Genomic DNA, 57671 nt, shown 5'->3' on the forward strand with positions numbered 1-57671 from the left:
GGCCGGCCCCGGCGGCGGGGGCACGCCCGGCAGCGGCCCCACGGGCGGGGCCGGGTCGGCGGGTTCCTTCTACAGCGGCGGCGGGGGCGGCGGCTACTACGGCGGCGGCGGCGCCGCTAGCGGCGGCAGCGGGGCCGGGGGCGGCGGCGGCTCGTCGTGGGCCATGCCCACCAGCAGCGCCGACATCAGCTACGACCTGGCCCCGGTCGTGGGCCCCGGCAGCGTGACCATCGTGGCCGTAGCCCTGCCCGACCTGGTGGTGAGTGCCGCTTTCCAGAACATCGAGGCTGGCCTCTATAACTCCATCACCGTGCAAAACGGCACCTTTCCCTTGCTGGGTGGCCCCGTGGGGGTGTACACCAGCATCACGGTGCAAAACGGCGGCTACTTCGACGAGAACTGCCAGGTACTCAGCGGGCCCGGCAGCTTCACGCTGTCGGCGGGCAGTACGCTGCGCATCTGCTCGGCGCAAGGCTTCAGCGGCAGCGGGGCCACGGGCAGCATCCAGGTCACGGGCCCCCGCTCATTTAGTGCCGATGCCAGCTACCAGTACAACGGCACGGTGGCCCAGGTCACGGGCCCGGGCCTGCCCGCCACCGTGCGCGGCCTCGCACTCGACAATAGCATGGGACTGACCCTGACGAGCCCGGTTACGGTCAGCACGGAGGTCTCGCTCTTCTACGGCGTGCTCAGCACTGGGGCCCATGTGCTCACCCTGGGCCCCACGGCCATGCTCACCGAATACACCAACTCCAGCTACGCGCTGGGCAGGGTGCAAACCACCCGCACCCTGAGCACGGCCGGCACGACTGAAAGCTTCGGCGGGCTGGGCCTGACGCTTACGCCCGGCGGCAGCGTGCTGCCCGGCAGCACGCTCGTTATCCGAACCACGGGCACGGCCCTGAGCGGAGTCGGCAGCAGCCGGAGCGTGCGGCGCTACTTCGACATCCAGCCCACCGTGAAGACGGGCCTGCGCGTGGACCTGGCCCTGACCATCCGCGACGATGAGCGCAACGGCATTGCCCCGGCCAGCCTGCGCCTGTTCAAGAGCGAGAACCCCGGCGGCCCCTGGCAGGCGCAGCCGGCGGCCACGTTCAGCACCACGGCCGCTACCCACACGGCCCACCTAGCCGGCGTCAGCCGCTTCTCGCTCTGGACCCTGGGCGACGCCAGCAACCCGCTGCCCGTCGAGCTGAAGATGTTCACGGCCACGGCCACCGGCCCGCAAGCTGTGCGCCTGGCCTGGACTACGGCCAGCGAGGTGAACAGCGCTGCCTTCGAGGTGGAGCGTAGTGCCGACGGTCAGTCGTTTGCCGCCCTCGGCACGGTGGCCGCCGCGGGCAGGAGCAGCACCGCCCGCCGCTACGAGCTGCTGGATACCCAGCTACCCGGCGGCGTATCCACCGTCTACTACCGCCTGCGCCAGGTCGACCTGGACGGTACGTTCAGCTACTCGCCCGTGCGTCCGGTGGTCCTGAGCGGAGCGGGGGCGGGCCTGAGCCTGTTTCCGAACCCGACCCAGGGCCGGACCACTACGCTCACTGACACCCCGCCTAGAGCAGCCGTGACAGTCTTCGACGCGCTAGGCCGCCCCGTTGCCACAGCCACGGCCGATACCAGTGGCACGGCGGTGCTGGTGCTGCCGGCCGGGCTGCCGGCGGGCGTCTACGTGGTGCGTGCCGGCCAGCAGGCTATCCGGCTGACGTTAGAGTAAGCGCCCTGGCCTCTACGCAAAAGCCCCTGGCCCTCCTGGTCAAGGGCTTTTGCGTAGAGGCCATAACTTCAACTCACCATCTCACTATTTCACCTCGGCTCCTAGCACTTGCAGCATGGCGCGGGCCTTGAGCAGGCACTCGTCGTACTCGCGCTGTGGGTCGGAGTCGTAGGTGATGGCCGAGCCCACCTGGAAGCTGAGGTAGCCGGTATCGGCGCGGTACTGCAGGCTGCGAATGACGACGTTGAACTCGAATTCGCCATCGGGCCAGACGTAGCCCAGGCTGCCGCTGTAGAGACCCCGCCGGGTGCGCTCATACTGCTCGATAAGCTGCATAGCCCGGATTTTCGGGGCCCCGGTCATGGAGCCCATTGGAAAGGTGGCCCGCAGAATATCCACTACCTCAACGCCGGGGCGCAGCTCGGCCTGCACGGTCGAAATCATCTGCCAGACGTGGCGGAACGGGTAGAGGCCGAACAGCTCGGGCACCCGCACGGTGCCCGTCTTAGCCACGCGGGCCAGGTCGTTGCGCACCAGATCCACAATCATTAGGTTTTCGGCCCGCTCTTTCTCGTCGTGCCGCAGCTGCTCGCACAGCTGCGCATCTTCCGTGGGCGTAGTGCCGCGCCGGATGGTGCCCTTGATGGGCTGGGAAGTAAGCCGCGGCCCTTTCTTCTGCAGAAAACGCTCGGGCGAGGCGCAGAGCAGGTACCGATTCTGCCACTTATAGAAGCCCGCAAACGGTGTAGGCGAAGCCGCATTCAGGCGCAGAAACGTGCCGACCGGCTCCAGCGCCACGGGCTCGGCATAAAATTCCTGGCAGAGGTTCAGCTCGTATACCTCGCCGTTGAGAATGTCTTCCCGAATGGCTTCCACGGCCGCCAGGTACTCGGTTTTCGGCAGGCGGGGCCGCACAGTATCCACCGGGGGCGCCGTATTCGTCGGAATCTCCGTAGCCAGAATGGCCGCCAGTACGTCTGCCGTATTACCATTGATTTCCACCGCCTCCTGCTGCCAGCTCAACCAGATTTCCGGGGCAAAGAAGTGCAGCGCGGGCCAGTGTAGCCCGTCGAAATGGCGGCTGTGCAGCGCTTCGATTTCGTTTTTGACGTCGTAGGTCACGAAGCCGCAGCGCGGACCGGCACCGGGAGTCTGGAGCCAGTGTTCCAGCTCCGCTAAGGATGCGGGCGAAGGTGCAGCTTGGTTGGAAACGGCCAACAGCCGCTGGAAAGCGCCCTGCGGATACAACAGGTCGTTCGATTCGTAGTAGGCGCAGCAGGCAAACCCGCCCGCCCAGTGCAGCGCTTTGGCCCGGAACAGCTCGGCGGAAATGGATAGGGAAGCAAATGAAACAAGTTCAACCAAAGCGGGGCGGGCAAAGAGAGGGCGTAAACGACAGCAGACTGCAAAAATAGCCCGCCGCTACCGAACCTTGGCCGCCGGCAGCCCCGCCAGCGCCACTTTGGCCTTGGCGTCGGTGCTGTTCTTGTACTCGTGCTTTGGCGAGTCGAGAGCTTTCTGAAAGTAGAGCCGGGCCATGTTCAGCTGCCCGTCGGCCTGGCAGAGGTAGCCCATCTGCAGCGCCGACTGCGGCCCGAAGTAGTACGGCGCCTGCCCGGCCAGGGCAATAGTGCGGGTGTAGTAGAGGCGGGCCGAGTCGAGGCGGCCCAGGCCGTGGTAGGCGCGGGCCCGGCGGTAGGGTTCTTCCAGCTGGTCGCGCAGCAGCTTCGAGCCCGCAAAGCCGCGCAGCGTGTTCAGGGCCGGGCGGTAGTAGCCGCCGTCAATCTGGAGCCGGGCGCGGGTGAGGGTGGAGTTCAGCGGCTGCTTCTCCTCGAAGAACCGCTGGGCGTAGGCATCTTCCTCCACCACGGTGCGGCTGCCAGCTTTGATCTGCTGCCGGTACTGCTCGGCCGCGCCGGCGTTGCCGCTCAGCCAAGCAGCCAGATAGAGCTTAAAGGCGGCATCCTTGCGGTAGTGCACGCCCTGGTATTCGCGCAGAAACTGCTGGTTGGCCCGCTCCGAAGCCGCGTACTGGCCCTGGTAGAGCAGCAAATCGGCGGCCATGTGGTGCAGGTAAGCCACCGGCAGGTAGCCCGCGCCGGTGGGGCGGCGGCGGTAGGCAGCCAGGGCCGCGTCGGTGCGGTGCAGGCGCTTGTTGAGGCTGATGAGCAGGTAGCTGTAGAGCAGATTGTCGGGCTGCTGGGTGGCCAGCTGCTGCACAAGCCGGGCGGTTTCCTCGCCCTGCTTGTAGTAGGTTTCCTGCACCAGGGCCAGAATAATGCGGGCCTCGGGCTGAAAGTCGTTGGGCTTTTCGGCGGCCAGGCGCAGGTTTTTTACTCCGGCCTCCACACTGCCCGGCAGCCCGAGTAGGTTCAGAAACCAGTGGTAGCCGGCCGGCAGTGAGCCAATCATAAACTGGCACATGCCCAGCGTCTTGCGGGCCGGCAAAAAGTCGGGGTAGCGCTTCACCACGCCTTGCAGCTGCTGGTAGGCCTGGCGCAAACTCCAGGCGCCCTGCATCTCGTGCTGGTACGTGACCTGGGCAGCGGCCTGGTGCAGCCGGATTTCGGCCAGGGCGTAGTCGCGCAGCGGCCCGCGCTCCGCCGACTTCTCCAGGGCAGCCAGCCGGCGGTCCTGGGCGGCTACGGCGGCCTCGTAGCGGCCGGCGTTCTGCAGAATCATCAGCTCGGTGAAGTCGATGCAGTCGGCCACAAGCAGGGTGCCGGCGCTGGTGGGGGCCCGTTGCAGTTCGGCCTGCAGCAAAGCCCGGGCCGGCTCTACGCGCAGTTTTAGCAGGTCGGCATAAGCCCGCCGTGCCGGGGCCGAGAGGCTGGCTGGGGCGTTGCCGGCCGCCGGGCCCGGCTGGGCTGTGGCGCTGTCGTGCTGGGGCGGCCCGGCGGCGCACAGCAGCCCGAGCAGCAGCCACAGCAGCGGCCACCGAAGGGCTGGGGTAGGGCGCAGGAAAGCCGAAGAAAGCAAGGCCGGGAGTTTAAGGCAATAAAAAAGGAACGACTGGGCAAGTCGTTCCTTTTTTGATTCACGTTCGCAGAACGAAGCCGGCAGATTAAGCCTGGGGCTTCACATCTACGTCGGCCAGAACCCGGCCGCAGTGCTCACACACGATGATTTTCTTGTGCGAGATGATGTCGGCCTGGCGCTGGGGCGGTACGGTATTGAAGCAGCCGCCGCAGGCGTCGCGCTTCACCATTACCACGGCCAGGCCGTTACGCACGTTGCCGCGGATACGGGTATAGGCCGTCAGCAGGCGCTCTTCGATAGGCTTCACGGCGTCTTCACGCTCGTCGAGGATCTTTTTCTCGTCGGCTTCGCTCTCGCCCACGATGGTTTGCAGCTCGTGGTTCTTATTGGTCAGGTCTTTCTTGCGCTCTTCCAAGCGCTGCTTGGTGCCGGCGATGTCGGCGTTCTTCTGCTCAATCTGGTACTGGGCCTCCTTGATTTTCTTTTCCGAAATCTGGATTTCCAGGCGCTGCAGCTCGATTTCCTTGGCAATGGCCTCGTACTCGCGGTTGTTGCGCACGTTCTGCTGCTGGTCCTCATACTTCTTGATGAGGCCGTCGGCGTCTTTGGCGTTCTGCTTGCGCTGCTTGATCTGGTCGTTCAGGGACTGAATCTCCTCGTCAAATTTGCTCACGCGCACTTCGTAGCCGGCAATTTCGTCTTCCAGGTCGCGCACTTCTTCGGGCAGGTCGCCACGGACGCGCCGGATTTCGTCGAGCTGCGAGTCGAGGCGCTGCAGATTCAGAAGGGCTTCCAGCTTACTGGCAACGGTGGTTTCCGTGGAAGGATTAGAAATCATAACGGACAGGGTTGGTGAGGGTCTCAGCGATTAAGACCGCAAAAGTACTTTTAAAGTTGACCGTAAGCAAATCCCGGAAGATTTCCCCGGTAAATTGCTCACTTTCGAAGTGGCCCACGTCGCAGAGCAGCAGCTGGCCCTCGGCCCCGAAGTATTCGTGGTACTTCAAATCGCCGGTGACGAAGGCGTCGGCGCCGGCCCGGCGGGCATTGCCAATCAGAAAGCTGCCCGCCCCGCCGCACAGGGCCACTGTTTTAATGGGCCGGTCAAACTCGGTGTGCTTGACTACCGGCACGCCCAGGGCCGCGCGTAGCAGGCGCCGGAACTCGGCCGGCGACAAGGCTTCGGGCAACTCACCGATCATGCCGGAGCCCACGTCCTGGTTGGTGTTTTCCACCTTAACCAGCTCGTAAGCCACTTCCTCGTAGGGGTGGGTTGCCCGCAACGCCCGCAGCGCGGCCCCGTGCAGGTGCAGGGGCAGCAGCACTTCCACGCGCTCCTCGCGCACCGACTCCGGTTTTTGCGGCTCGCCGATAAACGGGCTGGTGCCGGTGCCGGGCGTGAAGGTGCCGGTGCCTTCCACCCGGAAGCTGCATGCCGAATAATTGCCGATCTGGCCCGCGCCGGCGGCATACAGCGCCTGCAATACGGCGTCGGTGTGGGTGGTGGGCACGTAGGTGATAAGCTTGCCCAATGTGCCGCTTTTGGGGTCGAGAATGCGCAGGTTTTCCAGGCCCAGCTTCTCGGCCAGCTTCCGGTTCACGCCCGGCAGCACGTTGTCGAGGTTGGTGTGGGCGGCGTAGATGGCCACGTCGCTTTTAATGGCCTTGATGAGCGTCTGCTCGACTTCGTTGGCCCCGGTGAGGCGCTTGAGGGGCCGGAAAACTACCGGATGGTGGGCCACTACCACGTTGCAGCCGCGCCGCAGGGCTTCGTCGATTACGGCCGGGGTGCAATCCAGGGCAATGAGCACGCCCCGGATTTCGGCCTGCGGGTCGCCGCACTGCAGGCCGGCATTGTCGTAGGATTCCTGGTAGGCGAGGGGCGCTACCTGCTCAAGGGCGCGGGCAAGGTCAGCAACGGTTGGCATAAGGCAAAAATGCTGCGTGGTGAGTTGGGAATGCAGAATCGGCATTCGGTGGCCGAACCCGGCGGCGGGCCGGGCGAAGGTACGCGGTGCGGCGTCGGGTTTGGTACTAACGGGTAGTAAGAGGACTGGTAAGTGGGCCCGAAGTTGCGGGGGCAGCCGCCGGGGGCTAACTTGCCAGCCGCCGAATTTATGAACAATGTTCTATTCTCCCGGTGATGTACTATACCGGCCGGTTTTCAGGCCTGGCTCAACTCGTATACCATGAAGCAACTTCACAAGCCGTCGGCACTCAGATATATCGGCGGCCTGCTGATCTGCTTGCTGATGGGTAGTGAGCTGCGGGCCCAGACCCCGGATACGGCCCTGACCCGGCGCAACATACGGCTCGAAAACGTGGATATTGCGCCGGCCGCCGTTGATACCAAGGGCTGGCTGCTGCTCGATAAGGACATTCAGACCGAGCTGGAAGGAGGAGTGCAGAATCTCTACAACTTCAAGTTCGACAAGGCCGAAAAGCAGTTCCGCTCGTTGCGCCGCCGCTACCCCGAGCACCCGTTGCCGTATTTTCTGATGGGCTTGAGCCAATGGTGGAAAATAGTGCCGACCAATATCACCGAAAAGAGCGTCGACAAGCTGTTTTTTGCCTACATGGACACGGCTACTACCAAGGCCGAAACGCTGTATGACCAGGACGAGCAGAACTACGAGGCCAGCTTTTTCCTGTCGGCTTCCTACGCCTTTTCGGCCCGCCTGCACTCCGAGCGGCACGACTGGGGAGCGGCCACCGTGGCGTCCAAACGGGCGCTGAAGTACCTGGAGCTGAGCAAGCAAGCCAATGGGCTGAGTCCGGAATTCCTGTTTGGCCAGGCCCTGTTCAACTATTACGCAGTCTGGATTGCCGACGAGTTTCCCTGGCTGCGGCCGGTGCTGCTGTTTTTTCCGAAGGGCAACACCCAGCTGGGCCTGCAGCAGCTGCGCAATGTGGCCGCCAACGCGGTGTATACCGGACCCGAGGCGAAGTTCTTTCTGATGAAAATTTTGTCGAGTGAGCGGGAAAACAGCCCGGAGGAGGCCCTGAAGGTGACTCGGCAGCTGGCCGCTACCTACCCCGATAACCCGTATTTCCAGCGGCAGTACGCTATGCAGTGCTTCAACGGCGGTAACTTCGCGGAGTGCGAGCGGCTCAGCCTTAGTATTTTGGATAAGTACAACCGGGGCCTGACGGGCTACGAGAGCTTCAGTGGCCGGTATGCCACCTACTTTCTGGGCTACATTCAGCAAACCAAGTACAAGTCGTTGGCGGCGGCTAAGGACTACTATCAGCGCTGCCTGGTGTTTTCGGAGCTGACTGGCCAGACGGATGGCTACTACCTCTACGCCAGCCTAAACATGGCCCGCATTGCCCTCAAGCAGAACGACCCGGCGGCGGCCCGGCGCCACTTCCAGGTGGTAACCAGCAAGGCTGACCACAAAACGGCGATGTACAAAGAAGCCAAGGCCTACCTTAAGCCCCAGAAAAAGCGCCCGGGCAAGCCCACCGCCGCCGGCCTGGCGTCGGAACGGCGCTAGAGCGTCCCTGATCCAGAGTTGCCGTGGGCTTACTGCGGAGTGCGGCAGGCATTGAGCACCGCCACGTACTGGTCGACGTGCCGGGCCAGGTCGCGCCGCTGGTACTGCATCAGGTAGCGCGGGTGGTCGAGCACGTGAATCTGGTCGAACAGCCCCAACTCCTGGTTCAGGCGCAGTAGGTGTTGCCCGTTGCGGCGGCCCAGGCACACGGCCGCGTGCCGTGCCAATCCTACTTCCAGCACCTGCTGGCGCAGCGAAAGGCGGATATCGGGCTCTAGGGCTTTGAGCAGGGCCAGGGAGTCGTAGTAATTGTAGTTGCGGCCCTGGCGCAGCAGCACCAGCGGGTAGAGGGAGCCAAGAAAAAAATCCTGGTAAAACGCCGCTGGTCCGCCCATTGCCGCAATGACCTCATACACAAATTGGCTCGACAGCTCCCGGCGGCGGGGCAGCTCATTGGCAATGCCGCAGGCGTCGGCCAGGGCCACCGGGTCGGTGAAGGCTACGCCGGTGCGGCCGTTGCCGAGGCGGCCGGGGTTAATACCCAGCAGGGCCACGCGGGGTTGATTATCAGCGTAATACTGCCGGGCAAAGCGCGTAAACAGCTCCCGGGGCGTGGCTTCGTGGTAGGGGCTGAGGGCCACGGCCTCATCGGGCAGCGCGGCGGGCAGCGGAAAGGTGGTGAGGAAGCGCAGGAGGCGGTCGGCAAACGTGGGCATGGCAGAAAACAAGCTAAGTAGAGCGGCCGGCGCAGCGCAGGAACCGGTGGCAACCCGGCTGGGTAGCGGCTACGGGAGGCGCCGGGGCGCTTTCGGTTTCGTCGCTTACGTAAGTAGGCGTACTTTTGGGGCTCCGCGTTACTGCCGCCTGCTCATGCCCCACCCGTTAGCTTTTCTGCTGCTGCCCTTCGCCTGGCTCTACGCCGGCGTGCTGCACGTGCGCAACTGGCTCTACGACAACGGTCTGAAAGAATCGGTGGCCTTTGCCGTGCCCGTTATCAGCGTGGGCAACCTGCGGGCGGGCGGCACCGGCAAAACCCCGCACGTGGCCTGGGTGGTGCGCCAGCTGCGGCAAGCCGGGCAGCAGCCCGCCATTCTGAGCCGGGGCTACGGCCGCCAGACCACCGGCTACCGCCTCGCCGACGCCACGGCCACGGCGGCCACCATCGGCGACGAGCCCCTGCAGCACTACCAGGATTTTGGGGGCCAGGTGCCGGTGGTGGTGTGCGAAAACCGCCGGACTGGCATTGCCAAGCTGCTCGCGCAGGAAACCGGTGTAACGGCCGTGGTGCTCGACGATGCCTACCAGCACCGCCGCGTGCGGCCGGCGTTCAGTATTCTACTCACCGAGCAGCAGCGGCCTTTCTACCACGATTGGGTGCTGCCGGCGGGCCGCCTCCGGGAAAGTCGGGGCGGGGCCAATCGAGCCGATGTGGTCATCGTAACTAAGTGTGCGCCGGGTATTACTGGTGTCGAGCAGACGGCTATTGCGGCTCGTATTCACCGCTATACCTGCCCGCGGGTGCCCGTTTTGTTTTCAACCTACGTCTACGGCCTCCCCGTGCCGGTGGGGGCGGCTGAGGCGGCCATCGGCCCGGAAATCGTGCTGCTGACCGGCATTGCCCAGCCCGGTCCGCTGCGCGACTACCTGGTGGGGGCTGGCTACCACATTGCTCACCACGCGGCCTTTGCCGACCATCATGCGTTTTCGGCGGCCGATATTACGGCCGTGGCCGCGCAATTACGGCCGGGTCAGTGCGTTTTCACCACGCAGAAAGATGCTGCCCGTCTGCTGGAGCCTGCGCTCTGGCCGGCAGTAGCCCGGCTGCCGGTTTTCTACATTCCCATCGAGGTTGCGTTTCTCGCCGATGGGGCTGCCCAGCTGCGGCAGTTGCTTTCTCCCTTATTTCAGCCCCACGCTGTTGTCTGATCTGCTCTTTCCATTGACTGCTTTCCGCTCTCTGTTTCCACGGCGCCTGTTTCCGGTGCTGGCCCTAGCCTTGCTGATCTGGCCCGCCCTGCTCCGGGCGCAGGTCCTCGACGACTCGACCAAGGTGCTCTACGGAGCCAAAACTACCCGCATCCTGCGTGAAGCCGACATTCTGAACGAGCAGTACGAAGGCCGCCTGATTGATACCACGCTGACCAACCAAATGCAAGCCCGCAACTGGTTTCACGACAGTACTTTCCAGCAGGATCTGGGCAACGTGGGCACGGCCTCGCGCCGCCTGCTGTGGGAGCCCAACGTGGAGCTCGGGGCGCGCTTCGGCCGCAATGCCTTCGATAAGTACGTGCGCAACTCGGCCACTATTCCCTACTACGATACCCGCTCACCCTACACGTTTTTCCGCTTTATTCAGAGCGGCTTCGGCGAGCAGGTATTTGAGCTTTCTTACAACCGCAGTATTGGCAAAAATGCCAGCGTGGGGCTGGCCTACGAGCGGTTTGCCTCCAATAAGCTGCTGCAGGCCAACGGCCGGGAAGGCCTGGCCGAGCACTCCAACGTGCTGCTATTTGGGCGCTTCCAGGGCAAAAACGACCGGTATCATGGCTTGTTCAGTATCAACACCTCCCGGCACCGGGTAGCCGAGCAGGGCGGCATCCGCTACCTGCCCTCCGACCGGGATACGGTGGGGGAAAATACCTCCGTTTTTCGGCCGCGCAGCCTGTTCGACTACCAGGAAGAGCGGGTAAATCTGACTCAGGCGCTGAACGTGGACGACCGTGACCAAGTGCGCCTGGTGCAAACCTACCGGCTGCTGGGCAAAGGCCTCACCGCCTACCATATCCTGGACTGGAAACGCCAGTTCAATAAGTACAGCGACGAGCGGCTGGCAATTGATCCGCTGACCAACCAGCTGCAGTTTTACCCCCGCACCCGCTTCAGCCCGTCCATCACCAACGACCGGGCTCAGTACCGCCAGGTTGAGAATACGGTGGGCATCATGGGCCACTCGGAGGCAGTGGCATACCGCCTCTACGGGCGCTACCGCGACGGGCGCCTAACGACGCAAAGAAGCTATCTGGAGCCCCAGAATACGGTGGTTTCTACGCTGCCGCTGTTTAGCAGCCCCCAGTACAACCAGCTTTTTGTGGGTGGCACGGCCAGCTTCCGCTACCGCAAGTTGGTAAGCATCGAAACGGCCGGCGAAATTCTGGCCGTGCAACTGAAGCCTAAAGGCAAGGGCCTTAGTGAGTACTGGTTCCGGGGTACGGCCCGGCTGGGCCCGCTGAGCGGCGAATTCCTGAGCTCGTCCTACTCGCCCACGCTCACCCAGCAGCGCTTTACCGGCAACCACTATTTCTGGGACCATACCACGGACGCTACCGACTTTCGCAACACGCTGGTCAATCAGCTGACGGGCCGCATTGCCCAGCGCCTCGGCCGGCACTACCTGGAGGCTTCCGTGAGCGGGGTCACCATCACAGACTTAGTATATTACAAAGGCGACTCCATCTCCGATGCCCGGGGCGTGCCCGTTAATTTCAAGGTGGGCGGTGCTCCGGCCCAATTGAGTCAGGATAAAGTGTTGCTGATAGGAACGTTGCGTCACCGCTTCAACGTAGGCAAGTTCTATTTCGACAATCAGGGTACCTTTACCAGTGGCGGCGACGGGGAAGGGCTGCGCATCCCGGCGCTGGTAGCCAATGGCAAGGTGTACTACCAGAATTACCTGTTCAAGAAGGCGCTCTTTGGCCAGATTGGGGCCGAAGTGTACTACCAATCCCGCTTTAAAGGCTACGACTACAGCCCCAGCACCCAGCAGTTTTACGTGCAGGACAACTTCACCATCCGCAACTACTCGGTGGTCGATGTGTTCCTGATTACGGATATCAAGACCGTGTCCTTTTTTCTGAAAGTGGCCTACGTGAACCAAGGCCTGTACGATTTTGGCAACGGCTACTTCGCCTCGCCTTATTACACGGGCCTGCCGCGCCGCTTCCAGCTGGGCATTAAGTGGCAGTTTTTTGATTAAGTTACCGTGGAAACAACTGCCGCCAGGCGTTGACAACCGTTATGGAGCCATTCGAAGGCAAAGAAAAAACCATCCTCAAGCTTAAGCTGAATACCGACCCGCGGTGGGTGAACATTGCCAGCAAAAACATTGAGGATATCCTCGTTGACCATGCCTACTGTGAGCAGAAAGCCGCCAGTACCGGCATTTCGCTGATCGTGAAATACCCCGAGAAAACCCGGTTGGTAGACGAGTTGACGGCCCTCGTGGCCGAGGAGTGGGCCCACTTCGAGCGGGTGCTGCTGGAGCTGCGCAAGCGCGGCTTTGCGCTGGGCCCGCAGCGGCGCGACGAGTACGTGGTGCAGCTTATGACCCATGTGCGGCGCGGCGACCACCGCGACCGACAGCTGATGGATATGCTGCTCGTAAGTGCCTTGATAGAAGCGCGTAGCTGCGAGCGGTTCAAGCTGTTGTGGAAGCATATTCCAGACCCCGAGCTCAGCAAGTTCTACTACGAGCTAATGGTGTCGGAAGCGGCGCACTTCGTGAGTTACGTGGATCTGGCCAAGGAATACCGCGACCCGAAAGAGGTCGACATCCGCCTGCAGGAGCTGCTCAAAATAGAGGGCGAAATCATTACCAACCTGCCCGTGCGCGACGACCGGATGCACTAAGTGAAATTGCGGCAGGGAAATTGTCAGCAGGCATAAAAACAGCTGAAAGTTGTTTTCACTTCTAACTGAACCGTTGTACTTTACCGCTCATGAAGGCTTTGTATTTTCTGTTTATTCTGGTTTTTACCGCTACTTTATCCTTTGCCCAGGCTCCTGCGGCTAAGGTCGATTTCTGTGGACAGCAGTATGAGCTGCCAGCCGGTGCTACCCTGGTTTCACCCTATGAGGTGCGGGGACCGGGCTACGACTTGATATTGATGTACATCAACCCCGCAGATCTGCGAAACGGCGCACCGGCGGAGTACACCAAACAGCGCGTGAAAAAGATGAAAGGCAAGGAATTGCAGGAAATTTCCTGCTTCATTCAGGAGACCCCCGCCAAAGCCTTTAAATTTGCTTACCCCACAGATAAAGGCCTGTCCTATGAAATGCTAGCCTACGGCATCACGAAAGGCCAGCCCGTCATGATTCAGCTGACCCTGGAGGTAGACCCGTACAACAATCTTGAAATTCCCGAGTTTGCCCGGCAGTTTGTGCATTTCGATAAGTAGCGCTGCGAGCGGCAAACAGCAGATTGCTGATTACTGATAACAGAACAAATCAAAGCCCCGACTCCTGCTGCTATAGCGAGGGTCGGGGCTTTGGTTTTTAGTGATAAAGCGGGCTGGCAAACTACGCCGGCGGCTGCCGCGAGTTCAGGATGCCCGCCGGCACCGACAGCTCGCCGCTGTGCGGATCGATGATGCCGTTGCGCTCATCCTCGATGTTGGTGGCCTGCGTGTACACGTCGCCGGCAATGGGGCGGGCCCGCAGCTCCCGCTTAAACTCCCGGATTCGTTCGGTGCGCTCCTCGCCGGCCTGGGGCCCGCCGTAGTCGGCAAAGCCGAAGCCGCCCCATTCGCTGACAATCAACGGTTTCTGGCGGCGGTAGAAAAACGCGTCGCCGATAACCAGCGGGAAAGCCGCCACGCCAATCAGCTCACCCGCCACGAGCCGGTCGAGCAGGTCGCGCCAGCGGGGCAGGTCGGGGGTGTAGAGGTGGGCCGTGAGCAGGTCCGATTTCAGGCGCCCTTCCTGCGAAATATGCTGCCACCCGTCGTTATCGACCACCAGAAACTGCGGGTGCTCAATTTGCATATAGTGGTACGTATCCACGATGTAGCGGCGGGTGTCGGGGTTGGTGGCAATGTCCTGGCAGCCCCAGTCCTCGTTGTAGAGGCTCCAGATAACTACCGACGGGTGCGACTCAATCAGGGCCAGCATCCGCAGCAGCTCTTCCTTGTGGTTCTGGCGGCTGCGCGGGCTGGAAGTATGGGGGCTGGGCACTTCCACCCACAGTAGCAGCCCCAACTCGTCGGCCAGGTTGTAGATGCGCGGGTCGACGCCGGCAATGTGCACGCGCACCAGGTTGCAGCCCAGCTTCTGCATGGCGTGCATGTGGCGCTGCATTTCCTCGTAGGTGGCCGTACCGGGTTGGTACAGGATGCCGTCGAGGTAGGTGGGCTCGTTGTTCAGATACACGTGCCGCCCCCGCGACTCTATCTTGCGCAGGCCGAAGTGTGTTTCAATCTGGGCCACGTAGCCGTCGGCGTCGATAAGCTGGGCCACGAGCTGATAGAGGTGGGGCTGCTCGGGCGACCAAAGCCGGGCCCCGGGCATTTCGAGCACCACGCGCTGCTGCTTCTGGCCCGCTTCGAGGCGTAGCGGAAAGTCAGAGCTGAACAGCGGCTGCTCCCCGTTTTTGCGGCCCCGCTCGTAGGCCTGCAGGCGCAGCGTGTAGTGGCCCGGGTCGTGCACGCGGGTGGTGATGTTGAAGCGTACCAGCTGGTCTTCCACCACACTCTCCACGCCCACGCGGGAGCGGAGGCGGTTGCGCTCCACCATTTCCAGCCACACGCTGCGCACGGCCCCGGTGTAGGTCTGGTACCAGATGCCGCCGCGCTTGTAGATGTGCGACTCCTGCTTGCCGCGGGTGGTTTCGGCATCCATCGTATCGGCAATGCGCACGGTGAGGCGGTTGACGAGGTGCAGGTTTTCTTCGCGCAGCTCGTAGGAAAACGAGGTGTACTCCCCGTAGTGTACGTCTTCGCCCTCGATGGTGCGCAGCTGCCGGCCGTTGAGCCACACCCGGGTTTCGTAGCCGCAGGCTCCAAAGGTGAGCTGAAACATGGAGCGCAGCAGCGGCTCTTCAATTTCGGGCAGTGTAAATTCCCGCTCGTACCAGGCCACCACTTTATCCTGCCACACGGCGGGCTGGCTGTGGCCCTTAGCTTCGGCCATGTGGGCCTCAATGGAGCCCGGCCACTGGGCCTTGTATTCGTAGTTGTGGCCCAGGTACCAGCCCTCGCGCAGGCCGCTGTCGTCGGGGTCGAGGGCAAAGCTCCACTCGCCGTCGAGCAGGGCGTGGTTGTTCAGCCGCAGCACCGCCCGCGGCAGCGGATTGGGGATTTCCTCAATGGAGTTGGTTTCCTCCTGGCTGGCCGAGAGGCCGTAGTTGATGTGCTCTAGGTTCATACGAGGGGCATTGGTAGAACGAGGGCCAGCTGATCTGCGCCGGCCGGGGGTGCTTGCTATACGGGGAGCTTACGGGATTTAGTTTACCCGAGTAGCAGATCAGACCAAACAAGTACGGCTGGGCCAGCAGTATTGGTTGCTGGCTTACGTGGGTGCCAAAACCCTACAAGCCCCGCCAACTGCTCTGGCGGGGCTTGTAGGGTTTTGCCAAACGGCCGTTAGACTTCCGGGCAGGCTAGCGGCTGAGCTGGTTAGAAGGTCACGTCGAAGCGGCCGTTGGTTACCGTCACATCTTCGTAGCCGAGCTGGAGCGGAGTGCCTACAAACTCGAACGTACCGGCGGCCGTACGGGCGTTTTCGTCGAAGCGGGTTACCGTGATGAGGCCTCTCGATTTGCTGGCAAAGCCGGGGTAACCGGTCAGGTGGCGCACCGCATTGCCATTCGCGTACGAAGTGAAGTCGCCGAAGGGGTATTCGGCCTCGCCCAGTGGGTAAGTGCCCACACCCTGGAAAGGAATGGTACTGCCATACCCGGGAATAACCAGGCTGATTTGTTGCCAGGTCGCCCCAAGGCTGGTGGCCCCGGTCAGGAACATGCCCGATTTGCTGATGCTGCCATAGTAAAGGGTGGCGGAATACGAAGTTGAGCCCACGTTCCACGTGAGCATACCCCGAATTAGCCCGTCACGCCCCGAGACGATGCGCCCCGCCGATACCGAGCGGCCGTTTTCGGCGGTTACTTTCACAGGCTCTGGGCGTACGTAGCCCGTTGCGGGGCTGAAAGTCAGCGTGTAAGCGCCAGCCGGCAGGGCCGTCAGACTAAAGCGGCCAGTGGTAGCATCCGGTATTGCTTCAACGGTACGGCCGTCGGTGGCCGTGGCCGTTACCAGGCGCAGAGCATCGGCGGGAACCACCGTGCCCTCTACTGTTCCGGTAGTGGGCCGGGCCTCTTCTTCTTGGGAGCAGGCAGTAGTCAGGAGCTGCAAACACAGGCTGAGCCACAGCAGCAGGATACGAAATCGGGAAGTAGTAAGCATAAGGATGCGTAGGTTGCTATATAGGTGCTAAGTACGCTAGGGCCCCGGTAGCAAAAAAGCCTGTTGCGGTCTGCAACAGGCTTTTTTTATTCTTCGGATAGTAAGACCAAGCCGCAACTCAGGTTTTCTGCTTCTTCTTCTTGGCCGCCGGAAACAGGATGTTGTTCAGAATCAGGCGGTAGCCGGGCGAGTTGGGGTGCAGCGACAGGTCGGTGGGCTCTTCTTCCACCAGGTGCTGGTAGTCCTCGGGGTCGTGGCCGCCATAAAACGTCCAGGTGCCCTTGCCCAGCGTGCCGTGCATGTAGCGCACCTCGCCCGAGGCCTTGTTGTCGCCCATCACCACCACATCCGACTTGATGAGCGACTTACGGAAGGCCGTGGTCTGGCCCATAAAGCCCTTGATGGTTTTCTCGTGGTCCTGGGTCAGCATGGTCGGCACCGGGTCGTACTTGGCCGAGAAGGTGAAGAGCTGGAAGTAGTCGTTGTCTTCGTACACGCCCCGTTCCCCGGGCTGCATATCGATGTTGGCGTACTCGTACTGGTACGGGTCGCGCACGATCTGGAAATCCTTGAAGGCCAAGGTGCGGTTGAAGTTGAGCTTCGATTGGGCGGTAGGGTCGGCCGGGTCGCCGTCGTACATCGTTTCCACCATATCGAGGCCCAGGCCGGCCAGGGCAATATCGTAGGTATCGGTGGCCGAGCACATGGCAAACTGGAAGCCGCCGCCGGCAATAAACTCCTGCATCCGCGTCACCACGGCCCCTTTCATCTGGCTCACTTTGGCAAAGCCGTGGCGCTTGGCCGCCGCTTCCGAGTCGCGCTGCTGCTGCTGGTACCAGGGGCGGTTGCGGTAGGAGGCGTAGAACTTGCCGTACTCACCCGTGAAGTCCTCGTGGTGCAGGTGCAGCCAGTCGTACTTGGGCAGCACGCCGTTGAGCACGTCGTCGTCGTAGATTTCGGTGTAGGGAATTTCGGCGTAGGTCAGCACCAGCGTCACGGCATCGTCCCAGGGCTGCTTGCCCTTGGGGGTATACACCGCAATTTTGGGGGCCTTCTCCAGCTTCATCACGTCCATATTGGCGTTGGGGTCAGCTATTTCGGCCAGAATGCTGCCGTACTGCGCCTCGGAAATGACCTGGTAGGTGATGCCGCGCACGGCCAGCTCATTTTCCAGGCCCTGGGCATTTTCGCAGGCAAAGCTACCGCCGCGGTAGTTCAGCAGCCAGTCGACCTCCACCTGCCGGGCCAGCAGCCAGTAGGCAATGCCGTAGGCCTTCAGGTGCTCTTTCTGGCCCTGGTCCATCGGAATAAAGACGTGGTTGGCCCAGGCCACGGCCGGGGTGCCGAGCCAGGCCGCCACGAGCAACAAAAAGGGCAGAATTCGCTTCAGCGCCATTGGGTTCTGCTTGGTCAGTGAGGAAGGTAAAACAACCGTACAACAAACCGACGCGGAGAATTCCGTCGGGGTTGTCAGGTGGGGCCTGCCGGGCCTAAACAAATGTAGCGAAACGGGCCGGAGTTTGCCGGAAAGCGGCTACCTTGCGGAACCAGCCATTGGCCCAAAATCTGTGTTTAGGCGCTGCCAAGCCGTTTTTGTCCCGTGGCCTTCCCCGATTATTACTGCTGCCATGCACCTGCTCGAAAATATCAAGGAGGCTTTCCGCTCCATTCACAGCAACCTGCTGCGTACCATCCTCACGGCCCTGATTGTGAGCATCGGCATTATGTCGCTCGTGGGCATCCTGACGGCCATCGACGCCATTAAATATTCCTTGAACCAGACCTTTGCCAGCCTCGGGGCCAATTCCTTCGAGATGAAAGCCAAGGGCTACAGCAACCGGATGCGGCGCGGCGGCGTGCAGGGCAAGGTGTACCCGGCTATTACTTACCTGCAGGCCAAGCAATACAAGGAGCAGATCGGGGAAGATGGGCAGGTGGGTATTTCCGCCTTCATTGCCGGCGCGGCCGAGGTAAAAGCCAACGGTCAGAAAACCAACCCCAACATGAGTGTGGTGGCCGGCGACGAAAACTACCTCCAGATTCAGAACTACAACCTCTCGCGCGGGCGGGCCTTCTCGTCCATCGAGCTGGCCAATGGCACCAACGTAGCCATTGTGGGCAAGGAAATCACCGATAAGCTGTTTCCCAACCAAAGCCCCGTCGACCACTACATCTACCTGCTGGGCCGCCGCTTTCAGGTGGTGGGCGAGCTGGAAAAGAGCGGCAGCACGATGGGCGGCGGCGGGGCCGACCGGATGGTGTTGATTCCACTGGAAACCGGCAACCAGATGCCCCGGCAGCGGGCCCTTACCTACGACATCAAGACGGCAACTCTGCAGCCCGAAAACCTGGCCTACCTCACCGGCCAGGCCACCGGCATCATGCGCGCCGTGCGCCACGACCAGCTGGGCCAGGAAGACAGCTTCGACGTAGAGCGCAGCGACTCGCTGGCCGGCAAGCTCGACTCTTTGTCGGGCAACCTGCGCATGGGCGGCGGGCTGGTGGGCTTCATCACGCTGCTCGGGGCCAGCATTGCCCTGATGAATATCATGATGGTATCGGTGACGGAGCGCACCCGCGAAATCGGGATTCGCAAGGCGCTGGGCGCTACTTCCAAGCAGATTCGCCAGCAGTTTCTGATTGAGGCCATCGTTATCTGTGTGCTTGGCGGGCTGCTGGGCATCCTGCTGGGCGTTACGATGGGCAACTCCATTTCGCTCTTTATCGGCGAAGGCGCCTTCCTCGTGCCGTGGTTCTGGATGAGCATGGGCTTGGCCATTTGCATCGGCGTGGGCCTGGCCTCGGGCTATTACCCCGCCAGCAAAGCCGCCGGCCTCGACCCGATTGAGTCGCTGCGCTACGAGTAAATAGGTTGAGTATCGGGTTGGGTAGAACGTAGAAACAGAACGTCATGTCGAGCGCAGCGAGACATCTCGCGTGCTGACGTTGCCAACGCCAACCAGCTTGTTGAGTACAGTCGATGCATAACAGATGGCCACTGCCCACGGGACGTCTCCTCTCTGCTTAAGGCTCAGAACGGTCGACACGGCATTCTGTAACACTGCGGCGGCTTTCCAAAACAGCTTCAAAAACAGGCTGCTGAACGGTAGTAATTCCGGCCGATGAAAAAACTGCTGCGCTGGCTGCTGGGAGTAGGAGCGGTGCTGAGCGGGGCGCAGCCAGTAAATGCCCAGGCCAACACTGGCGGGCAGGCAACCATATATCCGGTAGCCGTTCAGGGCGAAGCGGCGCGCTTTGCGGTGCCCCAGGTGCGCCTGCCCGATGCCGCCGTAGCTCGGCGCATCAACCGGCGGCTCCTGGCCTTTGTCACCTCCGAATTCAGCACTATCGACTCCACGGCTAGCCCCCGGCGGCAGTTGCAGCAGGCGGCGCGGGAATGCTGCTACGATGAGGACTCCAAAACCTGGTGGGCCGGCGGGCAGGGCTTGAGTGGCACTTCATATGGCGTTTTGCTTAACCAGAACTACCTGCTTTCGTTCGAGTTCAGCCGCGACTGGCAAGGCCTCACGGAACCCGCTACCTACCACCTCACGTTCAACCTGCGCACCGGGCGGCTGCTGACGCTGCCCGAGCTGGTAGCCGACCCGCCGGCCCAGCTAGAGCGGCGGTTGGGGCTGGCTATCAGCCGCCGCCTGCACGACGAGCTGGCCGGCGTAGTGGCCAGCTACGGCGACTCTACGCTGATTGCCCACGTAGCGCAGCTCTACGGCCTCGACGACTGGAACACCTCGCCTCAGGCCGCCCAGCGACTCTATGTGGGCAGTGGAGCCGCCATTGACCCAAGCGAATCCTTGTTTTACCTGACCGAATTCGCCCTGCGCCCTGATGCGCTGCTGCTGTTTCATCCGGTGGGCCTGTCTCGCCTCGACTTTGAGTTTCTACCCGACGAAACCTACGTGTTTCCTTATGCCCGGCTGCAGCCCCGCGCCATTCTGCAACCCGTAGTGGAAGCAACGCGAGACAGGAAAAAAGCGGTAAACAACCATAAGTAGATAATATTTTTATACATTTGAGTATTAAAACATTTGTTTATGGCTGATTCAGGAACAGTAGGACAACGCTTTGCTCAGTTAATTGCTCATTTGGGGATATCTAAAAATGCTTTTGCATCATCCCTTGACAAAACAGCTACCGTCATTCAACACCTTGTGGACGAGCGAAATAAGCCGGGATTTGACCTTTTGTGTAAGGTGTTCGAGATTTATCCAAATGTATCAAAAGACTGGCTTCTGCAGGGTACAGGCCCGATGCTGGCCGATGGCATCGCGACTGCGCCGGCCCCGGCTGCCGCGCCGCGCCCGGCCAGCCTGAAAGCCGAAACTCAGCGGGCGGTAGCCGCAATGGCAGTGCCCACCTCCGAAGCTCCCGCACCTGTTCAGGAGGTAGTCCCGCAGTCTGAGTCAAGTATTGCCCCGGTGGCGCAGATTGCCGCTGCTGAACCGCAGGTCATTGTCTCGCCTGTTGTTGCTGATGCCGTTCCAAATCCGCTGCCGATTTCTCTCCCAGAGCAGCCACCTGTAACTGCCGCCGTAGCCTCACCGGTAGCACCAGCAGTTGCCCCCGACACGAGCTGGCAGACGGCCTTGTATACTCAGCAGATGGCCCACCAACTGGCTATGGCCGAGCTGCGCAACCAGCACCTGCTGGACCAGCAGCGCATGATGCAGCAGATGATGGATTTAATGAAGCAACAAATGTTTAAATAGTTTATATTCATTTGGGTATAAATAAAAAGGCCTGTCAAACGATTTGACAGGCCTTTTTCGTTGGCGGTAGAGCGACAGATACTCAGTGCTGAAAAACTTCCACGCCGATTTCTTCCGCTTCCATCAGGTTCTGCGCCGTAACTGTCGTCAGCCGTAGCCACTTCATTTCGCCCACCAGCAGCGGGTCGTACTTGGCTACTACCCGGATGTAGTTGGGGGTGAAGCCTTCCATTTGCCCGTTCGTAACGTCGTCTTCAAATAACACGACAGTTTCCAGGCCGATGTGCTGCTCGTAGAAGAACCGTTTTTTCTTTTCCGACAGGCCCCGCAGCTGCGTGGTCCGGTCGTGGCGGTGACGGTCCTGCACGCGGCCGGGCAGCGTGGGAGCCAGGGTATTTTCGCGCTCCGAGTACGGGAATACGTGCAGGTAGCTTACGTCCAGATCGTTCAGGAATTGGTAGGTTTCCAGAAAATCGGCCTCGGTTTCACCGGGGAAGCCCACGATGACGTCGACGCCAATGCAGGCGTGGGGCATTACTTCCTTGATAAGCGCCACGCGCTCCTGGTACAGCTCCCGGCGGTAACGGCGGCGCATCAACCCCAGAATCTTGTTGGACCCCGACTGCAGCGGGATGTGAAAGTGGGGCATAAACCGCTTGGAGCGGGCTACGAAGCGGATGATATCATCGGTGAGCAGGTTGGGCTCACAACTGCTGATGCGGAACCGCTCGATGCCTTCCACCTCGTCGAGGGCCTGCACCAGGTCGTAGAAGTCTTCGAGCCGCTCCCGGTCGGGGCCCTGCAGGCCGAAGTCGCCGAGGTTCACGCCCGTCAGCACGATTTCCTTCACGCCGGTTTCGGCCAGCTTTTGCACCCGTTCCACCACGCTTTGCACGCTGCCCGAGCGGCTTTTGCCCCGGGCCAGCGGGATGGTGCAGAACGAGCAGGAATAGTCGCAGCCGTCCTGCACCTTGAGGAAGGTGCGGGTCCGGTCGCCGTAACTGTGGGCGGCATGAAACTCGGTGGCAGCGGCAATAGGCGAGGCGTATACCTGGCCCGGCGCCCCGGCTACCGGCTTTTCGAAGCCCGCCAGAATATCGACCAACTGGAATTTCTCGGCCGCGCCCAGCACAGCATGCACGCCGGGAATTTCGGCAATTTCCTGGGGCTTGAGCTGGGCATAGCAGCCCACAATGGTTACAAAAGCCTCGGGATTGTGCTTCAATGCCTCCTTTACCACCTTCCGGCACTTCCGGTCGGCGTGGTCGGTGACAGAGCAGGTGTTGATGACGTAGATGTCGGCGGCATCTTCGAAGGCTACTTTGCGGAAGCCGCGTTCCTCAAATTGCCGGCCAATGGCCGACGTTTCGGAGAAGTTGAGCTTGCAGCCCAGCGTATAAAAGGCAACTTTTTTGGTTTCCATAAGCAAGACCGCAAAGATACAGCTTCGGCCGTTCCTGCGTTTCCATCAGCCCGGAAATAAAGCTGCGGGGTAGGGTGCCCGGCCCGGCCGCTACTGAGTTGCGGTAGTATCAGCAGCCGGTACCACCGTGGCCAGGCGCTGCTGCACCAGCTGCATCAGGCCGGTCAAATCGGCCCGGTTGAGTTCTTGGGCCGTAATAAGCGGGTTCAGCTCACCAAAATCATCCTTGAGAAACACTGCCGGCAGCGGCGTTTGGGCCAGCCACGGATACACGGCCCCAAACTCGTCGCGGTGCAGGAACTCGGCACCAACGGGCAACGATTCGACAAAACTTTTCCACTCCGGACGCATCCGCACGCCGTACGTAATGGCGCACAACGAGCACGGATACGTGGCCGGGGCCAGCGTTTTATGGGCTAAGTCCAGCAGGGCATTGAGCCGGCCGGCGTTGGCGTTATAAACGAAAACAAGCTGTGGCATAGCCTACTTACGAAGTATGTACGGGACAAAGATTGCCGGCTGGGCTATTTGGCCAGAAACTCGCCGTAGGAAGCCTGCTCGTAGGCCTGGCCCTGCCGCAGCTGCTCTCGCGTCACAGTCGAATCCTGGGTGATGATGCGGCGCGGCACGTTGTCGTAGGATACGGTGCCGCCCCTGGTGACCAGGCCGAAGCCGTCGGAGAAGCAGTAGAAGGCAAAGGGCTGGCGCAGCGGCTGCAGTAAATCGTGGCTCCAGGTGTAGGCCGAAGCTGGTAGCCCCAGCTGCCGCAGCAGCGTGGCGGCTATGTCGGTTTGGGAGCCCACCTGGCTGATGACGCGGCCCCGGACCTCGGGGCGCAGGGCCCCGCCGGTCAGCACCAGCGGAATCCGGAATTTGTTGGGGCTTTCGTTGGGGTCGTTGCCGGGCAGCGTGTGGCCGTGGTCGGCCACGAGTACCACCAGCGTATTATCCCACCAGGGCTGCCGGCGGGCCATGCGCAGGAAACGGCCCAAGGCCCAGTCGGTATAATACACGGAGTTGCGGAACAGCGCGGTTTCGTCGGTGCCCTTGAATTTGCGCGGAATGGGAATCTCGAACGGCTCGTGGCTGCTCAGAGTAAAGGCCGTGACAAAAAACGGCGCGGGCTGGGATTTCAAATCCCCCAGAATTCGGTCGAACAAAACATGGTCGTGGGCGCCCCACTTCGAGTTCTGCTGGCTGCGGGGAAAGTCGGCGCGCTCCGTGAACTGGTCGTAGCCACCCGCCACGAGGTAGCTTTTCATGTTGGCAAAAGCCAGTTCGCCGCCATAATAATAGTGGGAGCGGTAGCCGGCCTGCTCCAGGGAGCGGCAAAGGTGGGGCAGTAGCTCCGTTTTGCGCGGATACTTAATAATGCTAGTGGTAGGCTGGCTGGGGTAGCCGCTGAGCAGCGCCACCAAGCCCTTCTGGCTCCGGTCGCCGGCCGCGTAGATGTTGTTGAACAGCACCCCGGTGCGGGCCACGCTGTCGAGGTTGGGTGTCACACCGGCCTCGCCGCCGGTGCTGGCCACAAACTTGCCCGTGAAGCTTTCCAGGATAATAAACAGCACGTTGGGCCGCGTGGTGCGCAGCAGGCGCGTGGTATCGGGTCGGGCCGTGGCGGGCGCATAGAGCTGGCGCACGGTGCGGGCCGCCACCGAGTCGGGCATGAACTGGTAGGGGTTGGGGCCACCGTCGGTGAGCAGCAGCGCGGTACCCACGTTCCAGGGCACGTTCAGGGCGGCGTGGTTGGCAAAGGGTACCGTAGAAAAGTATACGTCGCTCTGGTTGATGGGAATCTGCTGCACGCCCCCGCGCAACGGTACTACCAGCAAAGCCAGGTAGAGCACGCCGGCCAGCACCGCCCGGCCCCGGCCAAAGTAGGGCGGCAGCGCGGGAATGGGCCCTACTATCTTTCTATAGAGCCACCAGCCCAGCCCCAGCAGCGCGGCCAGAATACCCGTTAATAATAGGAGTGGAGCGCTACCGGCGGAAGCCGCCATTTCGCCCGGGGAGTTGATATACTGCAGCGGGGTAGCGTCGAGGCGGAAGCCCCAGGCCCGGTAGAGCTCCAGGTCGGCCACGGTGAAAGCCCCGACGATGACTCCCACAACGGCTGAGTAGAAGCCCAGCAGCCGGTGCGGAAAAAAGCGTTCCGGCAGCGCGCTGCCCACCGCAAAAGCCAGAAACGGTAGTATGCACAGATAAGCCGTGGCCGAAGCATCGAGGCGCAGCCCGTAGCCGAAGATGCGCGCGACGCTGCCTGCGGGCAGCGCGGAGACCTTGGCCGCGTGGTAGAGCAGAAAAGTAGCCTTCGTGACGACGAAGAACACCAGCCAGAACAAAAAATAGCGGGGCTGGAACGCAAAGCGGTTTTTCACCCGGCAAAGGTAGGGTGAAAGGCCGTGGCGGACGAAAATGCCCGGAGGAATGATATTCCCGGTAAGCTGAACGAACGGCTGTAAGTTTTAGGGATGTTTCTGCCAGAATTGCTTCAATGTATAGGTGGCTGCCCTTGTTTTGAAGGGTATTTAGCGCGAAAAAGCCTTGTTAATCGAAAAAACAATGAAAATTGAATGGGGATGTTTGCAAATGCTGGCTGTAGGCTCTTACATTTGCCTCAGTCAATCCCCATCGTTGGTTCCTGTTTTCCTTACATGGCAATTCTTCGCTTTAAAGCTCTTGAGCTAGTTGATCAGCGCAAACCGCTGACCGTAGTTACTTCCGACGAACGGCGTTCCGATAGTTTCGGCAAGAACGTGTTCAACCTGGACGCCATGCGCGCTACCATGCCGGGCGAATACTTCAAGAAGCTGCAAGCCGCTATCAAGCAAGGCTCGCCGGTAGAACGCTCGGTGGCCGACGCCGTGGCTTCGGCCATGAAAACCTGGGCTATGGCCAAGGGCGCCACGCACTACACGCACTGGTTCCAGCCCCTGACCGGCTCGACGGCCGAGAAGCATGACTCCTTCTTTGATCTGAACTCCGACGGCCGCCCGGTTGAGAACTTTAAAGGTTCGGCGCTGGTGCAGCAGGAGCCCGATGCCTCGTCGTTCCCTAACGGCGGCATCCGCAATACCTTCGAAGCCCGCGGCTACACCGCCTGGGACCCGACTTCCCCCGCTTTCATCATCGAAACGGCCGGCGCCAAAACCCTGTGCATTCCTACGATTTTCGTGGCTTACACCGGCGAAGCCCTCGACTACAAAGCGCCGCTGCTCAAGTCGCTGGCCGCTCTGGAGCAAGCTGCCGTGGATGTGTGCCAATACTTCGATAAAGACGTAAACCGCGTTTCGACTACCCTGGGTATCGAGCAGGAATACTTCATCGTCGACAAGGCCCTGTTCGACGCTCGTCCCGACCTGGTGATGACCGGCCGCACCCTGTTTGGCCACGCGCCGGCCAAGGGCCAGCAGCTGGAAGACCACTACTTCGGCTCGATTCCAAGCCGGGTGCACGCCTTCATGCTGGAGTTTGAGGAAGAGTCGAACCGCCTCGGCATTCCGCTGCGCACCCGCCACAACGAGGTAGCGCCCAACCAGTACGAGTGCGCCCCGACCTTCGAGGACGCCAACCTGGCCGTGGACCACAACCAGCTGCTCATGGACATCATGGACCGCGTGGCCGAAAAGCACAGCCTGAAAGTATTGCTGCACGAGAAGCCTTTCGCGGGCGTCAACGGCTCGGGCAAGCATAACAACTGGGCCATGAGCACCGACACGGGTGTAAACTTGCTGGCTCCCGGCCGTCGGCCCAAGGAGAACCTGCAGTTCCTGGCCTTCTTTATCACGACCATCAAAGCCGTGCATACCTACGGCGACCTGCTGCGCGCCAGCATTGCCTCGGCCTCGAACGACCACCGCCTCGGCGCCAACGAAGCCCCGCCGGCCATCATGTCGGTATTCGTGGGTTCGCAGCTGAACTCGGTGCTTGATGAGTTGGAGCGCACGGCCAAGCTGCCCCTCGACAAAGGCGACAACATCTACCTCAAGCTCGGCATCGACAAGATTCCGGCTATTTTGCTCGACAACACCGACCGTAACCGCACCTCGCCCTTCGCCTTCACCGGCAACAAGTTCGAGTTCCGCGCTGTCGGTTCGTCGGCCAACTGCTCCTCTTCCATGACGGTGCTCAACACCATCGTAGCCGAGCAGCTCATCGAGTTCAAGAAGTCGGTGGATGCGCTCATTGAGCAGGGCAAGAAAAAGGAAGTGGCTATTGTAGAGGTGCTGCGCGAATACGTTATCAGCTCCAAAAACATCCGCTTCGAAGGCAACGGCTACTCGGATGAGTGGAAGGACGAAGCCGAAAAGCGCGGCCTTTCCAACATCCCAACCACGCCCCAGGCCCTCGATGCCCTGGTGCGTGAGGATGCCGCCGAGCTCTTTACCCGCCACAACATCTTCTCGCACGTGGAGTTGCACGCCCGCCACGACATCTTGCTGGAAGATTACATGAAGAAAATCCAGATTGAAAGCCGCGTAATGGGGGATCTGGCCGTGAATCACATTATTCCCACGGCTGTAGCCTACCAGACCAAGCTCATCACCAACGTGCGCGGCCTGCGCGAGTTGGGCCTCGACGACGAGCTGTCGCAGGTGACAGTGGATACGATTAAAGCTATTTCGCGCCACATTTCTATCATCAAAACCCAGGTGGACGAGATGGTAAATGCCCGCAAAGTGGCCAACAAGATTGAGGATACCCGGGAGCGTGCCATTGCGTACTGTGACACGGTTAAAACGCATTTCGACCCCATTCGCCGCTCCGTGGACAAGCTGGAGCTGATGGTGGCCGATGAGGACTGGCCTTTGGTAAAGTACCGCGAACTTTTGTTCCGGCACTAAGTCCAGAGGTCAGAATCAGGCCGGAGTTGGGTGGGAATTTTCTCCGGCACTGATTTCACTAAAAGCCGTTCCGGGTGGGGCGGCTTTTTTTGTGTTTATGGCTATATCCTCGAAGTTGTATCTTCAACCCTTTATTCGCTCTTCGCCCCAACTACCTATGCTCCAACGTCTACTTCTTGTGTTCCTGCTGGTGGCCAGCAGCTTGCCCGGCTGGGCCCAGTTTCAGCAGTGCCGAGACCTTGTCTTTACAACCCAGCAGCAAGTCGACGACTTTGCGGCCATTGGCTGTTCGGGCATCGATGGTAACCTCACTATCTACGGGAGTAATGGCAATGGAACCGGCGGTATTACGAACCTGGCTCCCTTGTCCACTATTACGTTTGTAACGGGAAACCTAGGTCTGATCTTAGACCGGATGCCTAACACCCAGGGGCTTGGTAATATCAAAAGCATTGGAGGTACCCTTACTATTACCGGTGCGCTAGTCTTGGCCGGTATAGACCAAAATACCTTTAGTAGCTTAGAATCAATCGGCAGTGGCCTAGTTATAAGCGACAACACTTCGCTGACCAACATTTCGGGATTTCCGAAGCTAAGAAGCTGCAACTATATTGAAATAGTGCGAAACAGTGGGTTAGGGGCTATAACTGGGTTAAATGCGGTAAATTCCCTTGTCTCTCTTAGTATCAATAAATGCGGCTCTTTGCGGTCTGTCTCAGGATTCAATGGGCTGGTTACAGGCGCTCAACTGTTCATTGTCTACAATAAGTCACTGGCACAAATTACTGGGTTTACAGCTTTAACAGCAGCAAATGGATTAATTATCAATAATAATGGGGCATTAACTGAACTGTCCGGCTTTAACGCGCTGAACTCTCTGAAGGAGCAGCTACAGATTCATTCTGATTCCTCCCTTACCTCTATCTCCGGCTTCAATGACACATTGGTAGTAAATGGTGCCGTCACGATTGATCGTAACCCAGTGCTACGTTCTATAACCGGTTTCACGGGCTTGAAAGCCGTGAGTCTGGGTATATCAAACAATAAATCCTTACCCGATGTGAAGGGGTTTACCAGCAGTAGGCTTACCAATGTCAGTCTCAGTTTTAATGATAACCTTAAATCGTTGTCCGGCTTTGCGCTGGCCGAGGTTACAGAGTCTATCAATCTCAATTACAACGCGATGCTCGACAGTATCGGCACCTTTAAAGCAGGAGCCGCTCCTGCCTATATTGGCGTGGAAAATAACGCCTCCCTGAAGTCACTTGCTGGAGGCTTTATCTACAGCAACTATTCCACGCTTAGTACGCTGCGCTTGTTCAACAACCCGGTCTTGGCGGCGTGTACTGAATTTTGGGTGTGCCAGTATTTAAGGCGGGCCGGCAGATCCTTTATTTCCGGCAATGCGCCTAGCTGCACGGAGGCCGCCATCTTGGCTAATTGCCAAACGCTAGCAACACAGCAGCCAGTAGCTTTGGCACCAGCCTATCCCAACCCGGTGCGTGACGTGCTGTACCTAAGCAGCAAAACCCACTTTCGTCTGCGTGACCTGATGGGGCGGGTGCTTCTGCAAGGGGAAGCAAGTCAGGTTTCGATGGCGGCCCTGCCAACTGGCGTATATGTGCTGGAAACTGGCCGGGAAACGACAAAAAGCGTCAGGATCATCAAGCAATAACTGCTCCTGGTAGCTATCAGTAGTCTGATAATCAATGTGCAGCTTAGGTTGTTTTTCAGCGTTAAGGCTATAGTGGAAATCAGTATTAGAGGCTTTGCCCCATTGTTGTAGCACTTTGGGCTCTTGTCAAGCAAGGGTGCGCGCAGCTAGCAGGTGTTTGGTTTAGCCCCACGCAAAAGGCCCCGAAAACGCTGTTTTCGGGGCCTTTTGCGTGGGGCTAAACTGGTTTGAATTCAACTTCTGTTCCGATGAAACTGTATAGTAATAAGTTGAGGTAACTGCACAAAAATTGAAATATTTTATTTATTAATATAAATATTTTGAAGTTAAGTTTAATTTTCACTAATATTAATCATGTTAAATATACGCAAAATACATAATAGGCGGGAGTCTGGGTAGGACCCGGCTCCTTTTATGACCGCCCGCACAAGAGATGCAGTAGCTATGCCAGTAGGAAATGACTGTGATACAACGGTTTACTGCCTTGTTCGGCTGGTAGAAGTGCAACCCTTTTGAAATAGTACAAGGCTGTTTTACGTCCTGCTGGCGAAGCATGTCCGATTAGTGGCGCTTTCAGGCCGAAATCAGGCCTGGGCATACCCTGCTTTGGGCCTGCTCAACGGAAGCCAGCCCTTGCTGATGTTCATCATTTTCCGGCGCTGCTGCCGCGGGTGTTTGTTTCCCCGCGCTGCCGGTTGCAACCGCCGAGACCCTGCCCGGACCAAAGCGCCAGCTGTTTCTGGCCCGGCAGCATTTGTCTTCCCCGTGGGAGTGGCAAATCAAGTGGCTTTCACTTCCGTCTGCAAGCCGCACCTGTGCTTTGCTAAGCTACTCAACTGCTTAGCCGTCAGTTCATCACCTGCCTATTTCCCAAACCCATCCTAACACCAAGCAGTAATGATTATGAAACAAATCTGCACGCTTCTCTTCGCCAGTATTTTATGTCTGTGGACTGGGGGTATAGCCCGGGCGCAGGCGCAGAACAACGCGGCGGTACCGGCCAAAGCCAGTCTGGCGCTGGGCTCAGCGGCCACTATTCGGGCCGCTTTCCAGCAGAAAGCCCAGGCACTGGCTGCTAATCCGGCGGCCCGACAGGCTACTCTGACCCAGAGCGTGCCCGGTGGCCCGGCCCTGCTGCTACGCCTGAAATCGAGCAAACAGGAAGGAACTTCGGAGCTGTTCTTTGGCGAAGTGGCAGCTGCCAAAAACAGCAGCTTCTACGTGAAAGTAACCGGCCAGAAGCTGGAAGGCGAAATAATGCTGCGCGACCAGCAGAAGTATTACAGCTTCGCTACCCGCGCCGATGGCACAGTGCATCTGGAGGAAAAGGATATCAACAAAATCATCTGCGTGGGTTACAACGATGCCCCAGGCGAAAAGCCCACCGCGGGCAACACGGCCGCGCGGGCTGCTGCTATTCCGCTGCTGGAGAGCCTGCCCGGGGCCGGAGCCGTGGTTTACCTCGACTTCGACGGGCAAACCGTGACGGGTACGCGCTGGAATACCAACTTCACTGGCGGGGCCCCGATTGTAGCCGCCCCGGCGGTGCTGTCGGAATCCGATATGCTGGCCGTGTGGAAGATAATGCGGGAAGACTTCCGGCCCTTTAACCTGAACGTGACGACCAATGAAGCCGTGTTCAACAGCGCCCCGGTGGCGCGCCGGATGCGGGTTATTTTTACCCCAACCACGTATTTCTACCCCGGCGCGGGTGGGGTGGCGTACCTGAATTCCTTTATTTCCGGCGGCACCAGCTCTGGCGAGACGCCCTGCTGGGTATTCAACTCCGGCATTATCGGGGCCGGGGAGGCTGGCTCACACGAAGTAGGCCACACACTCACCCTCTCGCACGACGGCCGGACGACTCCTTCGGAAGCATATTTCCAAGGCCAGGCCTCGTGGGCCCCGATTATGGGCGTAGGCTACTACCGGCCCGTGGTGCAGTGGAGCAAGGGTGAATATCCTGCGGCCAACAACACTGAGGATGACCTGCTGAAAATAACGACGCTGAACGGCTTCACTTACCGCGCCGACGACCACGGCAACACCAGCGCTACGGCTACGGCCCTGAGCGTGAGCGGTGCCGGCGTTGTAGCCGCCTCCAACCAGGGCATTATCTCAACCCGCACCGACGTGGACGTCTTTTCCTTCACGACCAGCGGCGGTACCGTAACGTTGAACGTAGCCCCCGACCCCGACTATCCCGACCTGGATATTGCCCTGACGCTGCGCAACTCGGCCAACGCCGTAGTGGCCTCGGCCGAGCCTGGTGCGACGCTCAATGCCTCCATCAGTCAGGCGCTGGCCGCTGGCACTTACTCCCTGGAAATTGATGGCGTACAGGGCTCGTTGGGTGCCAACTCCGACTATGCCTCGCTCGGGGTGTACTTCATTTCGGGCACTGTGCCAAGCAATGTGGCCCCAACGGTGAGCATTACGGCCCCGGCTTCGGGTGCGTCGTTCTTTGCCCCAGCCACCATCAACATCACGGCTACGGCCGCCGACGCGAATGGCACGGTATCGAAAGTGGAGTTCTTCAGTGGCGCGGTGAAGCTGGGTGAAGACCTGACGGCACCCTATGCCTACAGCTGGACCGGCGTAACAGCCGGCGCGTATTCGCTCACGGCCAAAGCCACCGACAACGGCGGCGCCACCACGACCTCGGCTGCGGTAGCTATTACGGTGGTCAACAATGTGGCGCCAACGGTGAGTATCACGGCTCCAGCGTCCGGCGCATCGTTCTTCGCGCCGGCCACTATCAATATTGCCGCTACGGCTTCGGATGCAGATGGTACGGTATCGAAGGTGGAGTTCTTCAGTGGCGCTACCAAGCTGGGTGAAGACCTGACGGCACCCTATACCTATAGCTGGGTGGGCGTAACGGCCGGTGCGTATTCACTTACGGCCAAAGCCACCGATAACAGCAGCAACACGACTACCTCGGCCGCGGTGGCCATTACGGTTGTCAACAACGTGGCCCCGACGGTGAGCATTACGGCCCCGGCTTCGGGTGCGTCGTTCTTTGCGCCGGCCACCATCAACATTACGGCGACGGCCGCCGACGCCGATGGCACCGTGGCCAAGGTTGAGTTCTACAGTGGGGCCACGAAAATCGGGGAGGACCTGACAGCGCCGTACGCCTACAGCTGGGCTGGTGTGCCGGTGGGCAGCTATAGCCTCACGGCCAAGGCTACCGACAGCTACGGTGATGCCACTACTTCGGCCGCCGTACTGGTATCGGTGGGCGTCGATACGAACATTGCCCCGAAAGTAGCGCTGACCCGGCCCAGAACGGGAACTACGTTTGGCGTGCCGGCTACTATCACCTTTGAGTCGGTGGCATTCGATGCTGATGGCACGATAGCGAAAGTGGAGTTTTATGCCGGCGGCATCAAAGTAGGGGAAGACCTGACACCTACTTACGGTATTTACAGCTACAGCTGGACCGGCGTGCCGGCTGGCACCTACTCGCTCACGGCCCGGGCCATCGATAACGGCGGCGGCAGCAGCGTTTCCGCTCCGGCCGTGGTAACGGTAGGCTCACCCGAAAGCATTGCGGCCGGTGCAGCAACGGCCAGCCCCGAGTTGCGCGTGTACCCCAACCCGGCCTCGGCCGCGCACCTGAACATCGGGGTATACTCGGCCGTGGAGCAGACACTGAGCTTGTCGCTCTATAATGCTACGTCCCAGCGCGTAGTGACGCAGCACCATGCCCTGAGCGTGGGCGACAACGAGCTGCGCCTGACCATTGCCAACCTGCCCAACGGCCTCTACATCCTCAAAGGCCAGAAAGGCGGCGAGCAATTCACTCAGCGGGTGCTCATTGCCCACTAGTCCCGCCCTGGTAACCACTTGCGCAAACAGCCCCGGAGAATTGTCTCCGGGGCTGTTTTTTGCTTTGGCGGCAAGCTTATGCCAGGGGAGAATCTGGTAGAGTGCCGGGCGGGAGCTGGGCGGGTAGGGCGGTGTCGTCGGGCAGCACTTCGGCCCCGCTGCCGGCGTCGGGCACCAGGGTTTTCCAAGCGGCGCGCTTCAGCTCGTCGAGGCGGCGCAGCGTATCGGTCACGGTGGCGTGGGTTCTTACTTTCTCAAAGAAGCCCGTGGACACGCCCACCTTCACCAGCCGCTCCAGCACGAAGGGCAGAATCCAGCCCACGACGTTGGTAGCCAGCACCCCGCGCAGGCCGATGCGCACCAGCAGGCGGGCCGCCATGCGCTCCAGCAGCAGGGCTTTGGCGGCGGGTAGGGCTTTGTCGGCCAGAAAATCGGCGACGAGCTGCACGTTGCCTTTCTGCACTTCGGCCCGCAGAATATCCTGAATGGAATCCAGGGCTTTGCCGGCCAGCTGCCGAAACAGGCGGCCGGTTTGCCAGGCGGCCAGGCCGGTAGCGCGAGCCGCGTTAAACAAAGGAGGGAGGAAAACAGGCTTTTTCATAAGAGACGACCACAATACTGCAGCTACGCAGCGCCGCGAAGAACGGCTAAATAAACGAAGAATGAGCCCGGCTGGCGCCGCTGCGGTGGCCGCAACCCGGGTGGCAAGGGTGGGCCAGAGCCTTGCACGGACAACGAAATCAGGGCCGGCGTATGCATTGTTGGGCTGGGTTGCGTAGGTTGCTGAAGGCCGGCCGGTGGTGAGCGGGCCAGTCAATTATGCGCGGCAGTTCTTCGCCGAAGCCCAGCCTGCGTATACTGCCCACTGCCCCAGCCTCCTGTGGAGTAGTTATTCTCTGGTTATGCCTTCCCCAACCGACTATCAAGCCCTGTTTGAGGCTTTACCCGATATTCACCTGGCCTTAGCGCCCACGCTTACCATTGTGGCGGCTTCGGCCGGAGCAGCGGCGGTAGCCGGGCAGTCGGTGGAGCAGTTGGTGGGCCAGGAGGTAGCCCGGGTTTTCGACGACTCGCCAAACCCGGACGCCGCTGCTTGGGGAGCCGTGCTGCGGGAGTCGGTGGGCCGGGTGCGGGCTTCGCGAAGCGCCGATGAGGTAACGGCCGCCGGCTGGCAGCATCGTACCTGGCCCGTGCTGGATGCCGACAACGAAGTGCGCTATTTCCTGTACCGGGCCACCCCAGCCCCGGCCGCCGTAGCTGCCCCAGCTTTCGATTCCGAGCTGACGGCCGGCCAGCACCTGCACCAGATTCTGAGCCAGGTGCCGGCCCATATTGCTACCCTGCTCGGCCCCAACCACGTCTACAGCTTTCTGAACGAGAAGGGTAATCAGTTGTTTGGCGGCAAAGTACAGGTCGGGATGCCTGCTGCCCAGGCCGTACCCGAGCTGGTGACCAACGGCTACATCAAGCTCATCGACGAAATCTACCGTACCGGGGAGCCGTTTGTGCTATCGGAAATGCCCATGGAGCAGCCCCCGGCCCCCGATGGCAGCATAGCCACGCTCTATTTCGACGGTGTGCTTCGGCCCCTGACCGATGAGCAGAACCGCACCCAGGGCATTCTGGTGTTTGGCATCGACGTGACGGAGCGGGTGCTGGCCAAGCAGCGCACGGCCGAGCTGATGGCCGAAATCCGGGAGCAGAACGCGCAGTTTCGCAGCATGGTCGAGTCGTTGCCGCTGTTTGTGTACATCACCGATGCCGAGGGCAAGATGCTCTACATCAACCCGCAGCGCTACGAATTCACCGGCCAGCAACCTGACCCTGAATTCCGCAATTGGGCCGAATCCATCCACCCCGACGACCAGGCCCGGCTGCAGGCCGACTTTGCCCGGGGCCGGGAGCAGCGGCAGGCGTGGTCGGGTGAGTACCGGGTGCGCCGCCACGACGGGCGCTACCGCTGGCACCTGCTGCGGGCCGTGCCCATGCTGCGCCCCGACGGCGCAGTATCGCGCTGGTACGGCTCGAGCGTAGATATCGACAACCAGAAGCAGTTTCAGCAGCAGCTCGAGGCTAAGGATGAGTACTTGCGTCAGATTCTGCGCCAAACGCCCGCCAAGATTGCTACCCTGCAAGGCCCCGAACACCGCTACGTCTTTTTCAATGAGCGCTACCACCAGATACTGGATGGCCGGGCCGAGCTGGGCCAGCGCGTGGCCGACTGCCTGCCCGAACTGGTGCAGCAGGAGTTGCTGCCAATTTTCGACCACGTGTACCGCACCCAGGAAACCTACGTGGGCCACGAGCAGTCCCTGTGGCTGACGCCGCTCGGCCACTCTGAGCCCCGGCAATACTTCCTGAATTTGACCTGCCAGGCTCTGCACGGAGCCGATGGTATGGTGCAGGGCCTGCTGATCTTTATGGTGGACGTAACCGAGAAAGTGCTGGCCCGACAGCGCACTGAGGCCCTCACGGACCAGCTGCAGCACAGCGACGAGCGGCTGCGGCGCATGACCGAAGCCCTGCCAGTGATGACCTTCATTAACGACGCTACCGGCCGTACCGAGTATACCAGTCCGCAGTGGCGGCACTACGCCGGCTATCCCGCCGGTACCGACGTAAATGAGGTGTGGAACGAGCTGCTGCACCCCGACGACCGGGCGCGGGCGGCGGCCGAATATGCGGCGGCCCTGGCCGAAAAGCGGGGTTGGAATATTGAAGTGCGCCTGCGTCGCCACGATGGGCAGTACCGCTGGCACCTGAGCCACACGGTGCCCGCCGATACGGTCGAGGGCCTGAAGTGGTACGGCTCCACGGTTGATATTCACGAGCAGAAGCGCCTGAGCCAGGAGTTGGCTGCCAGCACAGCCCATTTCAGTCAGCTACTCGAAGCTCTGCCCCAGCTTACCTGGACCGGCCGGCCCGAAGATGGCCACTTAACCTATACCAACCGCAGCTTTCAGGAGTATACCGGGGCCCCGGCCGAAGCGCTACTGGGTCTGGGCTGGACGAATTTTGTGCACCCTGACGACCAGGCCGTGACGGCGGGCGGCCTGCCCGAAATCATTCGACAGGGTCAGGCGGCGCAAAACGAGCACCGTCTGCGCGGGGCCGATGGCAACTACCGGTGGTTTCTGGCCAACCTGCTGCCGCTACGCAACGCAACCGGCGAACTTACTCAGTGGTTGGGCACCAATACCGACATCGACGACCAGAAGCGGGTGCAGGAGCAGCTGCGCCGCAAAGACCAGCGCCTGAGCCAGATTCTGAGCCAGGCCCCGGCCATTGTGGCCGCCATGGAAGGGCCCGACCACCGCTACGCTTTCTTCAACGAGAGTCATAATGCTTTGATGGATAATCGGGTAGTGCTGGGCCAGCCGCTGGCTGCGCTGCTGCCCGAAATGGCCGACCAGGGCTTTGTGGCGCTGCTCGACCAAGTGTATACCACCGGCGAAACCTTTGTGGGCCACGAGGTGCCCCTGCTGCCGCTGGGCGAGCGGGCCGGGCAGCCGGGCCGGTTTTTGGACCTTACGCTGCAGGCCCTCCGCAACGAGCAGGGCAGTATTTACGGCGTGCTGGCCTTTGCCGTGGATGCCACCGAGCGGGTACAAGCCCGCCAGAATGCCGGGGCCCTGGCGGCCGAAGTCAGCCGCCGCGACGTGCGCCTGCGGCGCATGACCGAGGCGCTGCCCGCCGTGTCGTTTATCTGCACGGCCGATGGGGCAATGGAATATCTGAGTCCGCAGTGGTACTACTATACGGGCCAAACGCTGGAACTCAACACCCGCGACATTTTCACGACCCTGGTACACCCCGACGACCAGCCGGTGCTGCGCCAGGGGCTGCGCGAGGCGTTTGGGGCGGGGCGGGGCTGGGAGTTCGAATACCGTCTGCGCCGCCACGATGGGCAGTACCGCTGGCAGATCAGCCGGGGCGTGCCCGAGTTTGACGCCCAGGGCCAGGCCTTGCGCTGGTACGGCACGATGGTCGATAACCAGGAGCAGCGCGAAACTCAGGAGCAGCTGCGGCGCAGTGAGGAGCAGTTTCGCTTTATGGCCGAAAGTATTCCGCAGGTGGTCTGGACGGCCCGGCCCGACGGACAGCTCGACTACCTCAACCAGCGCTGGACGGAATGGACCGGCCGCTCGGTCGAACATTCGCTCCAGGCCGGCTGGGCCGAGCTGGTGCCGCCGGCCGATGCAGACGAGGTGGTGGACAAGTACATGACGGCCATCCGCTCGGGAGCTGACTACGAGCATGAAAGCCGCCTGCTGACCGGGCAGCCCGGCCGCTACCGGTGGTTTCTGCACCGGGGCCGGCCCCTGCGCGACGCGGCCGGCACCATCCTGAAATGGTTTGGCACCAGCACCGACATCGACGACTTCAAGCAGGTACAGCAGCAGCTCGAAGCCCGCAACGCCCAGCTGGCTCGCACCAACGCCGACCTCGACAGCTTCGTGTACACTGCCTCCCACGACCTGCGGCAGCCCATCAATAACATGGCGGGCATTTTTGAGGAGCTGACCCGCACGGCCTACTTCCGCGACCCGGACGCTATGAAGCTCATCACCATGTTTGAGCGCGCTCTGCAGCAGATCAACCAAACCATTCAGGACCTTTCCGACGTGGTGCAGCTACAGCGCCGGCACGCTCAGGTACCCACTGAGGAAGTGGCGCTGGAGCCACTCACGCACGAAATCCTCCACAGCATGCAGGAGCAGGTAACGATGCTGGGAGCCGAAATTAGCCTCGATTTCCGGGCCGTGCCCGCCGTGCGCTACGTACGGGCCAACCTGCAAAGTATCGTCTATAACCTGCTCAGCAACGCCCTCAAATACGCCGCGCCGGGCCGTACTCCCCGCGTGCAGATCCGGAGCAGCCTGGTAGAGGGCGTGCCCGTGCTGACCGTTGCCGACAACGGTCAGGGCATCGACCTGGAGCGGCACGGTAAGGAGCTGTTTCAGCTGTTCCGCCGCTTCCACGAACACGTCGAAGGCTCGGGCATGGGCCTCTACCTGGTCAACCGCATGGTGCAGCTCAACGGCGGTTGGCTCGAAGTCGACAGTGAGGTAGGAGTGGGCTCCACCTTTCGGGTGTACATCAAACCCTGATTTCTGCCCCGGGCTCCTACGTACGCAGCTTTTTTACTGACCTCTACTCCACGATTCCAGCTATGAACGCCATTGCTATTGCCCGGCCCGGCGGCCCCGAAGTGCTACAGCTCCGGCAGGAAGAACAGCCTGCACCCGCGCCGCATGAAGTCCTGATTCGCGTGCAGGCAGCCGGTGTCAACCGACCCGACGTGCTGTTACGCCAGGGCAAATACGGCGGGGCCGACGACGTAACCGGCTTGGTGCCGGGCCTGGAGCTGGCCGGCACCATTGAGGCCGTTGGATCGGAGGTAGCCCGCTGGCAGCCCGGCGACGCCGTGTGCGCCCTGCTCACGGCCGGCGCCTACGCCGACTACGCCGTGGTGGATGCCCGCCACTGCCTGCCCGTGCCCGCGGGCTACACAATGACCGAAGCCGCGGCCCTGCCCGAAACCGTGTTTACGGTGTGGCACAACGTGTTTCAGCGCGGGCAGCTGCAGCCCGGCGAAACCCTGCTAGTGCACGGCGGCAGCAGCGGCATTGGTACCACGGCTATTCAGCTGGCTGTAGCGTTGGGCGCTACGGTAGTTGCCACGGCCGGCAGTGCCGAAAAGTGCCGCGCCTGCGAAAAATTGGGCGCCACACGCTGCATTAATTATAAAGACGAAGATTTCGAAGCGGCCTTGCGGGAAACTGGTGCCGACGTGATTCTCGACATGATTGGCGGCGACTATATTCCCAAAAACCTGAATCTGCTCAAAGACGACGGCCGCTTGGTGTTCATTAATGCCATGCGCGGCGCCAAAGCCGAGTTCAACGCCCTGGACATCATGCGCCGCCGCCTCACCATCACGGGCAGCACCCTGCGCCCCCGCAGCTCCGATTTCAAAGCCGCCCTGGCCGCCGAGGTCGAAAAGCACGTCTGGCCGCTGCTGGCCGCCGGCCGGTTCAGGCCCGTTATCTACCGCACCTTCCCGCTGGTCGAAGCCGCCGCTGCCCACCAGCTCATGGAAAGCAGCGAGCATATCGGCAAAATTGTATTAGTGTGCTAATATGGAGAATATGCTGATGTGCTAATTCTTAATAAGAGTAACGTGTCCTTGCGAGACGTAGCCGTCCGTTCTCTGAAATGTGCTGAGCCCTCTAAAACGAAAAGCCCTTTCTCGTTGCAACGAGAAAGGGCTTTCTGGTAAAAGAACGGGTCGTACTGCGCAGAGGACGGATTGCTTCGCTTCGCTCGCAAGGATGCGAGAATTAGCACATCAGCACATTACTTATTAGCACATTAAAAAAAACTACGCTTTCTTCCACTTGATGGTGCAGCCAATGGCTTTCGTGGAGCTGGTAGCGGCGGGCTTGCCGGCCAGAATATCGGTCATGGCCTGCTCTACGTATTTGGTTTTCACCAGCTTGGCGTCTTCCGAGTTGTCGTCGATGGCGCCGATGTAGGATACCACGAAATCGGCACCCTGCTTGGTTACCACGTAGAGGTGGGGCGTACGGGTGGCGCCGTAGGTTTTGGCTACTTCCTGGGTGGCATCCTGCAGGTAGGCAAACGGATACTTTTTGCTGGCGGCGCGGGCCTTCATTTCGGCAAATGAGTCGCCGGGCACGGTGGCTTCGTCGTTGGGGTTGATAGCTACTACCGGGTAGCCCTTGGGCGCGTACTTCTGGTGCAGTTCAATGATGCGGCTTTCGTAGGCTTTGGCGTAGGGGCAGGTGTTGCAGGTAAAAACCACGATATATCCCTTGGCGGCCTTGTTATCGGCCAAGGACACCATTTTGCCGTCCACGTTTTTGAGCTTGAAGTCCGCGACTTTGTCGCCGACCTGATAGCCGGCCGGCCCGGTCACGAAGTTGCTGAGCAGCACCAGCGCCGCAAAGGCGGTCAGGAAGGAGAGGAGCTTTTTCATGGAATTGAGGTAAAAAGTGAAACGGTGAATGCCTGGTTTACAGCAGAAATTTATTGATTTCGGCCGTCAGCTCGGCCGGGGTAAATTCGTGTTCAAACGTGGCCCGCTTGTGTTGCCGCCCGTTCCATATCAGGGTAAACGGCAGCGCGCCCGACCACTTCGGGTCCACCTTTTCCAGATAGGAGTTCGGGTCGGTTTCGTTCAGCAGCACTACTTCCGACTTCAGCCCGCGCTTGAGCACGAAGGGCTTCACTTTCTTGTCGAGCTGGGAGGCGTAGTCCATGCTGACGAGCAGCACTTTTACCTTTTTATTGGCGTGCGTGGCGTTCAGCTGCTCAAACAGCGGCAGCTCCTTCACGCAGGGTGCGCACCAGGTAGCCCAGAAATTGACCACGTACGTCGTGTCGTTCTGCCGGCTCAGGCGCTTTTGCAGCTCCCCGAACTTGACGACCGACACCTGTTGGGCGCGGCCGGCAGTGGCGCTCAGCAACAAGGCGGCCAGCAGCACTATACTTCTGAATGGATTCATACGGAATGGCAGGTGTTTTCATAAAGACAGCGGCCGCCCTCGAAAGTTGCGGCCGCCGTGGCAGGGTAGCGTAATGTGGCAGAACGTTCCTAATACACCACTAGCTGCTGAGCTTTGGCATTTTCGTCGCCCGATACCGACACCATGTACACGCCCGCCGCCAGCGTCAGGGGCAGGGTAGTGCGGCGGCCGGCCAGCTGGTACGTGGCCACCACCTGGCCCAGACTATTGCGAATCAGTAGGATACCCGGCTGGCGTGTGCCGGTGGCTTCCACGGTAAGCTGCTGCTGGGCCGGGTTCGGATACAACGCAAAGCTAGCCTGCTCGGCCGGCTGCGTGCTGGCCGTAACGGCGCCTACCGTGAAGGCGCGCGTCACCGTGTTGCCTTGGTAGGTAACGGCGAAGCGCCAGGTGCCGGTGGCGGCATTGGTGGGCAGCCGAATGCTCCAGTACCAGTAGGAGGAGCTGTAGTAGGCCGGCGTCATGCTGTGGGTCCAGGTGGCAAACACGCTATTGTCGGGCGCATACACGGTGTAGCTGCCCACCTGCCCCGCCATCTGGTCGTGGTAATAGGCGGCGAAGTACACCAGGTCGTTGGCCGCAAAAGCCGTTTTCTGGTTGGTGGTATGCGTGCCGGGGCAGTTGGCAAAAACCGGCGGAGCCGAGTGAGTCATCACCGTGTTCAGCGTCGACTCATAATAGGGTTTCTGTTCGCTCCACCACGTTGGGCCGGTGTTGCAGTTGCCCGTGTAGGGGTCTACTACCTGCCCGGCGGCATTGTGCACTTCGAAGTGCAGGTGCGGACCGGTAGAGCTGCCCGAGCTGCCTACTTTGCCCAGAAATTCGCCCTGCGCCACGCTGGCGCCCACCGGCTTGGCCGTTTGCGAGCCGGTTTTCAGATGGCCGTACCAGGCCACCGAGCCGTCGGCCTGCTGCACGTACACCGCGTTCCAGTTGGCATTCGACATGGCGCAGTTACGGTCGAAGTTGCCATCGGCCTTGCTCACGATGATGCCCGGGGCGGCGGCTACCACGTCTACCTGCCCGGCATCCATCATATTGAAGTTGAAGGGCCACAGGTAAATATCAATTCCGCCGTGGTTGTAGCCGGCGCTGGTATCATAGGTGCGGGTGCCGCAGTTCCAGTCCAGGGTCTGGTTGGGGTAGCTCGCATTCCGGTCCACGTAGTTGCTCACGCCGTAGTAGCTGGCGTAGTCGAAGCCGGCAGCCTGGCGCACGGGCCAGGCCAGGGCTACGGCGGCCGGGCGCTGCGCCGGAGTCGGCAGCTTCTTTTCCCGCTCCAGCCGCTGGATACTGGCCGTCACGATGCTGTCGTAGCGCGCGTGCTGGCTTGGCGTCATACAGGCAGTGCGGGGTGGTTCCTGGCCGCCCCCGCCGGCCGGGGCCCGAAACTGGGCCTGTAAGGGCAGGGCCGTTGCCCCAAGCAACAGGGCGGATAAGGCGTAGAGTTTGTGCATAGGTTGTTCGGCGAAGTGGAATACCAAAGAAGGATAAAATACATCATAATTATTTGGTTTAAAAGCACAATTAATACAGCTGCTACTTTGCCGCCCCCGTGGCAGCACCGACCCCGCCACAATGTGGTGACCTGCCAGAGGGAAAAAGCGGGCCGCGCGGTTTACGGGCACCGGGATACTTCCGCTCTGCCAACGAATAAAACCTTGCGTACCTTTGCCGGTAGCAACTTTCCGCGCCCCCGCGTAGTTTCTGCTACGCCCACTTTCTCCGCCGCATGACCTTAGCTTCCGCCTCCAAGATTTACTGCCCCAGCCTCACCGAATACAAGCGCCGCCTCTCGCGGGAAGTGAAAATCGGCGACCTGCCCATGGGCGGCCTCAACCCCATTCGGGTGCAGAGCATGACCACCGTGGACACGATGGACACGCTGGGCTCGGTGGAGCAGACGCTGCGCATGGTGGAGGCCGGCTGCGAGTACGTGCGCATCACGGCCCCCAGCGTGAAAGAGGCCCAGAACCTGCTCGAAATCAAGAAGGAGCTGCGCAAGCGCGGCTGCTCGGTGCCGCTCATTGCCGACATTCACTTCACGCCCAACGCGGCCGAGCTGGCCGCCCGCATCGTGGAGAAAGTGCGCGTAAACCCCGGCAACTACGCCGATAAGAAGAAGTTCGACGTCATCGACTACACCGATGCCAGCTACGCGGCCGAGGTCGACCGGATCCGGGAGCGGTTCCGGCCCCTGGTCCAGATCTGCAAGCAGTACGGCACGGCCATGCGCATCGGCACCAACCACGGCTCGTTGTCCGACCGGATTCTGAGCCGCTACGGCGATACCCCGCTGGGCATGGTGGAGTCGGCGCTGGAGTTTCTGCGCCTCTGCGAGGAAGAGAATTACTACGACGTGGTGCTCAGCATGAAGGCCAGCAACACCCAGGTAATGGTGCAGGCCTACCGCTTGCTGGTGCAGAAGCTCGACGAGGAAGGCCTGCAGCCCTACCCGCTGCATCTGGGCGTAACCGAAGCCGGCGAGGCCGAAGACGGCCGCATCAAGAGCGCCGTGGGCATCGGCACGCTGCTCGAAGACGGCCTCGGCGACACCGTGCGCGTGAGCCTCACCGAAGCCCCTGAAGCCGAAGCCCCAGTAGCCAAAGCCCTCATTGACCGCTACACCAACCGCGCCGCCGAAGCCAAGCCGATTGCACCGGTAACGGAAGTGCCCATCGACCCCTTCCAGTACCACCGCCGCATCACGCGCGAGGTGCTGAACCTGGGCGGGCAGAACGTGCCCCGGGTGCTGGTGGATGTGTCGCGCCTGGCCGCGGTGGAATATGCTGATCTGCGCGCTGTGGGCCATTTGTACTCGGCTTTCCTCGACAAGTTTCAGATGAACGACCTGGGCGCCGACTATATCTACAGCGGCCAGCGCCCGGTGCCCTTTATGCTGCCCAACGGCCTGAAGGAAGTGGTAGACTACAGCGCCTGGCTCGATGCGGGTGCCCGCGCCGACCACTTCCCGGTGCTCACCCAGGCCGAGTACGCCGTGGCCGCCGCTCGCCACCCCGAGCTGAACTTCGTGTTCCACAACCTGGAGTCGCTGACTTCGGCTGCCCTCGACCAGCTCCGCCAGGATGCCACGGCCGTGGTCATTCTCTACACCGACAATGCCCATGCCATGCCCGAAATCCGCCGCGCGTTTTTCGAGCTCATGAACAACGGCATCACCAATCCGGTCATCATCAATCGGCAATACCCGGCCCTCACGCCCGAGCAAACCCAGCTCTACGCTGCCACCGACGTGGGCGGCCTGCTCCTCGACGGCCTCGGCGACGGGGTGGTGCTGAGCACCGAGCTGCTGCCCGAGCGCCCGAAAGGGGAGTGGCTCACCACGCTCGACCAACTCAACCAGCTCAGCTTCGGCATTCTGCAGGCGGCTCGCACCCGCATGTCCAAAACTGAGTACATCAGCTGCCCCAGCTGCGGCCGTACCCTGTTCGATCTGCAGGAAACCACCGCCATGATCCGTAAGCGCACCGACCATTTGAAGGGTGTTAAAATCGGCATTATGGGCTGCATCGTGAACGGTCCCGGCGAAATGGCCGACGCCGACTACGGCTACGTGGGCGTGGGCAAAGGCAAAATTGCCCTCTACCGGGGCCAGGAAGTCATCAAGAAATCGGTGCCCGAAGAGCAGGCCGTGGATCAGCTCATCGAGCTCATGCGCGAGGATGGAAGATGGGTGGAAAAGGAAATGCTGGAAGAGCCGGTGGGGATGTAGACAATCGTATGTAAGAAGTATGTAACGGGATTGGGCTGGTGTTCAATCCCGTTTTTTTAACCGGTAATTTTCTATTGATACTCGACCTGTTTCTTATAGTGTTTTTGCACTGACCGATTAACTTTTTTACGATGCGAATATTGATTTTTACTCTACCTCTATTGTCAGCTTGTTCCGCATCAATTTCGCCGCCGAAATGGCTACACGGCCAATGGAAGGATGCAAAAGAAATAGGAGCTGTATACAAGTTTGATGACAAGTTGATGTTTGTCAAAACTTCAGGTAATCCAGTATGGAAAAAATGGCATAAGAGCGGATTCGATTGTGAATACTGTTTGTTTCACAAGGACGAAGAGCTGCATTCCAATAATAGGTACGTGCTGAAAACAAATCATTATCAAGGTCAAGAGTCTATTTACTATATAATTTACAAGCGGGTCGACGACTCGAGAATAGTGGTGTATGACTCAACCCGAACTTCTTATCTAAATGTAGATATCGGCAAAAGAGTATTTCTTCCGTTTGCCCGTCATTGGCAAATGGAGTTGGTTAGAGATTAGACGCCGCCTTAAAACATCCGCGCTGCTCACCCGTCTACCTCCCATAAAGATCAAAGCAATTCTGACTGAGGCTACCGGCATGGTGGGCGACGGGGTGTTGCCCAGCATCAGCCGCAAGCCCTCGGGCGTGACCCACTCCAAGCTGCGCGAAATCATCCACGCCGACTGCTACGATTTGAGCCCGATTCAGGACAGTAGACGGGCTACCCGCCCGTCTCGCTCTATAAATAGCAACGCATCACTGACTATGCACCGACCCATTAGGTGAAAGGCAAGTTGATGTTTGCATCGGTATAGTAATAATTGATATTGTATTTGCAATATATTTTAAAAAGGCTTATACTTGTTTTTCCGATCCAACGCTAAGCAGAGCAGGTACTTAAGAGCCTCTGATACCCTGCAACACACCTATTCAGTAGACACTCCGCCCTGGCCGGAGTGGTAGGTCTTGGCCGCCTTTGGGGCCAAGTGAAGATGCGCTGCGCCGACGGTATTCCCCTCCCTGCATAATACTGTGGAACACCCGTGCGGGCCACCTGGCTATTATGCCGGGGCTGTGTGACTGGTTGATGATAGTAGCCTAAACCCTGATAGGCTATCCGTGTGCCTGCTTATTCCCGGTTCCGCCCACCACTGCCAGTTGCCGAAGCAGCGGTAACCCGGGGCGTGGGAGCCAGCAAAAAAAGATGTCCTCGCCTCCGGCGCGGCCGTTATCCGCGCGGCTAAAAATGCGTCGGTTTCCTGAGCGCTGCCCGACTCTCGCCGCTACTGCTGAAGCTGTAGGTTGAGGTCGAAAACGGGCCCTGTTACGCCCTGCCTCAATCCTGCCCCTTCATTTGTCTTGCCCGGCGGCCTTCTACGCCGCTGCGCCGGCGTGGCAGCGGCCAATTCGCTCATCCTCCTTGCCATTCCTGCCATGACCAAGCACCGAGCCGACGAACCCGACAACAAAGCCGCCGAACGGCTGAACGAAATGAAACGAGCCCGCGGAATTCCGGCAGACGAGCCGGAAGAAGAACCTGAGCTGCCCTGCAAGAACACCGAAAAAACACCCCAAACCCCCACGCCAAATGAAGGGACCGAAAGATGAACTATTAGACCACGCCGAGCACCCGACGACGGCCGTGCGGGGTAGAACTGCGGTAAAGCCCCCCAGCGGCAAAGCATTTGAGCGGCTGCTGCTCTTTGCCGAAGAGCGCGGCCTGCCGGTGGCCGAAGCCGTGCTGGAAGGCAAAACCCCGCAGCAGCCCCGCAGCCGCTCCGCCAAAGCGGCTGAGGCTACTGCTGCGGCCAACACCGTGCCGGAGGTGGTGGTTGAGTACGCCAAAGCCCTGGCCGAGGCCGCCCAGATTCACCAGAATGGGCACGAACCCGCTCCACCACCTGCGCCGGCCGCCGAAGCTGCGGTAGTCGACGAGCCAGCGACTATCCGGCAGGTGAGCCCCGATGTGCTGCCTATGTCGCCGCCCACCGGCGTGGGGCCGCAGTGGCGCTTTCTGGGCCCCACGATGATGTCGAACGGGCAAACCTACGGTGAGAGTCGGGTTATCGTCTCGGGCCGCATTGCCGCCATTGCCATCGACCCGGCCAATGCCAGCCATGTACTGTGCGGAGCGGCCAGCGGCGGCATCTGGGAAAGCTTCAACCGGGGCGCTTCCTGGGCTCCGCGCACCGACTACGCCGCCACTATGACGGTAGGGGCGCTGGCCTTCAACCCCTCGGCCCCGGCTACGGTATACTGCGGCACGGGGGAGGGCAATTTCTACTCCTGGCTGGGTGTGGGCTTGCTGCGCTCTACCAACGGCGGTAGCACCTGGGACCTGCACGCTTCGGCACCTTTTGTGGGTCAGGGTTTCTACGACCTAGTCGTGGACCCCGCCAATGGCAACCACCTGCTGGCCGCTACCACTAACGCCGTGTACGAGTCGGCCGACGGGGGCGCCACCTGGACGCAGCGCCTGGCCGGCCGCTGCTGGGACCTGGCCATGCACCCGGCCGGGGGCGCCACGGCCGAAGTGCTGGCTGCCTGCCAGAACGGGCTTTTCCGCTCTACCAACGGCGGGCAGACCTGGGCCAGCGTGGCTTTGCCCGGCGCCCCCGCCGCCTTCGACCGGCTGGCCGTGGCCGTGGCCCGCACCAATCCGGCCGTGGCCTACGCCTTTGGGGCGGCCGGGGCCAATATGCACCTGTTCCGCCGGGCTGCTACGGGCGCCTGGGCGCGCATCACCGGACCAGCCGGGCTGGCTACGGGCCAGGCCTGGTACGACTGGTTTCTGGCCGTGGCGCCCGACAATGACTCGGAAATCTACCTGGGCGCCATTGAGGCCTACCGGGGCAACCTCGCGGGCAGCACCTGGAGCTGGGTCACGATTTCCAACAAGACTGGCGACGATATTCACCCCGATCAGCACGTCATTGCCTTCGACCCCACCAATGCCAACGTGGTGTACGTGGGTAACGACGGCGGGCTGTTTGTGTCGCCCAACCGGGGCACGAGCTGGACCTCGCTCAACAACGGCCTGGGCATCACCGAAATCGAGTATCTGGCCCAGGACTACGGCGCCTCGAGCTGGCTGGTGGCCGGCACCCAGGACAACGGCAGCATCCGCTACACCGGCAACTCCGCCTGGGACCATATTGCCGACGGCGACGGGGGTGACTGTGGGGTAAACCGCACGGACCCGAACGTGGTGTTCCATTCCTATTACAGTATGGGCATGGAGCGCTCCACTACGCGGGGCAATTTCGGCTCCTTCAGCTGGCTGGGCCCCAACGTGCCAACTGGCTACCGGGCCCTGTTTTATCCGCCGATGGAAGTCAACAACGACACCGTGGCGCAGGCTGGGCAGAGCGTGTACGTGAGCCGCAACCGAGGCACCAACTGGACGGAAGTGGCGTTGCCCGCCAGCCAGGTAGCCACGGCCATGTACATTCCCAACCCCGACACGGTATTCGTGGGCACCGATGCGGGCCGAATTTACCGGCTCAGCTGGTCGGGCACGGCCTGGTCGGCGGCCACGGCCCTGACTACGCCCCGCGCCAATGCCTACATCAGCGACCTGCACATCAATCCGGCCAACCTGAACCGCATCTGGGCCACCAGCACCACGATGGGCGGCGACCGGGTATTCCGCTCCGACAACGGCGGCAGCACCTGGACCAACTGCACGGCCGGCCTGCCCAATCTGCCCATTACGGCCGTTGAGGTGGACCCTAACAACCCGAATCGGGTCTGGGTTTCGGCCGACGTGGGCGTGTATCAGTCCTTGAACGCGGGAGCTTCTTGGACGGCTTTTTCCAACGGCCTGCCCAACGCCCTGGCCGTCGATTTGCTCTACCACCCGCACGCCCGGGTGCTGCGCGTGGGGCTGCGCAACCGTGGCGTCTGGGAAATTCCGGTTGATGGCTGGCTGACCAACCCCATCTGCGGTGCGCAGTTCAGTGGCGCGCTGGCCCCGAATCAGACCATGCGCTGGTTCACCTTCAACTGGCCCGCTACCTGGCACGTGCTCTGGACAGTGATGCCCACTACGCCCGTGCCCGGCGCGCCGCAGGTGAGCTGGAAAGTGCAGGTGGAGCGGGCCACGGCCGAGTATGCCACCTACTGGATCAGCGTCACCAACCTCACGGCGGCTCCCGTCACGGTAGAGGGGCGCTACGCCATTCTGAGCTTCTATTAACCACCCGTAAACTTTCCTCTTATGCGCACCGGAACCCAATTTACCGGCTCTTTGACCGGCAATCAGACCAACCGCTGGTTTACCTTCAACTGGCCCGTGGGCTGGCACGTCACCTGGTACATGATGCCCACCACGCCCCAGTCGGGCGCCCCGCAGGTCGACTGGGACGTCTTCGTGGAGCGGGCCAGCGCCACGCACTGCACCTACTGGATTACGGTGAAAAACCTGACCGCCACCCCCGTGTCGTTCGAGGGCCGGTATGCTGTTCTCAACTAAATAAGCTGCTCTAATCATGCGTATTATCATCGAACTGGATACCAAAGACCAGCCCGCCGCCCAGCTGCTGCCAGCTACGGACGCGGATCTGATGCTGGCCGTCCCCGGCCCAACCAGCACCGCCGGCGCCACCAACGCCGGTCCGGCCCCAGACCTGGCCACGCTGCAGCCGGGTGTAGCCAACGGCGCTACTGGCTACAACGACCCGAATGGCGCGGGCGGCTCCGGGCTGCCGCTGGCCGAGGCGGCGGCTGAGGTGATGTCGGCGGGCAGTGCCCCCAGCTTTTCAGTCAATTAATTCTTTTTCAGCCATGCGTATATTCATTGAATTACTGCCCTTCGTCGGCGGCTTTGCGCTGAGCTTCCTGCTACGGCTATCCGTGGAGCGGAGCACCCGGCAAACTATTTGGCTGGGCCTGAGCCTCGTGCTGGGCCTGCTGATCAACTACCTCAGCGGGGAAGGGCTGGCGTGGGCGGCCCTGGATATTGCCCTGGTGGCGGCCAGCTCAGCCATCTTTGCCCTGATGCGCCGCCAGCTGCCGCACTACTGAGGGCCCCACCGGCAGCGTCAGCCCCGTTCTGGGGAGACGCACTCGCTGCGTACTACAGAAAATCCTGGCCCTCGCGCCGGGATTTTTTGTGTTGCATGGCCACCGAATGTAACCTTGCCAGAGGCTGCCCTGCTTGACTAGTGCGGTACCCATGCGTTACCTTTAGCTACGCGGGCTTGATTACGCGGCGTACTACAGATATTCCCTTGAGTAAACTGGGCTTCTTTTCGGTTCGATTGCTACGGTGCTGGGCGGTGCTGGCGCTGGCCGGCTGCGCCAAACCCGCCGACCAGCCCACGCTGCGCATCGGGTTTTCGCAGTGCAGCACTACCGGCCCCTGGCGGCAGGCCGTGCTGGCCGGCATGGAGCGGGAGCTGAGCTTCCACCCCGAAGTAAAGCTGCGCATGCTCGATGCCCACGACAACAGCCAGGCCCAGCAGCAGCAGATCCGGGAGCTGGTGCGCGGCGGCATCGACTTGCTCATTGTGTCGCCCTATGAAGCGGGCCCGGTAACGCCGGCCGTGGAGGAAGCCTACGCCCAGGGAATTCCGGTGGTGCTGCTCGATCGGCGCATCACCTCGCAGCAATACACGGCCTACGTGGGCGGCGACAACCTGGAAGTGGGCCAGACGGCCGCCCGCTACACGGCCCGCCTGCTGAAGGAGCAGGGCAGCATTATTGAGCTGCTGGGCGCGCGCGGCTCTTCGGCTACGGCGGGGCGGCACGAGGGCTTCACGCAGGGACTCAAGGCTTTCCCGGGCCTGCGCGTGGCTGCCCTGGTGAAAGGGGAGTGGAACCCCACGACGCTGCAGCCCAAGCTACTGGCGGCCCTAAAAGCTCACCCGGAGGTGTCGCTCATTTTTTCGCACAACGACAATATGGGCCGGGCCGCGGCCGAGGTAGTGCGCCAGCTGGGCCGCACCAGCACGGTGCGCATCATCGGCGTGGATGGGCTGGACCTGAATCTGGTGCGGCAGCGCGTGCTGAGTGCGTCGCTGCTGTATTCGCCCGCCGGCCAGGATGCCATTCGCACCGCCCTGAAGATTCTGCATAAGCAGCCTTACCAGCGGGAAAATAAGCTCAGCACCGTTGTCATCGACTCGACCAACGTGTTGATGATGATGCAGCAGAGCGACAAGATTCTGGCCCAGCAGCAGGATATTGAATTGCAGCAGGGCTTGCTACACCGTTTGCAGGCTACCTACGCCAGTCAGCAAACGGTGCTCAACGGCCTGCTGGCCGCCTTGCTGGGCGCACTGCTGCTGGGCGCGGTGGCGTGGCGCTCGGCCCGGAAAAACCGCCAGATCAACCACCAGCTGGCCCTGCAAAACGCGGAAAACGACAAGATCAACCGGCAGCTGGTGAGCCAGAATGCCGAGAACGACAAGATTAACCGCCAGCTGGTCAGTCAGAACGAGGAAATCCTTTCCCAGCGCAACCAGCTGGAGGCCCTCTCGGCGCAGGCCCGCGCCGATACGGAGGCCAAGCTGCGCTTCTTTACCAACTTCTCGCACGAGCTGCGCACCCCGCTCACCCTCATTCTGGGCCCGGTGGAAGAGCTGCTCACCAGCAGCCCCGACCTGAGCACGGCCCAGCGCCAGGACCTAGCCCTGGTGCGGCGCAACACCCAGCGCCTGCTCCAGCTGGTGAATCAGCTGCTGGATTTCCGCAAGATTGAAGTCGGCAAGATGGCCGTGCGCGCCACTGAGGGCAACGTGGTAGACTTCGTGCGCGACATCGTGGATCTATTTGAGAAACCGGCGCAGCAGCGCGGAATCCAGGTCCGGTTTCTGGCCGCCGAGCCGGTACTCACGGCTTGGTTCGACGGTAATATCTTGGACAAGGTATTCTTCAACCTGCTCAGCAACGCCCTGAAATTCACGCCCGAGCAGGGCCGTATTACCATTAGCCTGCAGGCCATCCCCAACGGGGAGGCGGTGAAAGTCAGCGTGGCCGATACCGGGCCCGGTATCAGTGAGCAGGACCGGCCCCACGTTTTCGAGTGGTTTTACCAGGGCCGCCAGCGGGCCGCCGGGCAGGGCTCGGGCATGGGCTTGGCCCTGGCCGATGGGCTGGTGCGCCTGCATCAGGGTCAGCTCAGCTTCAGCAGCCAGCCGGGGCAGGGCGCCACGTTTACCGTAACGCTGCCCCGCGAGCTGCCCCAGGAGCTGCGCGCCCCCGATGGCATGGCCATCCAGCGCGCTGCCTTCGATGAGCCGGAGGCCTTGGACGAGGCCCTGGGGGCTGCCGATGCCGCGCCGCCGGCGGAAACGGAGGTGCTGGTGCTCGTCATTGAGGATAACGCCGATGTAAACGACTTTCTGGCCCGGAAGCTGCGCCCCGACTTCCGGGTGGAAACGGCCACCGACGGCCACACCGGCTTCCGGCTGGCTACCGAGCTGATTCCGGACCTGGTAGTGTGCGACGTGATGATGCCCGGCCTGAGCGGTCTGCAGGTGCTGGCTCAGCTCAAGAGCGACTGGCGCACCTCCCACATTCCGGTGGTGCTGCTCACGGCCCGCAGTGCGCCCGAGCAGCAGGTGGAAGGCGTGCAAACCGGGGCCGACCTGTATTTGACCAAGCCTTTCAACCCCACTTTTCTGCTGGAAAGTTTGCGCACCCTGCTGGCCAACCGCGACCGGCAGCGGGAGCATTTCCGCCGCCAGCTCTCGGTCGATACCGCCACGGTAGCTGCCAGCAAAGCCGACCAAAAGTTCCTGGCCGACCTCACGGCTATTGTGGAAGCCAACCTGACCAAAACCAACCTGAGCGTGGAGGATATTGCCCGCAGCCTGGGCATTTCGCGCATGCAGCTCTACCGCAAAGTAAAGGCCGTGCTGGGCACCGGCGTCAGCGACTTTATCCAGAGCCTGCGCCTGACCAAAGCCCGCGAAATGCTGCTCGATGACGGCCTCTCCATTACCGACGTGGCCTACGAAACGGGCTTCTCCACCTTGTCCTACTTCTCCAACAGCTTCAAGGCCCGCTACCAGATTTCGCCCTCCGAGTTTCGGGCCCTGCATCTGGTGCCGCCCGCTTGAACGATTTGCGCAAATCGTGTTGAAAGTTTACAACCGAGCCCGTTGCAGGCTCGGTTTTTTATTGCTTATGCTATTGATTATTAATTTTTTGCAAATAAACACAGGGGTGAACAATCTTTGAAAGAAATGAGCAAATCCCGGGCACTGGGGTAGGGGATATTTGTAAAAACAAACCCCGTCATGCTCTTGTCCCGCCCCATTATCTGCTTCGGAGAAATCCTGTGGGATATGGCCGCTGCTGGTCGGCGGCCCGCTGGGACGCCTCTGCTGCTGGCTTTGCAGCTGCAGCCTTTGCACCCAGCGGTGCAGCTCATCAGCCGCGTGGGCGACGACGAGTTGGGCCACGCCCTGCTGGCTTTCAGTACCCGCCAGGGCCTCGACACGCAGTGGGTGCAGCGCAGTGAAACGCACGTAACCGGCGTCCTGAAAACGGCCTTACAGCCTGGCGGCGAAGTCAGCTGCAAGGTGGTGGGCCCGGCCGCCTGGGATTATATCGAATACGCGCCGGCCCTGCGCACGGCCGTGGAGCAGGCCGGTATGCTCATCTATGATTCGTTGGCAGCCCGCAGCTTTGCCTCCCGTGAAACGCTATATCGACTGCTGTTGCACGCGCCCTGCAAGGTATTCATCGTGGGCCTGTGCGCGCCGCACTATAGCCGCGAAGTAGTGAAATACCTACTGCAGCAGGCCGATATCGTGGTGCTGACCCAGGTGGAGCTGGAAGAAATTATGGGCTGGCTAGGTCGGTCGTCCCAGGTGGCTACGGCATTGCCCTGGCTGGCGGGCCATTTCGACCTCCAGGCCATCTGTGTTACGCACGGAGCTCAGGGCCCGGCACTTTGGGCGCACCATACATTGGTTACGGGAATAGAGCATGCACTGGCCGGGCCGCCGGGAAGCGGGGAGGCGGCTTTTGTGGCGGCGCTGCTCAGCAGCTGGCTGCAGGCCGCCACCCCGCTGGAATGCTTGCGGCAGGCTTGCCAGGCCGCGGCCGCGCTGGCCCCTGACCCGGCCGTCTACGCCCTACGCTAACCCTGACAACCCTTTTTCGGGCGGCTGAGCGGCACTTAATTTCAGATCTGGCTGAAGAGAAATAAATACGCGCTATGAATTTTGAGAAATGAAACCGATAAGCCTTAAATTATTAGCGCGCGAGCTGAACCTTTCGGTGTCTACTGTGTCGCGCGCGCTGAATGACCGTGATGATATTGCGCAGGAAACAAAAGACCGGGCACGTAAATTAGCAACAAAGCTTAAATATGAGCCAAATCCTTACGCAAGTAGCTTGCGCAGTAATAAAAGTAAAACAATCGGAATTGTTATTCCCGAAATAGATAATCATTTCTTTTCGCTGGCTATAAATGGAATTGAAGAAATTGCTCGGGCCAATGATTATCATGTCTTAATATCACTAACGCACGAAGAGTATCAGCAGGAAAAATCTATTATTCAATTGCTGGCTGGAGGCCGGGTTGATGGCCTGCTGCTCTCTATGGCCAGCACTAGCCAGAACAGTGACCACCTGGCCGTACTGGAGGAACGCAAGGTGCCGGTCGTGTTTTTTGACCGTGTGTGCGAGGACCTAGCGACGGCCCGCGTGACGACGGACGACTACGAAAGCGGCTACCGGGCTACCACTCACCTGCTGGAGGCGGGCTGCCGCAAAATAGCCCATTTGGCTATTTCCGGTGCTCTTTCCATCAGTCGCCGCCGCTTACAGGGCTATGCCGATGCCCTGCGCGATGCAGCCATTGCCTACGACCAAGCGCTGGTGCTGACTCTCGACCAAGACGATGCGCAAGCCACCGACCGGATACGGCAGCTGCTGGCGGAGCGCCGGGATATCGATGGCGTCTTCGCGGCCGTGGAAGCGCTGGCGATGCACACCTACGCAGCCTGCCGCCAACTGGAATTAACGATTCCAGAGGATGTGAAAGTCATTGGCTTCTCCAATCTGGAAACGGCACCGCTGCTAAAACCCGCGCTTACTACGATTACGCAGCCTGCTTATCAGATCGGTAAACAGGCTGCACAATTGCTGTTTAAAGCAATTAATGACAACGTGCTGTTGACCATGAATCACAGCCTGGAATTGAAGTCGGAGCTGCACATACGCATGTCGACGTACAGCGGCGAATAAATTTATTTTCTGGAAGTATTGGCTTTGAAAAGCCAATTGTCTACATCCGCGTGTATAGCATTTTGCTTACGGCAAGCGGACCGCAAAACTTCGAAATCGTTTCCGTAAATAAATTCAGGTTTTAGTATTTAATGCCTGACAAGTTTGCGGAGATTACCACCCTGAATTCCCCCCAAAGCCGCACACATCATGCAAAAAATCCTACCCATTATGGTGCCGCTGGCATTGGCAGTGTCGCTGCCCGCCTTCGCCCAAACCCGCCAAGCGACGGGTCAGGTTCTCAACGCCACCGACCGCACCCCGCTGCCCGGCGTTTCGGTGGTGCTCAAGGGCACCACCACCGGCACGGCCACCGACGCCGACGGCCGTTTCAGCTTGCCGCTGCCTGCCGACGGCACTCCAACCCTGGTTTTTTCCTTTGTGGGTTTCGAGCCCTATGAGGTCCGGGTGAGCGACAACGGGACGGTGCCCACAGTGCAGCTGCGGGAGAAAACTACCGAGCTCAACGACGTGGTGGTGGTGGGCTATGGCTCCCAGCGCAAGCGCGATATTACCGGCTCGGTGGCATCCATTTCGGCCGAGCAGGTAGCTGAAACACCCATTGCCCGCGCCGACCAGATTCTGCAGGGCCGGGTGAGCGGGGTGCAGGTGACGCAAACCAACTCCGAGCCCGGCGGTAACGTGAGCATCCGTATCCGGGGCACCAACTCCATCAACACCGGCAACGAGCCGCTGTTCGTGGTGGATGGCTTCCCCGGCGCCGGGGATTTGAACTCCATCAACCCCTCCGATATCGAGAGCATCGAGGTGCTCAAGGATGCCTCGGCCACGGCTATTTACGGCTCGCGCGGGGCTAACGGCGTGGTGCTCATCACCACCAAGAAAGGCAAAGTGGGCAAGGGTACCATCAACTTCGAGGCCTACACCGGCGTGCAGATCGTGCGCCACAAGTACGAGCTGATGAACGCGCCCGAGTTTGCCCGCTACCTGAATGAGGTGAACCCGCCCGTAGCACCCCTGACGGCGCCCGTATACACCGAGGAGCAGATTGCGGCCATGGGCGAAGGTACCGACTGGCAGGACGCCATTCTGCGGCCGGCCCGCCTGAGCAACTACCAGCTGGGCTTCAACGGCGGCACCGAGGAAACGCGCTACAACCTGAGCTTCAACTTCTTCGATCAGGAAGGCATCATCATCAACTCGGGCTTCAAGCGGGGCACGGTACGGCTCAACCTCGACAAGAAGATCAGCTCCAAGCTCAGCTTCAACTTTTCGAGCCAAGTAGGCGGCACCCTTGAGCAGAGGGCCTTCGTGAATTCCCAGGGCGGCAGCTTCGGCGGAGCCTTGCTCGATGCCCTGCGCTTTAGCCCCATCAACCCGGTGCGCGACGAGAATGGCAGCTTTACTTATTCCAACACGCCCTTGCCCTACGTGGAAGACGTGGGCAATCCGGTGGCCTTTGCCGAGAAAGTGAAGGACCACCGCACCACGGCCCGGGGCCTGCTCAATGTGGCGGCCAACTACGAGCTGCTGCCCGGCCTGACGCTGCGTATCAGCGGCGGCCTGGACTACAACAACCAGCAAACCGACGTATTCCGGCCCTCCGACGTGTTTCTGGGCCGCCTCAACGGGGGCTCGGCCAGCCGCGTACAGAACAACCGCTACAGCTGGCTGAATGAAAACACGCTGACCTACGACAAGAAGCTCAACCCCAACAATGCCCTGAATGTAGTAGTGGGTATTTCGGAGCAGAAGTTCTACTTCAACCAGTTTGGCGCGAGCGGCACCAACTTCTTTACCAATACGCTGGGCTCCGACAACCTGTCGATAGCCGCCAACGTGGGCACGCCGACTTCTACCCGCAACTCCAACGCGCTGGCTTCTTATTTTGGTCGGGTCAACTACCGGCTGTTCGAGAAATACCTGTTCACCGTGACCATGCGGGCCGACGGCTCCTCGCGCTTCGGCAAGAACAACAAGTGGGGCTACTTTCCCTCCGCCGCCTTTGCCTACCGTCTTATCGACGAGCCCTTTATGAAAGGTTTGACCGCCCTGAGCGACCTGAAGCTGCGCCTGGGCTACGGCATCACCGGCAACCAGGAAATCGATAATTACCAGTCCCTGGCCCAATACGGGGCCGACGCCTACGCCTCGGGCAGCGCCCGACTCGTGGGCTTGGAGCCCCTCAACATCGGTAACCCCAACCTGCGCTGGGAATCGACGGCGGCCAGCAACGTGGGCGTAGACCTGGCCTTCCTGGAAAACCGGGTTTCTATTACGGCCGATGCCTATTACAAGAAAACCACCGACCTGCTGCTGCGCGTGGCTACGCCCCGCACTACCGGCTACCCCAACATTCTGCTGAACGCCGGCAGCGTGGAAAACAAGGGCTTCGAGCTGGCCATAAACACCAATAACTTCGACACCAAGGCCTTTGGCTGGAAAACCAACCTGAACTTCTCGCTCAACCGCAACAAGGTGCTCGACCTCTACAGCGTGCCCGAGCTGCCGGTGGGCGCGTCCAGCTCCAGCCTGTTTGTGGGCGCGGGCCTGGGCAACACCAGCATTCTGCGCGAGGGTGAGCCTATCGGCTCGTTCTACGGCTACCAGTTCGACGGCCTGTGGCAAACGACGGATGAAATCGCCGCCGCCGGCCGCACCGGGGTGCGCCCCGGCGACCCGCGCTACAAGGACCAGAACGGCGACAAAGCCATTACGGCCGCCGACCGGGTAATTATCGGCCGCGCCCAGCCCGACTTTATCTACGGCCTGACCAACACGTTCAGCGCGGGCGGCTTCACCCTGAACGTCTTTATCCAAGGCGTGCAGGGCCAGGATGTGCTCAACCTGAACCGCTACGAGCTGGAATCGGGTATTACGACCACCAACAAGCTTAAAACGGTGGTAAACCGCTGGACGCCCGACAATACCGACACCAACATTCCGCGGGCCGGCAGCACCATCCGCCGCTCCACGGGCATCGTGAGCGACGTGATTGAGGATGGCAGCTTCGTGCGCCTCAAAACCGTGACCCTGGGCTACACACTGCCTAAGTTCAGCACGAAGGTGCGCTCGGCCAGCGTGTACGTAACGGCCCAAAACCTGGTAACGCTGACCAAATACACCGGCTACGACCCCGAAGTCAACTCCTTCGGCAACGACAACCTGAGTCTGAATACCGACTACAATGCCTTTCCTAGCACCCGCAGCTTTACGGCCGGTATCAAGATCGGCTTTTAACCTCCCACCGCAGCATTTCCACCTGAG

39 protein-coding genes are annotated in these 57671 nt (G+C 60.8%); 24 read left to right on the forward strand and 15 right to left on the reverse strand.

The annotated features are described in order from the left end of the window. The coding region (locus LGH74_RS20915) for a T9SS type A sorting domain-containing protein (protein WP_226179401.1) at positions 1 to 1714 on the forward strand (1714 nt) is incomplete at its 5' end. Between the two features lie 84 nt (positions 1715 to 1798). Here LGH74_RS20915 and LGH74_RS20920 read toward each other — a convergent pair. From LGH74_RS20920 to LGH74_RS20935, 4 genes are all read right to left on the reverse strand, one after another. After that, positions 1799 to 3079: an anthranilate synthase component I family protein gene (locus tag LGH74_RS20920; protein ID WP_226179404.1), complete on the reverse strand. Its 1281-nt coding sequence runs from the start codon at positions 3077 to 3079 to the stop codon at positions 1799 to 1801. Positions 3080 to 3136: 57 nt separating this feature from the next. Continuing rightward, on the reverse strand, positions 3137 to 4693 hold the full coding sequence (locus LGH74_RS20925; protein WP_226179406.1) for a tetratricopeptide repeat protein: 1557 nt from the start codon (positions 4691 to 4693) through the stop codon (positions 3137 to 3139). A gap of 85 nt (positions 4694 to 4778) precedes the next feature. Continuing rightward, a complete protein-coding gene (locus LGH74_RS20930) occupies positions 4779 to 5531 on the reverse strand; it encodes a zinc ribbon domain-containing protein (protein ID WP_226179409.1) in 753 nt (250 codons plus the stop codon). Further along, the gene (locus LGH74_RS20935) at positions 5521 to 6621 is read right to left on the reverse strand and encodes a Nif3-like dinuclear metal center hexameric protein (RefSeq protein ID WP_226179412.1); all 1101 of its coding nucleotides are present in this window, start codon (positions 6619 to 6621) and stop codon (positions 5521 to 5523) included. Before LGH74_RS20935 ends, LGH74_RS20930 begins: the two co-directional genes overlap by 11 nt. Before the next feature lie 261 nt (positions 6622 to 6882). On the opposite strand from LGH74_RS20935, the gene LGH74_RS20940 reads away from it, so the two are divergent. Beyond that, positions 6883 to 8190 carry a tetratricopeptide repeat protein gene (locus tag LGH74_RS20940; protein ID WP_226179415.1) on the forward strand — a complete coding sequence of 436 codons (1308 nt, stop codon included), beginning with the start codon at positions 6883 to 6885 and terminating at the stop codon, positions 8188 to 8190. A gap of 29 nt (positions 8191 to 8219) precedes the next feature. Here the strand turns inward: LGH74_RS20940 and LGH74_RS20945 are convergent, their stop codons facing one another. Further along, complete coding sequence (locus LGH74_RS20945) at positions 8220 to 8906, reverse strand: uracil-DNA glycosylase family protein (protein ID WP_226179418.1); 687 nt, start codon at positions 8904 to 8906, stop codon at positions 8220 to 8222. 154 nt (positions 8907 to 9060) lie between these two features. Between LGH74_RS20945 and lpxK the strand changes: the two genes are divergently transcribed. The 4 genes from lpxK (at position 9061) to LGH74_RS20965 (ending at position 13367) form a co-directional block, all read left to right on the forward strand. Beyond that, the gene (lpxK, locus tag LGH74_RS20950) at positions 9061 to 10116 is read left to right on the forward strand and encodes a tetraacyldisaccharide 4'-kinase (protein WP_226179420.1); all 1056 of its coding nucleotides are present in this window, start codon (positions 9061 to 9063) and stop codon (positions 10114 to 10116) included. A 13-nt stretch (positions 10117 to 10129) separates the two neighbouring features. Further along, positions 10130 to 12163 (forward strand): putative porin, encoded by a 2034-nt coding sequence (locus tag LGH74_RS20955; protein WP_226179422.1) that lies wholly within the window; start codon positions 10130 to 10132, stop codon positions 12161 to 12163. Between the two features lie 41 nt (positions 12164 to 12204). Continuing rightward, positions 12205 to 12816: a MiaE family protein gene (locus LGH74_RS20960; RefSeq protein ID WP_226179424.1), complete on the forward strand. Its 612-nt coding sequence runs from the start codon at positions 12205 to 12207 to the stop codon at positions 12814 to 12816. Between the two features lie 89 nt (positions 12817 to 12905). Further along, a complete protein-coding gene (locus LGH74_RS20965; protein WP_226179426.1) occupies positions 12906 to 13367 on the forward strand; it encodes a hypothetical protein in 462 nt (153 codons plus the stop codon). Positions 13368 to 13488: 121 nt separating this feature from the next. On the opposite strand, the gene LGH74_RS20970 is transcribed toward LGH74_RS20965, so the two are convergent. The 3 genes from LGH74_RS20970 to LGH74_RS20980 all read right to left on the reverse strand — a co-directional run bounded on the left by LGH74_RS20970 (position 13489) and on the right by LGH74_RS20980 (position 17763). Then, positions 13489 to 15330, reverse strand: a complete 1842-nt coding sequence (locus LGH74_RS20970) for a glycoside hydrolase family 2 protein (protein ID WP_226179428.1) — start codon at positions 15328 to 15330, stop codon at positions 13489 to 13491. A gap of 251 nt (positions 15331 to 15581) precedes the next feature. After that, positions 15582 to 16367 carry a carboxypeptidase-like regulatory domain-containing protein gene (locus LGH74_RS20975; RefSeq protein WP_226179430.1) on the reverse strand — a complete coding sequence of 262 codons (786 nt, stop codon included), beginning with the start codon at positions 16365 to 16367 and terminating at the stop codon, positions 15582 to 15584. A gap of 118 nt (positions 16368 to 16485) precedes the next feature. Further along, the gene (locus LGH74_RS20980) at positions 16486 to 17763 is read right to left on the reverse strand and encodes an asparagine synthetase B (protein WP_226179432.1); all 1278 of its coding nucleotides are present in this window, start codon (positions 17761 to 17763) and stop codon (positions 16486 to 16488) included. A gap of 232 nt (positions 17764 to 17995) precedes the next feature. On the opposite strand from LGH74_RS20980, the gene LGH74_RS20985 reads away from it, so the two are divergent. The 3 genes from LGH74_RS20985 (at position 17996) to LGH74_RS20995 (ending at position 21094) form a co-directional block, all read left to right on the forward strand. After that, positions 17996 to 19234: an ABC transporter permease gene (locus LGH74_RS20985; protein WP_226179434.1), complete on the forward strand. Its 1239-nt coding sequence runs from the start codon at positions 17996 to 17998 to the stop codon at positions 19232 to 19234. A 255-nt stretch (positions 19235 to 19489) separates the two neighbouring features. Further along, positions 19490 to 20380 carry a hypothetical protein gene (locus LGH74_RS20990; protein ID WP_226179436.1) on the forward strand — a complete coding sequence of 297 codons (891 nt, stop codon included), beginning with the start codon at positions 19490 to 19492 and terminating at the stop codon, positions 20378 to 20380. A gap of 39 nt (positions 20381 to 20419) precedes the next feature. Then, complete coding sequence (locus LGH74_RS20995; RefSeq protein WP_226179438.1) at positions 20420 to 21094, forward strand: hypothetical protein; 675 nt, start codon at positions 20420 to 20422, stop codon at positions 21092 to 21094. 82 nt (positions 21095 to 21176) lie between these two features. On the opposite strand, the gene mtaB is transcribed toward LGH74_RS20995, so the two are convergent. From mtaB to LGH74_RS25150, 3 genes are all read right to left on the reverse strand, one after another. Further along, positions 21177 to 22517 (reverse strand): tRNA (N(6)-L-threonylcarbamoyladenosine(37)-C(2))-methylthiotransferase MtaB, encoded by a 1341-nt coding sequence (gene mtaB / locus LGH74_RS21000; RefSeq protein ID WP_226179440.1) that lies wholly within the window; start codon positions 22515 to 22517, stop codon positions 21177 to 21179. Positions 22518 to 22607: 90 nt separating this feature from the next. Next, on the reverse strand, positions 22608 to 22997 hold the full coding sequence (locus LGH74_RS21005; RefSeq protein ID WP_226179442.1) for a hypothetical protein: 390 nt from the start codon (positions 22995 to 22997) through the stop codon (positions 22608 to 22610). 44 nt (positions 22998 to 23041) lie between these two features. Further along, positions 23042 to 24895 carry an LTA synthase family protein gene (locus LGH74_RS25150; protein ID WP_226179444.1) on the reverse strand — a complete coding sequence of 618 codons (1854 nt, stop codon included), beginning with the start codon at positions 24893 to 24895 and terminating at the stop codon, positions 23042 to 23044. 276 nt (positions 24896 to 25171) lie between these two features. Here LGH74_RS25150 and LGH74_RS21015 point away from each other — a divergent pair, with 276 nt between their 5' ends. The 3 genes from LGH74_RS21015 (at position 25172) to LGH74_RS21025 (ending at position 32870) form a co-directional block, all read left to right on the forward strand. Further along, positions 25172 to 27361: a glutamine synthetase III family protein gene (locus LGH74_RS21015; protein WP_226179446.1), complete on the forward strand. Its 2190-nt coding sequence runs from the start codon at positions 25172 to 25174 to the stop codon at positions 27359 to 27361. Positions 27362 to 27518: 157 nt separating this feature from the next. Continuing rightward, positions 27519 to 29036 (forward strand): T9SS type A sorting domain-containing protein, encoded by a 1518-nt coding sequence (locus tag LGH74_RS21020; protein WP_226179448.1) that lies wholly within the window; start codon positions 27519 to 27521, stop codon positions 29034 to 29036. A gap of 903 nt (positions 29037 to 29939) precedes the next feature. Then, positions 29940 to 32870 (forward strand): T9SS type A sorting domain-containing protein, encoded by a 2931-nt coding sequence (locus LGH74_RS21025; RefSeq protein WP_226179450.1) that lies wholly within the window; start codon positions 29940 to 29942, stop codon positions 32868 to 32870. A 76-nt stretch (positions 32871 to 32946) separates the two neighbouring features. Here the strand turns inward: LGH74_RS21025 and LGH74_RS21030 are convergent, their stop codons facing one another. After that, the gene (locus tag LGH74_RS21030; protein ID WP_226179452.1) at positions 32947 to 33471 is read right to left on the reverse strand and encodes a hypothetical protein; all 525 of its coding nucleotides are present in this window, start codon (positions 33469 to 33471) and stop codon (positions 32947 to 32949) included. Between the two features lie 301 nt (positions 33472 to 33772). On the opposite strand from LGH74_RS21030, the gene LGH74_RS21035 reads away from it, so the two are divergent. Further along, on the forward strand, positions 33773 to 37981 hold the full coding sequence (locus LGH74_RS21035; protein ID WP_226179454.1) for a PAS domain S-box protein: 4209 nt from the start codon (positions 33773 to 33775) through the stop codon (positions 37979 to 37981). Between the two features lie 62 nt (positions 37982 to 38043). Next, entirely contained in the window at positions 38044 to 39012 is a 969-nt protein-coding gene (locus LGH74_RS21040; RefSeq protein WP_226179456.1) for an NAD(P)H-quinone oxidoreductase, read from the forward strand. A gap of 243 nt (positions 39013 to 39255) precedes the next feature. On the opposite strand, the gene LGH74_RS21045 is transcribed toward LGH74_RS21040, so the two are convergent. From LGH74_RS21045 to LGH74_RS21055, 3 genes are all read right to left on the reverse strand, one after another. After that, positions 39256 to 39873: a thioredoxin family protein gene (locus tag LGH74_RS21045; RefSeq protein WP_226179458.1), complete on the reverse strand. Its 618-nt coding sequence runs from the start codon at positions 39871 to 39873 to the stop codon at positions 39256 to 39258. 37 nt (positions 39874 to 39910) lie between these two features. Next, positions 39911 to 40402, reverse strand: coding sequence for a TlpA disulfide reductase family protein (locus tag LGH74_RS21050; RefSeq protein ID WP_226179460.1), 492 nt, complete (start codon positions 40400 to 40402; stop codon positions 39911 to 39913). Positions 40403 to 40491: 89 nt separating this feature from the next. Further along, positions 40492 to 41880 (reverse strand): peptidoglycan DD-metalloendopeptidase family protein, encoded by a 1389-nt coding sequence (locus LGH74_RS21055; RefSeq protein ID WP_226179462.1) that lies wholly within the window; start codon positions 41878 to 41880, stop codon positions 40492 to 40494. A gap of 275 nt (positions 41881 to 42155) precedes the next feature. Here LGH74_RS21055 and ispG point away from each other — a divergent pair, with 275 nt between their 5' ends. The 10 genes from ispG (at position 42156) to LGH74_RS21110 (ending at position 57644) form a co-directional block, all read left to right on the forward strand. After that, complete coding sequence (gene ispG / locus LGH74_RS21060; protein WP_226179464.1) at positions 42156 to 44156, forward strand: (E)-4-hydroxy-3-methylbut-2-enyl-diphosphate synthase; 2001 nt, start codon at positions 42156 to 42158, stop codon at positions 44154 to 44156. Positions 44157 to 45632: 1476 nt separating this feature from the next. Further along, positions 45633 to 45806, forward strand: coding sequence for a hypothetical protein (locus LGH74_RS21070; RefSeq protein ID WP_226179466.1), 174 nt, complete (start codon positions 45633 to 45635; stop codon positions 45804 to 45806). Beyond that, the gene (locus LGH74_RS21075; RefSeq protein ID WP_226179468.1) at positions 45787 to 48396 is read left to right on the forward strand and encodes a hypothetical protein; all 2610 of its coding nucleotides are present in this window, start codon (positions 45787 to 45789) and stop codon (positions 48394 to 48396) included. Before LGH74_RS21070 ends, LGH74_RS21075 begins: the two co-directional genes overlap by 20 nt. A 21-nt stretch (positions 48397 to 48417) precedes the next feature. Next, positions 48418 to 48672 (forward strand): hypothetical protein, encoded by a 255-nt coding sequence (locus LGH74_RS21080; RefSeq protein WP_226179470.1) that lies wholly within the window; start codon positions 48418 to 48420, stop codon positions 48670 to 48672. 16 nt (positions 48673 to 48688) lie between these two features. Continuing rightward, complete coding sequence (locus LGH74_RS21085; RefSeq protein WP_226179472.1) at positions 48689 to 48970, forward strand: hypothetical protein; 282 nt, start codon at positions 48689 to 48691, stop codon at positions 48968 to 48970. 13 nt (positions 48971 to 48983) lie between these two features. Further along, complete coding sequence (locus tag LGH74_RS21090; protein WP_226179474.1) at positions 48984 to 49223, forward strand: hypothetical protein; 240 nt, start codon at positions 48984 to 48986, stop codon at positions 49221 to 49223. A 236-nt stretch (positions 49224 to 49459) separates the two neighbouring features. After that, entirely contained in the window at positions 49460 to 52264 is a 2805-nt protein-coding gene (locus tag LGH74_RS21095) for a substrate-binding domain-containing protein (RefSeq protein ID WP_226179476.1), read from the forward strand. A 180-nt stretch (positions 52265 to 52444) separates the two neighbouring features. Further along, the gene (locus LGH74_RS21100) at positions 52445 to 53296 is read left to right on the forward strand and encodes a carbohydrate kinase family protein (protein WP_226179478.1); all 852 of its coding nucleotides are present in this window, start codon (positions 52445 to 52447) and stop codon (positions 53294 to 53296) included. An 88-nt stretch (positions 53297 to 53384) separates the two neighbouring features. After that, positions 53385 to 54404 (forward strand): LacI family DNA-binding transcriptional regulator, encoded by a 1020-nt coding sequence (locus LGH74_RS21105; RefSeq protein WP_226179479.1) that lies wholly within the window; start codon positions 53385 to 53387, stop codon positions 54402 to 54404. A 189-nt stretch (positions 54405 to 54593) separates the two neighbouring features. Further along, the gene (locus LGH74_RS21110; RefSeq protein WP_226179481.1) at positions 54594 to 57644 is read left to right on the forward strand and encodes a SusC/RagA family TonB-linked outer membrane protein; all 3051 of its coding nucleotides are present in this window, start codon (positions 54594 to 54596) and stop codon (positions 57642 to 57644) included. The last annotated feature ends 27 nt before the right edge of the window (positions 57645 to 57671 follow it).

Source organism: Hymenobacter lucidus (assembly GCF_020447265.1).
Classification (GTDB): Bacteria; Bacteroidota; Bacteroidia; order Cytophagales; family Hymenobacteraceae; genus Hymenobacter; species Hymenobacter lucidus.

Coding starts and splice junctions, on each gene's coding strand:
- LGH74_RS21015 (WP_226179446.1), top strand. CDS start 25,172: ATGGCAATTCTTCGCTTTAAAGCTCTTGAGCTAGTTGATCAGCGCAAA.
- LGH74_RS20930 (WP_226179409.1), bottom strand. CDS start 5,531: ATGATTTCTAATCCTTCCACGGAAACCACCGTTGCCAGTAAGCTGGAA.
- lpxK (WP_226179420.1), top strand. CDS start 9,061: ATGCCCCACCCGTTAGCTTTTCTGCTGCTGCCCTTCGCCTGGCTCTAC.
- LGH74_RS21020 (WP_226179448.1), top strand. CDS start 27,519: ATGCTCCAACGTCTACTTCTTGTGTTCCTGCTGGTGGCCAGCAGCTTG.
- LGH74_RS20965 (WP_226179426.1), top strand. CDS start 12,906: ATGAAGGCTTTGTATTTTCTGTTTATTCTGGTTTTTACCGCTACTTTA.
- LGH74_RS20960 (WP_226179424.1), top strand. CDS start 12,205: ATGGAGCCATTCGAAGGCAAAGAAAAAACCATCCTCAAGCTTAAGCTG.
- LGH74_RS21070 (WP_226179466.1), top strand. CDS start 45,633: ATGACCAAGCACCGAGCCGACGAACCCGACAACAAAGCCGCCGAACGG.
- LGH74_RS20935 (WP_226179412.1), bottom strand. CDS start 6,621: ATGCCAACCGTTGCTGACCTTGCCCGCGCCCTTGAGCAGGTAGCGCCC.
- LGH74_RS21030 (WP_226179452.1), bottom strand. CDS start 33,471: ATGAAAAAGCCTGTTTTCCTCCCTCCTTTGTTTAACGCGGCTCGCGCT.
- LGH74_RS20970 (WP_226179428.1), bottom strand. CDS start 15,330: ATGAACCTAGAGCACATCAACTACGGCCTCTCGGCCAGCCAGGAGGAA.
- LGH74_RS21055 (WP_226179462.1), bottom strand. CDS start 41,880: ATGCACAAACTCTACGCCTTATCCGCCCTGTTGCTTGGGGCAACGGCC.
- LGH74_RS21040 (WP_226179456.1), top strand. CDS start 38,044: ATGAACGCCATTGCTATTGCCCGGCCCGGCGGCCCCGAAGTGCTACAG.
- LGH74_RS20940 (WP_226179415.1), top strand. CDS start 6,883: ATGAAGCAACTTCACAAGCCGTCGGCACTCAGATATATCGGCGGCCTG.
- LGH74_RS20990 (WP_226179436.1), top strand. CDS start 19,490: ATGAAAAAACTGCTGCGCTGGCTGCTGGGAGTAGGAGCGGTGCTGAGC.
- mtaB (WP_226179440.1), bottom strand. CDS start 22,517: ATGGAAACCAAAAAAGTTGCCTTTTATACGCTGGGCTGCAAGCTCAAC.
- LGH74_RS21085 (WP_226179472.1), top strand. CDS start 48,689: ATGCGTATTATCATCGAACTGGATACCAAAGACCAGCCCGCCGCCCAG.
- LGH74_RS20985 (WP_226179434.1), top strand. CDS start 17,996: ATGCACCTGCTCGAAAATATCAAGGAGGCTTTCCGCTCCATTCACAGC.
- LGH74_RS21050 (WP_226179460.1), bottom strand. CDS start 40,402: ATGAATCCATTCAGAAGTATAGTGCTGCTGGCCGCCTTGTTGCTGAGC.
- LGH74_RS21110 (WP_226179481.1), top strand. CDS start 54,594: ATGCAAAAAATCCTACCCATTATGGTGCCGCTGGCATTGGCAGTGTCG.
- LGH74_RS21105 (WP_226179479.1), top strand. CDS start 53,385: ATGAAACCGATAAGCCTTAAATTATTAGCGCGCGAGCTGAACCTTTCG.
- LGH74_RS20995 (WP_226179438.1), top strand. CDS start 20,420: ATGGCTGATTCAGGAACAGTAGGACAACGCTTTGCTCAGTTAATTGCT.
- ispG (WP_226179464.1), top strand. CDS start 42,156: ATGACCTTAGCTTCCGCCTCCAAGATTTACTGCCCCAGCCTCACCGAA.
- LGH74_RS21035 (WP_226179454.1), top strand. CDS start 33,773: ATGCCTTCCCCAACCGACTATCAAGCCCTGTTTGAGGCTTTACCCGAT.
- LGH74_RS21090 (WP_226179474.1), top strand. CDS start 48,984: ATGCGTATATTCATTGAATTACTGCCCTTCGTCGGCGGCTTTGCGCTG.
- LGH74_RS21045 (WP_226179458.1), bottom strand. CDS start 39,873: ATGAAAAAGCTCCTCTCCTTCCTGACCGCCTTTGCGGCGCTGGTGCTG.
- LGH74_RS20975 (WP_226179430.1), bottom strand. CDS start 16,367: ATGCTTACTACTTCCCGATTTCGTATCCTGCTGCTGTGGCTCAGCCTG.
- LGH74_RS20945 (WP_226179418.1), bottom strand. CDS start 8,906: ATGCCCACGTTTGCCGACCGCCTCCTGCGCTTCCTCACCACCTTTCCG.
- LGH74_RS21005 (WP_226179442.1), bottom strand. CDS start 22,997: ATGCCACAGCTTGTTTTCGTTTATAACGCCAACGCCGGCCGGCTCAAT.
- LGH74_RS20980 (WP_226179432.1), bottom strand. CDS start 17,763: ATGGCGCTGAAGCGAATTCTGCCCTTTTTGTTGCTCGTGGCGGCCTGG.
- LGH74_RS21080 (WP_226179470.1), top strand. CDS start 48,418: ATGCGCACCGGAACCCAATTTACCGGCTCTTTGACCGGCAATCAGACC.
- LGH74_RS21100 (WP_226179478.1), top strand. CDS start 52,445: ATGCTCTTGTCCCGCCCCATTATCTGCTTCGGAGAAATCCTGTGGGAT.
- LGH74_RS21025 (WP_226179450.1), top strand. CDS start 29,940: ATGAAACAAATCTGCACGCTTCTCTTCGCCAGTATTTTATGTCTGTGG.
- LGH74_RS21075 (WP_226179468.1), top strand. CDS start 45,787: ATGAAGGGACCGAAAGATGAACTATTAGACCACGCCGAGCACCCGACG.